The organism is Neobacillus sp. MER 74 (assembly GCF_023714155.1).
Genome location: NZ_JAMAUV010000020.1, coordinates 1 through 57,671, shown reverse-complemented (window position 1 = coordinate 57,671; position 57,671 = coordinate 1). Strand labels below are relative to the sequence as shown.

The following is a 57,671-nucleotide window of genomic DNA, read 5'->3' as shown; positions in this document are numbered from 1 at the left end:
AAGTTGAGTTTTTAACATCATCTTTTGATGGGGTCCAACGGATCCTACTAAAGCACGTTCTAAATCACCCTTTTTTTTCTTCAAGCCCCTCTTAGCTAAGCTTGATAATGTTTGTGGATCATTTATACCGTTAATAATCGCTTCAATCATTGCTCGACCTGAGACACCCATAATGTCAGTCGCAACTGAAGAAAGTTTAATATTAGCACCTTCTAGAACCTTTTGGATTCTACTAATCTCCCTAGCCCTTTCTTCGATTAGACTACGACGGTATCGAACTAACTCACGTAGTTCTCTTTGTTCCCGATTAGGGATATAACTGTGTTGAAGAAGACCATGGCGTAGCAATTTCGCAATCCATTCCGCATCTTTTACATCAGTTTTACGTCCGGGAACAGCCTTAATATGAGCAGCATTTACAACCATCGGTTGTATTTCTTCTAGTTCTAGTAGATTGTAAATTGGTTTCCAATAAACACCTGTACTTTCCATGGCAACATGAGTACATCGCTTATTTTTAATCCAATCTACCAATTGGAAAAGGTCATTTGTCATAGTACCAAATGTTTCGATTTCTTTTCCTTTTGGAGTAATCGCGCAAGCGGTAATACTCTTTTTGTGAACATCAAGTCCGCAACAGTGATTGAATACAACATCCATTGTTAAAACCCTTCCAAGGCTGAAATAAATTAAGGCTGGTGCAACAACCATATAAGATTAATCTATCCTGCGTGCTTCTCATTTGAGAGCAACAATTTGTGGTGCACCTGGTCGTAGTGAATCAGTCTACCATGCGGGCTTAAAAGCACCATAGTTGAACGACCTTCCTTCGCCAGCCATATTAATAGGATTGACAGGAGGCAGGGGAGCTAGACTAGTATAAAAAACATTTTCATTCATTTGATGGTGCCGCAACGCGGCATGGGTGTCTACCATGAAAATTAACTTCTGTGACATCCGAAAAATGGCAATACTTAAATAGACGCAGCTCATTCATCTTTTTAAAAAAGGGGAGGAGCGTCTAATCGATGGTGTATATGTACTTGATTAATGGATTAGGAGGCTTCTGTTATTGTAACCGTATAACCTAAGTTTTCTAGTCTTCGAACCGAATGCCGTACAATAGATACTTGTCTTTGCTTATCAAAATAATCTTCGCCTAAGTCAACGTACATTTCTTTTCGGGTTAGAAGGTAATATGCGATTCGCAACATCGCATGGGCGACTACAATTGCTGCCTTTTTCTTTCCCTTTCGTCCAGCTGTGCGTCTATACAGTGCACCGAGATAGTTTTTTGAACCTCTTACTGATTGAGCTGCTTCTGTTAATGCGGATCTTAAATACTTATTTCCCTTTTTTGATCTGCTAGATTTTCTTTTTCCTGCGCTTTCATTGTGTCCAGGGACCAAGGCTGCCCATGAACACAAATGTGCGGCAGTCGGGAATTGGTTTCCAACATCCGTACCAATTTCAGCTAAGATTTGTTCAGCCATTCTTGTGGCGATACCAGGAATGGAATCGAGTCGTTCTATATCTTCTTGATATGTGCTTACTCTTTGCGCTATCTCTTGGTCTAACATTTCAATTTGCTCAGTTAGAAAATCAATGTGAGTTAAAATCGTTTTTAACATTAAGCGTTGGTGTGGGTTTACATAGCCCTGAAGTGCCAATTCAAGTTCTTCTTTTTTCTTTTTCATTGTACGACGAGCGAAGTTTGCTAGTTTTTCAGGATCTTCTTCACCATCTGCGATTGCTCGAAGCATATCTTTCGATGAAACACCCATAATATCAGATACAACAGAACCTAGTTTAATGTTGGCTCCTTCTAAAACCTTTTGAATCCTATTATGTTGTCTGGCGCGTTCTTCAATGATACTCCGGCGATAGCGAACAAGTTCCCGCAGTTCTCGTTGATTCCGATCCGGAATGAAACTTGCTTTCAGTAGTCCATGACGAAGAAGTTGGGCTATCCATTCGGCATCTTTAACATCCGTTTTGCGTCCCGGAAGTGCCTTCATGTGTTGAGCATTTACAACTAAAAACTCTATTCCTTCGGACTCTAATAAATTAACAATAGGTTTCCAATAAACACTCGTACTTTCCATAGCTACGTGAGTAGTACAATTATTCTCCTTAATCCAGTCCAATAACTTTAATAGAAAAACCGTTTTAGTAGAAAATGTTTGAATCTCCTTTCCTTGTGAAGTCATAATACAAGCAGTGATATTGTCCTTATGGACATCTAATCCACATGCTCTTTCAATGATAACATCCACTGAAATCTTCCTTTCTAGGCTTGAAAATTGGAGGCTGGTGCAACAATCAGAATTAGGATTAATCTACCATGAGTGCTTCCCGAAAGGGAGCGACAGTTTGTGGTGCACCGTGGTTGTTGGAGTCAGACTAACGGATGGGCTCTAAGGCACCATAGTTGATCGACCTTCCTCTCCCAGCCATAGAAGCAGTATGGACGGATTCAATACATTTTCATTCTTTGTGGTGAAGAGCTGATTTTTAGCGATTCATGGATGGCTAACGAGCAGGTTAGTTAAACATTAAATGGGTTTAATAATGTTTTATTTGAACAAGCGAAATCGCTTGGCTTGGAGAAGCGGATTGGTTGTTGTGAATAATATTAACTGAAAAGCAAAAACTAACTGTAAGAAATTTACAGGAGTGAGTGTTGTGAAAAAAGGGATTGTTCTCTTTGCAATTTTATTAATGTTTGCCACAGATAACTTGGTTTATGCTAAACCTCCAGAACCAAAGGAAATTAAACCATATGCTGATGACTGGTATGTTACACCAGAAGATATTATTCTAGATATTATATTTCCAGCTATTGATAAAAGGGTAATAAGAGAGTATGGAGGAAAAGAATCTTCTGGCAAATAAGGCGTTTGTTGAACCTATCAAGCCTGAATATTAATTGAATTGGCTATAATGAGTTTTAAGTCATTTACTAAGGAGCTATCCTACATGAACGACATCGACAAATTAAAGAATGTCCATATCATAGTAAACATGGTGCGCGGTCTACAATTTGGGATTGAAGAAAACTTACGGGTTTTAGCTAAGAAGCTTGGAACAACCTATCCAGGACTTAGAATTCTCTGGATTTTACAATATGAAAAAGAAATGACAATCACAAGACTTTCCAAAATGGGATTGTGGGACATATCTACCACACAGAGAATAGTGACTAACTTACGTAAACAAGATTTGGTGGAAATAAATAAAAGTAAAGAGGATAATCGAATAAGATTAGTTAGTTTAAACCAGAATGGGTGGAAACTGATAGAAAGTGCATATGATTACTCATCACAGATGCAATTAAATCCCGACTTGGCTTGTGCTTTGGAAAAAGCCATGAATAAATATGACGACGATGATTTTAACAAGTTTATCGAGATAGGAATATATATGTGTACAGAACTAATTAGTGAAGACTATGTGAACTGGGTTTATAAAGCAATGAAGACCTTCTTAAAAAGAAAAATGTAAGCAAAAAGTAATAATAATAGTTGCAGTTGCAAATAATGTATTTAGATATTTGCAACTGCAACTATTATTTTGTTACAAAGTCTTTCTTTAGGAGGTTATAATGAAAAATTCAAAATTTATTTATATAGCTTTGCTAATTTTGCCATGGCTAACTGTCCCCTTATTAGGGCGAAAATCATTTAAAAAATATCTACCAGCAGCAGTTTTTATGAGTACATTCACTAAAGCATTAGATTTATTCGGTGAAAAGAAAAAATGGTGGCGATTTTATAAAGGAATACCACCTTTAGATAGTATGAATTTTTTTAATTTTGGTCCTTATCTTGTTACAAGTCTTTGGGTGTTAAAAATAACATTCGGTAAATTTTTACTATATTTTATTTCAAATATAATTCTTCACATTTGTTTTATCTATTTTGGAGGTCTGAAAATTGTTAAGCGTTATAAAATATTTGAATTAAAGAAACTAACAAAATTTCAATATTTAATTATCGACTTATTAAGGGCATTAATTCTTTATAGTTTTCATTCCTTAATTAATATAAGTCATAATACGAAAAAGTAAAGTATTGAAAATGAACGGATCTCCAATGCTTTTATAGAACATTGTTAATAATTTCATTTAAAGTTACGGTGCTTTAGTTGAAGAAGTTAAAGGCTGCAATATAATCATTATCTTGATTTTCCGCAATCGGGCGCTTTTCTTTAATAAGAGAGCGTCTTTTTGTAATGCCTCAACACATTTAAGAGATTAGATCTTGTTAGAGTTGAGAAAAGATTGTGAAGATTTCTACTGTGCGAAACGTTTCCTTATAAGTGCGGAAAGCACGAAATAGGAGAATTGCCGAAAGGCAATTACAACTGGTTAATTGAAACTCGGAATGAAAGCCGTCATGTTGAGCTAAAACGAGTTATCTGATACTCCTACATGCATGGAAGGGTAGTAGCTCGAACATGTATGAAGCTAGGTGAAGTCGGCTGAAATGAACCTAAGTTCTAAACAGAATATGGTTCATGATAGGTCGGGATGCTACAAAATATCTAAGGTGAGAATGTCCAAGGGGGCTGACGAACTTGCGAACGTACGGGTCTAGAAACTAATACGCTCGAAAGACGTATGCTGTAAATGCAGTGTCAAGCACCGAAAAGTACGATTAGTACATAGGAACCTCGGAATATCTAACTATGAGGATATAGAATTGACAGGCTTAAAGTAAGCACCTACGGATATATGTAAAGCTAGATTAATCGGAACGTTGTAAGTAAGAAACATCCATTATAAAAACGACTACTATCGGGATGGTGTCTATAAGATAAATATCGAAGCGACTTCATTCTTGCGAAAGTAGGGATATAGTACCGATGAAACGTGTAACGAGCGTGGAGGGATGGTCCCAAGTCTTATTCTTTGAAGGCAAATCAATTTAATGAAACTCACAGGGTCGAGTAAGATGATGGGACTTCCCGCAAGGAAGGAGAAACAATCCATCGGTGAGTACAACTATACGACATGCAGAATATTACAGTATGCAAAACAATTTCGATGACCTTTACGAGCGAAGTAAAAACAATGCGACAAAGGGTTTAAGGCTATATGAACATACCATATCTAAAGAAAATATCTTGTTAGCCTTTAGAAACATCAAAGCTAATACAGGTTCAAAAACCGCTGGAACTGATGGCATCACGATTGAACAATACAAGATTGAAAACGTTGATGAATTTATTGAGGAAATTAGAAAAGCATTAAAAAATTATAAACCTCAAACGGTGCGAAGAGTTGAAATACCTAAACCGAATGGAAAGAAACGACCATTAGGTATTCCAACTATGAGAGATAGATTAATTCAACAGATGTTCAAACAAGTATTAGAGCCAATTTGTGAAGCAAAGTTTTATCACCATTCATACGGTTTTAGACCAAACAGATCAACCCATCATGTAATGGCAAGATGTCAGTATTTAGTTAATAATGTGAAGTTGCACCATGTAGTAGACATCGATATACAAGGTTTCTTTGACAATGTAAATCATTCAAAATTAATCAAACAAATGTATAGTATTGGCATACGGGACAAAAGAGTTTTAACTATTGTTTCGAAAATGCTAAAGGCACCAATAAAAGGCATAGGTGTTCCAACCAAAGGAACCCCGCAAGGGGGAATCCTATCTCCCCTTTTATCAAACATTGTTTTAAATGATTTAGATTGGTGGATAGCTAACCAATGGGAATGCTTAAAATTAAAACATACTTATGCACCTAATAGTAAGACAAGAGCGTTAAAGACAACGAATCTTAAACAAATGTATATCGTCAGATATGCAGATGACTTTAAGATTTTCACAAACTCTCATAAATCAGCTATTAAAATATATCACTCCACCAAAGGATACCTAAAAAGGCAATTAAATCATGATATATCTACCGAGAAATCAGCGATTACTAATCTAAGAAAGAGAAATTCCGATTTTTTAGGTTTTTCTATCAAAGCAGTAACCAAACGTAATAAATATGTAGCCAATACACACATTACGGATAAAAAGAAGAAAAACATATTAGAAAAGCTTAGATATTTAATTCAGGAAATTCAAAACAAGCCAGTACCAAAAACTGTTTTGGAATATAACGCTTTTATTCTCGGAATAAAAAATTACTTTAAAATTGCAACTCATATCAATAAAGACTTCGGAAAAATAGCCTATCATCTAACAAAAACCATGCACAATCGTCTAAAATCCATTGGGAAGTATGGAAAACCTATTAATCCATCAGAAACATATAAGAGACTTCATAAAAATAATTTCAAAACATATAAAATTGCTGGTGTGTATTTATTTCCCTTAGGAGATACACAAACAAGCAATGCTATGAACTTCAGTCAAGATATATGTGACTATACAAAAAAAGGAAGGCTTAAACTTCATCAAAATCTTAGGGCTGACATTGCCATAGAAATAAACAAGATGTTACAAATACCTTACGGTAAAGACAACTTAGAATTCGCAGATAACAGAATTTCAAGATACTCTATGCAACTAGGCAAATGTGCAGTAACAGAGGAATTTTTGACATCCGATAAGCTGCACTGTCACCATAAGTTACCCCGACATATGGGCGGAACCGATGAATTTAGCAATCTTGTAATCGTGCATGAGGATGTACATAGATTAATCCATGCTACTAATGAAAAGACGATTGAACGATATAGGAACATTCTTCAATTAGATGGAAAACAATTGAAGAAGCTAAACCAATACCGTAAGGTTTGTAATTTAATTGCCTTAGCCTAAATGAATAAGATGGAACGCCTAATGCGGTGAAAATCGCACGTTGGGTGTGGAGCAGGGGAAAAGACGGAGATTACCTCAAAGTCTTACCTATTGCTATTAAACTAAAGGGTGCAAGAGTTGTGCGAAATGTTTCTAATTTAAATTGAGGATGGATACATTCCTCTGGTAAAGATTAGACAGTTCCTGTCGGAACTGAAGGATTATATCAAAGAATCAAATGATGGAGTAACGCCCTGAAGGGTTCTCTCTTAGTCGAATAGCACTGGATTTAGTAAGAATGATAGTGTTATAAGCTCGGCGAAAAGGCGTGAGAAACTACCGTAGCAGTTCGGCTGCCGAAATCCTACTCGAAGGAGTGGTGTAGTTCATGATGCTTGAGTTGAATGAATATGGTGAGAATGCAAATAAACCTACAAGAAAAGGGTAAGCTGACGAACTTCTGAATGTACGGGTCTATAAGCACAATACATAGAAATGTGTATATCGCCACAGCGTGAGGTTAGCAGTGGATGAGTAAAAATAACTCATATGAAAGTCCATGATATGTTCCAGGCATATGAACGGCTAACAGGCTTAAAGGAAGCACCTAAGTTCATTCTATAATAGATATAATTCAACATTGTAAGCTGATAACGTGGAGGGCTTACTCCCGACGAAGCGTTGAAAAGAAAAGCGATAATGATAATAGTTGCCGTATAACTTTTCTTTATATCAGTGAAAGTAGTGGCACAGTACCGTTGAAATGTCTAACCAACATGGAGGGATAGCCACAAGACTATTGAAGATACCTTTAATCATGCAAGGCAATTCTTTATCGGTTAATAAGGTTCTCGTATGACTAATAGAGGTTAACCTCCCACGGGAGGCACCGACTTATTGAAACGGAAGAAATGAAACACATTGAGTATAACAATACTGTACAGTGTTATGGTTAAAGTGGATTGGTATAGTTGGAACGCCGTATGCGGTGAAAGCCGCTTGTACGGTGTGGACAGGGGGAAAAGGGAGCGATAACTTCAAACCCTTACCTATCTGTATTAACAAGGTGTTGCAGCAGCAGCATCTTTTTTCTTATTGAGCTAACGGGGCAGGTTAGTGGAAGAAGGAATTTGCTAATATGACGTCTAATATCTAATTAGAACAAGAGGATTTATTTTTGTTGACCTAAACGAGATTTAATAATGGAATCTCTAATCCAAATGTGTGTAGGAGTGCTGTTCCTAATGATTATACCCATCTTTCGAATTTTTGATATGGAGAAAACTCATTCGTTTTACATTAAATACTTAGGCTTTAAAATTGATTGGAAACATCAATATGAAGAAAGTATGCCTTTGTATTTTCAAGTGTCTTTAAATGATGCTGTTTTACATCTATCCGAACATCATGGCGACTCATCTCCAGGTGGTGCAATTCGAATTAAAATAAATGATTTGACAAATTTTCATTCTTCTTTATCAAAAAAGGAATATCCCTACTCTAATCCAGCTATAGAAAAAACACCTTGGGATACTATTGAATTAACAGTTATTGACCCTTTCTCAAACAGAATCACATTTTACGAAGAAATTCGGTAATAATAGCCAATCCTTTATAAGGTTTCTTGAAATTACCCCATTGGTAAACATGTTGGCAACAAGTGGTAAATCCCGTGGGAATCGCTGGTGAAAAACATGTCAGAAGTGGTACATTCTTTTGGCTGTAATCACTTGATTGATAATAGACCCAAAAATAAATAGGCTAATGTTTGCCTCCCTTAAAATATGGAAAAAATTTTGAGGGAGGTTTTATTATGGAGCAACCTAAATTAACAATAAGAATAAAACCCTATTCAGGAGAGGCTTTAACGAGTTACTTAATGCGACTAGCTAGTTGTAACGAAATCGCACTTTTATCTTTATTGAATTACATTGATGTTAAAAAAGGATATTTTCAAATGTCTGATTTCAATTTACTCGATTTAACCCCAATCAATAATATCGATATTGAGAAATTGGAGTATTTAACAAATGTACCAAAGAAAGATATATTAAGTTCTTCGTTTTATTATTGTTTAAAATTGTTTTCTGACAGACAGTAATAATTTAGAACGGGCAAGGTTGATGACTGGGATGTATCGAAATTTTTTAAGTTATTGTCCTTGCTGCTTGAAGGAGAAAAGGTCTCATAACTTATTTTGGAAGCTTGATGAAATAAATGTTTGTATGAAACATTCCATTAAATTGCAACAAAGATGCCCGCATTGTTTAAAAAAAATGTACTTTAAGGATATTAAGGCAATCGATAGCTGTCCTTACTGTTATCATTTTTTAATTGATTCAGACATTGAAACAGTCCCTACCTATGAAAAAGACGAGTGGTTAACAACATTTTGGAGTGAAATAAGAAATCCAAGAAATAATACCATCTTGCCAGATGAGTTGGCGATTAAAATATTGTTTATTTTATCAAACAAAAATAAAGAGTTTGATAAAGAACAATTACTAAAAAGAATGAAAAATCCTGACAAAATACCTGTTATCTTACAACATGCACGAGGGTCACTATCAAATAAGCGAACATTCCACCTCTCTTTTATTAAAGAAGTGTTATATGAGTACGGTATCGATATTAATGAATTCATTACGTTGCAAGTTCCGGAAACATTTAAACAATCAATATTAATGAAAAAAGAAGTAAAGTCAGCTTCTCTTTTTTGTATTGCCCCCTGGTGTAGTAATTTTGAAAAACCTGGTTGTCTTGTAAAATTGGTAACTAACTTTAAAAGAAGGGAAGATGCAAATGACCTTCTGTACTATATGCATTGTCCTTCCTGTTACTGTGAATATGCTCTTAATGTTAGCGGAGAGATTGTTGAACGAACATATTTTATAAGGGGCTATAAAGTAATTAATGATTTAGGACATATTAATTTAACCGATATCTCAAACAAAAGTGGTTTATCATTAGACAAATAAAAAGATGTATTGGGTATTTTTCATCTAGAAATATTTTTGAATTCCATATTAGTAATGCTATATGTAAAAAGAAATTGCTAAATCTTTTTACATTTGCAATTAGAGACGGTACTAATATTAATATAATAAGAAAATGGTCAATCTGGGGGAATTATCAGGAGTTCCTTACATATCGGTATCATCAAGTAGTTCTTGCAGCCGAAAAAAGAAAATCAATAAAACAAAAGACTCCTTCAATGGAAAGAGAAAACAAAGAAAATCAATTAAAAGAAGTAGAAGATATTCTAAAACATTTTTTAGATAACGAAATAGAAATCACAATTAAAAATGTATGTAGTGAACTCAAGGTAAGTCCTTAAACAGTTCGTACTTGGGGAGGTAATGAACTGATTTCTTCTTATAAGATTATGCAAAAAGAGAGCAGTTTGGAGAAGGAGAAAAATGAATTAAATATAAAAGCAATGACCTTTTTTAAAAACAACAATAAAAAGAGAGTGTTAGTTCCTGATTTATACAATTACTTAGGAGTAGGTAGAACAATAGTTTGGAGAAAACACCCTGAACTTGCTTATCTCTTTTCTGAAATGCTAAAGGAGCATAACCAACAGAAAATGTCTTAAAGGAAAAGTGACACGGGATATTAAAAATTCCCACCTTAGTGTCATCTCATGTTAAAGATAATGTCATTTTTATATTAAAATCCACAGAAAGAAAAATCTGTTCTAGTAAGACTCAATCCGAAATGGATTGAGTCTTTTATTTTGCAATAAGGATTCCTTGAAGAACAAGGACTTACCATGCACGTTTTATGGGTTTCCAAGCGGCATAACTATTTGTCCTTTGAGAAAAACTAACTTTGTCACTTATATAATGACAAAGTTAGTTTTCCTCTTTATTGAATGCAGTCGGTTTGTCCTTTACCATGAATAAGGTAACATCATAATGAAGGGATGAGGGCATATGGCTCAATCTAATATAAAAGTAGCTGTTCAGAAGTTCGGTAACTTCTTAAGCTCGATGGTTATGCCGAATATATCGGCATTCATAGCTTGGGGTTTAATTACTGCACTATTTATTCCTACAGGGTTTTTTCCAAATGAAAACCTTTCCAAATTAGTAGGACCAATGGTTACCTACTTGCTTCCGCTATTAATTGGTTATACAGGCGGGAAACTTGTACACGATCAACGCGGGGGTGTCGTTGGGGCGATTGTGACAATGGGTGTCATTGTGGGCGCAGATATCCCGATGTTCCTTGGAGCTATGATCATGGGGCCGCTCGGCGGTTATGTCATTAAGAAATTCGATCAGCTGATTGAGGGTAAAGTCAAAGCTGGTTTTGAAATGTTAGTAAATAATTTCTCAGCAGGGATATTGGGTGGATTCTTAGCTATCTTAGCCTTTTTAGCTGTTGGTCCGGCTGTTACCACGTTTACCGGCTGGCTTGTTACGGGTGTAGATTGGCTGTTAGCTACAGGACTTTTGCCATTGACAAGTATCATTATCGAACCGGCAAAAGTATTGTTTTTAAATAATGCGATCAATCATGGTGTACTTTCACCAATCGGTTTGGAACAGGCAAAAACAACAGGAAAATCCATACTGTTTCTGCTTGAAGCAAACCCTGGTCCGGGGATTGGTGTTCTCTTGGCCTATTGTATCTTTGGAAAAGGGAATGCAAAAAGGTCAGCACCAGGCGCTGCCATCATTCAGTTTTTTGGCGGGATTCATGAAATTTACTTCCCATACATTTTAATGCGTCCGATGTTGTTCTTTGCCGTCATCTTGGGTGGAATGAGCGGTGTATTTACCTTAAGGCTGTTAGGCGGGGGATTATCAGCTCCGGCATCGCCAGGTAGTATTCTTGCCATTATGGCCGTTACTCCGCCGCATGCAAGTACTTATTTAGCAAACATTGCTGGAGTCCTCGTAGCTGGAGTCGTATCCTTTGTTTTTTCATCATTTATTTTAAAGACAGGTAAGCAGCAAGATGCGGATCTTGAAGAAGCAGCAAGAAAAATGCAAGAAATGAAAGGCAAGAAGAGCTCCGTTGCCAATGCTTTTGCTGTTAATGACGGAGAACTTCCTGAAAATGTAAGCAGAATTATCTTCGCTTGTGATGCTGGAATGGGATCAAGTGCAATGGGCGCTTCACTTCTTCGGAAAAAGGTAAAGGAAGCTGAGATGAATATTTCAGTGACTAATATGGCGATTAGTAACCTGCCTTCTGATGCCCAAATTGTTATAACGCAGGAGGAACTGACACCTAGAGCTCAGAAACAAGTACCGCATGCTTATCATATTTCAGTTGATAATTTCTTATCAAGCCCAGAATATGATAAATTAATTAATCGTTTAAAAAATCCTGAAACAGCTGAGCTGCAGGAAATCGTCGAGGATGCTGAAGCCGTTGTTCCAAGTGGTGACCCACATACAGATGATGCTTTGCTGCGTGAAGAAAATATCTTTCTCAATCAGGAATTTGCGTCAAAGGAAGAGGCGATTCGTTTTGCGGGTCGGGCACTAGTTAAGGCGGGATATGTGAAGGAAAGCTATATTGATGCCATGATTGCCCGTGATGAAATGACCTCAACGTATATGGGTAATGATGTTGCGATTCCACACGGTACCGAAGAAGCAAAAAAAGATGTTCTAAATTCTGGGTTTACTGTATTACAGGTACCAAATGGTGTGGATTTTGATGGGCAAAAGGTAAGACTGATTTTCGGCATTGCCGGGAAAGATGGTACACACCTTGAAATTTTATCTGGAATTGCTGTTACTTGTTCAGATATGGCCAATATAGAAAGACTGGTTGAGGCCAAGTCAGCAACAGAAATCATGGATATTTTAAATGATAAATAATAAATAGTTCTCAATTAACGAATAGAAAAGCAGCATATTGCCGCTTTTCTATTCACTTTTTCCTCGTGTACTTTTTATCAGAAACGAGTTGATTGCATGTATATAACTTCTAGGGAAAAAGCAATCATTGAATTAATCGTTAAAACATCAGGTAAACATACCGTTTCGTCGATAGCAGCATACTTAAATGTGAGCGGGCGAACAATCCACCGGGATTTAAAAGCGGTAGAGAAAATTATTGATTCATTTGATCTCCGATTAATACGTAATATGGAGAAGGGACTTGCGATTGAAGGGAAGAACGAACAAATTTTTCGTCTATTCCAATTTTTAATGGGGAATCATTCAATCGATCAACCCCCGCAAGAAAAAAAACTACAGTTATTAATAACTTTGGTTCAAGAGGAATCCTATAAGATTCAAGTCTTATCAAGTAACATTGGTGTTAGTATTGCAACTTTGACAACTTATTTAGATGAATTGAAGGATTGGCTTGTTCGTTTTAATGTGAAATTAACAAGAAAACGAGGTGTGGGGGTCGATATGATCGGCTCGGAGTCATCTAAGCGAAAAGCTCTAGCAAGTTATATTCTGCTTCATTTTCATGAAGAACTGATAGAGAGATTATTTTTGTTGGAAAATGGTAAGTATGATCATAGAAATATTTTACATTACTTTCTTCCGGACTACCTTCTTGCGATAGAGCGGTTAGTAAATACTACTTTTAGTAATTCGCAGCTGCGTCTTGCCGATAGTGATTATATTGGGCTTATCGTACATATATGTATTACCATGCAAAGGACGGAAGACTTCTTTTTATTAAAGGAGGATGTAGAATTTTCCGATGATTTAACAAATGAGTATCGGCTAATAGTGGAAATATGTAAGGAACTTGAAGCGATCTTCTCGGTCAAGTTCTCTAAAGAGGATTTCATCTATTTAGCCGTAATCCTAAAGGGGTCCAAACTTCAAGCAGCGGATGAAGCTCCCTATGACAGTATCGGTCTTAGCAAATTGGTTAGAGCCCTTATACAGGATGTCTCCTCCCAACTGCATGTTGATTTAACGAATGACTTTTCCTTGTATCAAGGACTGCTGGCTCATATGGAACCTTCTCTTTATCGAATCAAACAACAAATGGGTTTATTTAACCCTTTAAAAGAGGAAATAATGCGGAAGTATCCGTTATTGTTTCTCGCGGTAAAAAATAGTGTAGAAAAGCAATTAAGAAAGATTGATTCCTTTCCTGATGATGAAATCGCCTTTATTGTCATGCATTTCGGATCGGCGCTTGTGTTAAGGGAGGAAAAATTACCAATCCATGCATTGGTGGTATGTCCGACTGGTATCGGAACTTCTAAAATGCTCGCAAGCAGAGTGAAAAAGGAGATTCCCAGGATTGAACAGATAGAAATCAAATCCATCAAAGAAATCCAGCAAAAAGATCAATTAGAAGACTATGATTTGATTATTTCAACTGTGAACCTACCGTTTATTGACATAGATTATATTTTAGTTTCCCCCCTTTTAACTGAGGAAAATATAGAGACGATTCGGGAATTCTTGCGCCAAAATATTGATGTACTAACGGAGAAAAAACGATATCTAGGATCTTCACCAAAGGAATCCTTTTCAGCTGACCGAGGAAAAAGGGCAGACATTACCGAAGTCTTGCAACAGTTAAAAGATGTTCAAAAAAGCATTGAGGCTGTCCTAACTAATTTTCGTGTCAATCAGATGCCTGAAGTAAATGACCATGAAAAGATTATTGAAAGAATGGTACATGAGGCTGAGAAGGAAAAACTGTTAACAAATGGAGAAGATGTACTGGCCTCATTAAAAGAGCGAGAAAGTAAAGGCGGACTCGGAATACCGGAAACAGGAATGGCCCTGTTCCACTGCAGGAATAAACATGTTCAAGAGCTTATTTTTCAGATTGCGCATTTGGAGCATCCATTGCTTGTAAAAGGAATGGATGGAAAGGACATGTTTATTAAAAATTTGCTGCTAATGCTGGCCCCTGAGGAATTAGCGGTTAGAGAGCAGGAAATAGTAAGTTTGATAAGTACAAGTTTAATTGAAAATAATGAAGCAATCCAGATATTTTCATCAGCGAATGAAGAGATGATCCGGGAGAGATTAGAAGCGGTCTTTTTGGACTATCTTCATACAAATATTATTAAGGAATGATAAAAATGAAATTAGCAGTCCATTTTGGAGCAGGAAATATTGGAAGAGGATTTATTGGCGCACTTTTTTCACAGTCCGGCTATCATGTTACCTTTGTTGATATAGCCGACCAAATCATTAACCAGTTAAACGAAGAAAAGCAATATCAAGTAAAATTGGCAACCGATCAACAAGAAAGTACGATGGTTGAAAATGTTTCCGGATTGAATAATTTGACACAGGAAGAAGAAGTAGTGGACGCAATCAGCAAGGCCACTTATCTCACGACAGCGATTGGGCCGAATATTTTGCCGCATATTGCCCCTTTAATGGCGAAAGGAATAGCCAAACGAGTAAAATCAAACAATGAAAAGTTATATGTGATTGCTTGCGAAAATCAAATTTCAGCAACCGACTTGTTAAAAGGCTATATATTTGATCATTTAGATGAAGAAACAAAGGAAAATTTAGCTGGAAAAGTCTATTTCTTTAATTCAGCCGTTGACCGGATTGTACCGATTCAGAACAATCAGGGCTCACTCGATGTGCTGGTTGAGACCTATTATGAATGGGTTGTGGAAACAAGTGAGAGTATCCCACCTGTTGAAGGAATGAAAATTGTCGCTGATCTTGCTCCATTTATTGAAAGAAAGCTTTTTACCGTGAATACGGGCCATGCCACCATTGCCTATCTTGGCTATCTAGGAAATAAAGAAACAATTGATCAAGCATTAGCAGATGAAGACATTCTGAATCAAGTTCGAGCTACACTTGGAGAGACAGGCGCTTATTTAATTAAACAATATGGTTTAAATCCTAATGAACATCAGCAATATATTGATAAGATCATTCATCGCTTTAAAAATGCGCATTTAAATGATGCCGTGACAAGGGTAGCGCGTGGGCCTCTCCGTAAACTCGGACCAAATGATCGTTTAGTAAAACCGGCTGTGGAAGCCGCGAAAGCAGGCCTTTCTTTCAAAAATCTTGCAACGGTGATTGCTTCTGCTTTACATTTCGACTATCAGGAAGATCAAGAAGCGGTGAAACTGCAAGCGATGATTCAGGACAAGGGACTACCGACTGTTCTAAATGAAGTATGCGGGTTGGATGAAAATAGTGAAATCTCTAACGAGGTAATTAGCCAGTACAATTTGCTCAAGAATTAAGACAAGGGTCAGTTCCCCACTGCTTTAAAGCAGCAAGGGGATGACTAGAACTTATAGATTTTGGGAAATCCCATCAAATCTTGTAGAAAAGTAGATTATTTCCTGCGGAATTAATTCATTCCTATCGACAATCTTTGCGGTCACTTTGTAGGAATAATTCTAATATATCAGTTCTTGAGGCTATACTAATCAAACGTTTGATTAGTATAGCCTTTTTGTTATTTCGTCGAAAGGATGTCGCATCTTGACTTTTCGCTAAGATACGACTTATTTTTTGTTATTTTTCTACAAATTATTTTTGGCCTATGCGGGGTAGAGGCATATGTATCAAGGAATAAAGCTGTTTTAATCAAACGTTTGGTTGACAGGGAAATTTGCTGAAAAATGGGTGTGGATAGTTCAATGGCCGAAGGATATCAGAAAAAACCATGCTAGTTTTGCTGGCATGGTTCATCCATCTATCTATGAGAGGCTTTTTTATTTATTTAAGTATCTCCATAACGTTGTTCGACTGATACCAAGCTGCTCAGCTGTTAAAGTTTGGTTGCCATTATGCTGGTCAAGTACTTGCTTGATGATATCCAGACTAAATTCATGTAATGTTTTGCTGCTGTTAAATGGAATATTCATCCCATCTTCTGAGTAAGAAATCGTTTCAACCATTTTTTGTGTACCCAAAATACTATTAACATTATTACTAGTTATATAGAGCGACTTAGATAGGTAAACTAATTCGGTTAGAACATGTTTTAATTGTATGAAATTACCTGGCCAATTGTATTGCGAAAGAGCAGCCAGAGCACTAGGTTCGTACCCGATAATATCCGTATTGTTTTCAATATTTACCTTATTTAAAAACATCGTTAATATAGCTGATATTTCATTTTTTCTTTCTCGTAAGGTAGGCAGCAGAAAACTTATCGAATTCATTCGATTCATTAATTCTTTATAGGATTCTGATGTTATACCTTCAGATGTTTTTTCGCAAATAAAGATCAGTCGATTATTTATGTGTAAGTTAGTAGATTCAAGAATAGTCATTAGCTTTTCAAAGTTTTCATTTGAAATTTTATCAAAGTGATTAAACTGGATGGTATTGCCTACTTCAAGGAAAGGCCCGTTACTAGTGTTTAAAAGATGTTTCCACATTGTATCATTTAGTAAGTTAGAATTAATCGTTACCATTGTATGATTGTTATTATTTTGACTGGTGAATAGGCTTTGCGAGACAATATATTTTCCTGTGCCTCTTTCTCCTAGTAAGATAATGGGCGAATTATTTGAATCCATTTGTTTAATTTTATCCTTAATATCATCAGTGATAATAGGATTTTTATATAAGTTATTATTTAATTGTTGTTCCACTTCTGACTTAGCTTCATAGGTAACACCGAATTTAGAATTCATGACAGGTGTGACAGATTTTTGGACAGTGACAATATAAAAAATATCATTTGCCTTATTTGAACTATTTACTTTTAAGTTATATAGAGTGTTGTTTACTGAATGATAAAAAGTTTGTGATTCATTAAATGAAGCAGTCTCTTTTTTATAAAGCAAATAATGATAGATAGAGTCATTAATTACTGTATTTAAACTGGAATAAATCAATTCAAACTGACTGGATAAAATTAAGCAGTCCGTTTTAGACTGTTCAATAGCTTCTGTAAGTAAGTTGTTTTGTAATTTTAATTTTTGAAGATGCATATTTAACTCTATTGCTTGTTCGAATGTCCGTTTAATACTTTCACTGCCTGATGTAATAAGGATCGTATTTAAAGAAATTTTTAGTGCTAGTTTATTTGTGATGGCATCACAGAGAACTAATTGAATCCCTTTGTCTTTTAGTGATTTTAGGAGGCCTAAAGTATCACTTGAATCATCTATTGTGTATATTTCCACAGAGTAGTCCAATATGTCACAAATTAAATGTGCGGTTTCGGTAATACTTGAATAACCGACAATCGCAAATTTAGAAGTATAGTTATTTGCTAGTTTGATCGCACCTAGAATGTCATAAACAGAGATTGAAACATCTATAACCGGTATAGAGATATTCTTCCTAATTAACTCAGCTGTTCCTCCTCTTGAGATGACAATATCATAATCGTTATGAATGACCTCCAGGGCTAGATTTTTTCCTTCTTGTAAATCACCAGTATACGTATTTAGCAAAATATTAGAGAAAGTAGAGCCTACATTTTCCATTGATTTTCTTAACTCTTCGTAAGGTGCTATACCAAGGATTTTTGTTATATTTTGCATATGTTTTCCCCTTATGTGTTTCTTATTTAAACAGTTTACCACGGATTCTTGAATTTTGGTATCGCTTCCAATATAAAGGTTTCAAAATGTAACAATAATTTTAATTATCATATTTTTAAAAATAGAGTATGAATCTATAATTCAATTATAAAGTAGGTGGTGAACATATGATTAGGGTACTTATAATGGCTGACGATTTTACGGGGGCACTTGATACTGGAGTTCAGTTCTCTAATTATGGTGTGAAAACTGTAGTGACCTCTGACTTAGAGTTTGAATTTGGTGAATCTACAGATCAGTTAGAAGTACTTGTCTTCAATACTGAAACAAGATATTTGAATAAATCTGAAGCATATGAAGTGATTAAGAAGATCGCCTTAAAAGCCAAAGAGGAAAATATTCCATATATATTTAAAAAAGTGGATTCCGCGTTAAGAGGAAATGTTGCTTCTGAGTTAAGAGCTTTGAGTGATGTTTTCGAGGATGTATGTATTCCTTTTCTTCCGGCGTATCCAGAACAAAATCGTTTTAGTTGTGAAGGAATATTACTTATTGATTCCATTCCAGTAAATGAAAGCGTTTTTGGACAAGATCCGTACGAACCGGTAACGGAAAGCCACATCCCATCTCTTCTACTGAAAGAAGCAGACTTAAAAACGTATATTACAAAAAAATATGACATTCCTCCCAAAAAAGAAAGAATTATGTTAATAGAAAGTCACTCGGATGTGGAGATGTTATCTCAAGGGTATGAGCTATTACTGAATGATGCATTAAAGATCACGGTGGGGTGTGCCGGGTTTGCTAAAGCATTAGCCAAGATCATCTATAAAAATAGGGACACCACACAAAACAGTATGGAACTACCATTATTCATTGTTAGTGGAAGTGTGAATCCAGTAACTAAAAAGCAAATTGCATTTGCGGAAGTAAATGGATTCGAACGAATATCGTTAACGCTAGAGCAGCTTTGGGATAAACAATATTGGGATACAGGAAAAGGGCAAAAAAATATCCTTCAATATTTAAACATGGAACAACCTCTCATGTTTGAAACATTTGGGAAGGTATCGACAGATGAAATCAATCAACTGCCCGATCAGGGAAATGAACTAAGATTTCGGATTGGACAGTCACTCGGATACTTAGTAAAGAAGCTTATGTCAAATGGTATGAAAAGAACAATCTTATTTACAGGCGGAGATACATTATATCAATCGATGAAGGTATTCGGGATTACTGAAATTAAACCTCTGAAAGAATTATTCCCTGGAATTGTTTATGGAAGTATTGATTTTAAGGATGAAAAACATTATGTCATTACTAAATCTGGCGGGTTTGGTGATGAAGATCTATTTGTTAAATTACATGCATTGATTAGTGAAAAAGGAGATGTGTATTATGTTAAATCATTATAATTTAAAAATGCCAACAAATGTGTTTGCAGGTTCAGATGCCATGCAAAACCTCCATACCCTTATCAAAGACGGCGTAACAAAAATCGCGATCTTTACAGATAAAGGCATCCTTAAAGTTGGGTTGCTAGACGAAGTCATCAGTATTATCGAAAAGAATCATATCGAGTATGAAATCTTATCGGATATACCAACAGAGCCATCTTACACAGAAGCTCAACAGGTTGTTGAGCATTTTAAAGCAGTGAACGCTGATTTTATCATTGGAGTTGGCGGCGGAAGTGTGATGGATATCGCTAAATTAGCTTCCGTGTTATCTACTGATGATTATACGGTAAAAGATTTACTAGAGGATCCGTTAGTAGCTAAAAAACAAGTGACATCATTAATGATTCCTACCACAGCTGGTACAGGGTCTGAAGCAACGCCTAATAGCATTGTAGGTGTACCTGAAAAGAATTTAAAAGTTGGTATTGTAAATGGTGAATTAATTGCGGACCACGTTATTTTAGATAGCAACATGATAAAAAATTTACCTAAACCAATTGCTGCAGCCACAGGCATTGATGCTCTAGCCCATGCGATCGAATGCTTTACTTCAAAAAAAGCGAACCCAATCAGCGATACCTTTGCATTAGAGGCATTAGATTTAATTATGAATAACATTATTGAAGCTTGCACAAATCCAGATGCACTTGAAGCGAAGCGTAATATGTTATTAGGTTCATTCTATGCTGGGGTAGCGATTACATCTTCAGGGACTACTGCGGTTCATGCCTTGTCCTATCCTTTAGGTGGAAAATATCACATTGCCCATGGTGTTTCTAACGCCATTCTGTTAACACCAGTTATGAAGTTTAATGAGCCGGTTATTATTGACCTCTTAGCGAAAGCGTATGATCGAGTGGTAAAGGAAAAAAATGAAGAATTGACGGTAAATGAAAAGTCAAAATATATCATTGATTTAATAGAAAACATCGTGAAAACACTTGAAATTCCAACTAGCTTAAAAGCTTTCAATGTGCCGGAGGAAGATCTTGAAGGATTGGTTGAGGCTGGAATGGAAGTTCAACGATTGCTTGTGAATAATAGGAGAGAAGTAACACCAGAAGATGCTCGTAAAATTTATCTAGAAATTATGTAGGAGTGATTCATGTGAAAAACAAATTACAAGGAATTATTTCACCAATTGTTACACCCATGTATGACAATGAAGAAGTTAACTATGAAGAGCTCGTAAATCAGGTGAATAGAGTCATTGAGAATGGTGTTCATGGTATTTTTACCTTTGGTACGAATGGTGAAGGGTATATTTTAAGTGAAGAAGAAAAAGTGAAAGTCATGGAAACAGTAGTTAAAACTGTTGCGGGAAGGGTCCCAGTCTATGCATCCACAGGATTAGTTGGAACACAAGATACCATTCGCTTGTCGCTAGAAGCTAAGCGTGTTGGTGTAGACTACTTATCCATCATTACACCCTATTTTGCAACAGCCACTCAAGAAGAGATCTATCATCATTTTAAAACAGTTGCTGAAGCGGTTGATATGCCGATTGTTTTATACAATATTCCAGCTAGAACGGGTAATTCTATCCAACCTGCGACTGTTGAAAAACTAAGTCAGATTGACAATATTGTGGGTGTCAAAGATAGCAGCGGCAACTTTGATAATATTCTTCAATATATTGAAAGAACTAGACATCGAGAAGATTTCTCTGTGCTATCAGGTAATGATTCATTAATATTATGGACGTTACTTGCTGGAGGAACTGGCGGTATTGCAGGATGTTCTAATGTATATCCGTTTACTATGGCACAAATATACGAACAATTTGTCAATGGGAATATCGAAGAAGCGCGTAAATACCAGGATTCTATCAGAAGTTTCAGAGATTGTTTTAAATTTGCAAATCCCAATACGGTGGTTAAAATGGCTGTTGAACTGTTAGGCTATCCGGTTGGGAAGTGCCGTGCACCATTCAATCAAGTGTCTGATGAAGGAATTACAGCATTAAAATCAGTATTAAATGAAAATATCGAATTGGGAATGAAGTAGTTAGGAGGGCATTATGAAAAAAATTATCGGAATTACAATGGGTGATCCTGCAGGTATCGGACCTGAAATTTCAATCAAAGCTTTTCAAAAGAAAGGCCTATATGAAAAATGTAACCCCTTACTAGTTGGAGATAAAAGTATTGTCGAGAGCTATTTAGAGAAGTTCCCGGAGATTCAGTTGAAAGTAAATGCTATAACTACACCGGAAGATGGATTGTATGAATGGGGAACAGTCGATGTCATTGACTTAGCTTCTGTCGATGCAAATGAATTACCGATTGGTGAGGTGTCTAAAGAGGCAGGAAATGCAGCCTATCTCTATGTGGAAAAAGTCATTGAATTAGCCCTTGAAGGGAAAGTAGATGCGACCGTTACGAATCCATTAAATAAAGAAGCGTTAAACTTAGCGGGACATCACTTTGCCGGTCATACTGAAATTTATGGACAGCTTACAAATACGAATAAATTTTCTATGATGTTAGCTGATGGTGATTTAAGAGTGGTTCACGTTTCAACGCATGTTTCTTTGAGACAAGCCTGCGATTTAGTTAAAAAAGAGAGAGTGTTAGATGTAATAAACATTGCTCATCATGCTTGTGTAAACTTGGGTATCGAAAATCCAAGGATTGCTGTGGCGGGATTAAATCCACATTGTGGAGAAAATGGATTGTTTGGTACGGAAGAAATTGACGAGATCATCCCTGCGATTGAAGCAGCTGAAAGTGAAGGGATTAATGTATTCGGACCTTTACCAGCAGATACCGTATTCTCAAAAGCCCGTGGTGGAATGTATGATATCGTTGTGACCATGTACCATGACCAAGGACATATCCCATTAAAACTTTTAGGGTTTGTATTTGATAAAGAAGAAAACAAATGGAAAGAGGTTTCTGGAGTAAATATTACATTAGGATTGCCAATTATCCGAACCTCAGTGGATCATGGAACAGCATTCGACCAAGCAGGTAAGATGACGGCGAGTGAACTTAGTCTTGAAAATGCTATTGATTACGCGGTCCAGCTAGCAAATAATGCAAATAAAGAAGCGGCAATTAGATAGAAATTTAATAGAAAGATAGGGTGATTCGTATGGGTAACAATGCATTAGTCATTAACAGGTCGATTCCAAACGGTAAATTAGTTCATGATGATTATACAAATATTGATTTTTCATTAATTCCATCTGGTCCTTTTTCAACCGCACATGCACCAACGATTATTAAATTAGACGACGGAGATTTATTATGTGCATGGTTTGCAGGTTCATTTGAAGGTAGTCCCGATATTTCTATTGTCTTATCGAAATTTAACCATGAAACCCTAGAGTGGAATGAACCGAAAATTGTCTCGCAGGATGATACGCGCAGTGAGCAAAACCCATCATTCTTCCAAGCACCTGATAAATCCATCTGGTTAATCTATACTTCTCAGGAAGGCAGACAACCAGGTAAAGATAATATGCAGTTTACGTCTATTATTAAATATCAGAAAACATACGACAATGGTGAAACTTGGACAGAACCGGAAGTATTATTTAGCCAGCCTGGTACATTTGTTCGACAAGCGATTCAAGTATTAAGTAATGGCAGATGGATCTTTAGCACATGGATCTGTGAAGATTCAGAATTAGGTCTTACAAACGATCCTACCGTATTTCAAGTATCTGATGATGAAGGACTGACATGGGATGAAGTGCGCATGCCTGATAGTAACGGACGAGTGCATGCCAATGTGATCGAATTAGAGGATGGTCATTTAGTAGCTTTTATGAGAAGTAGATTTGCGGATTATATTTATAGAAGCGAGTCAACAGATAATGGGGACTCATGGACAGCGCCTGAACCAACAACCTTACCAAATAATAATGCTAGTATAAGTGCAATCAAATTGGATAACGGTGCCATTGCCATTGCCTATAATGCAAACGCTGCAAATCATCCTGAAAAAGGGAAAGTAGCATGGCCTGGATTGAGAAATCCGGTAGTGGTTTCAGTTTCAGAAGATGGCGGACATACTTGGCCAATCGGCCGGATTATTGAACACGCAGAAGGTTTCATTGGTGCAGAGAATAAGACGAATAATTCACAATTTGAATATCCTACTATTTATCAAGATGAGGAAAGACGATTGCATTTAGTGTACGCATATAAGAATAGAATATGTGTAAAATATAATAGTTTTTCAGTTGAAGATATCTATGGTGAAAAACGTGAATATGAAGGGGTTTACAATCCTACATCTGGAGAAATCAGCTAGATCGTAAGTTACGCTTGGGGATAAAACCAATTTAACAAACTGTCAGTTTACTTGGTTATTAAGAGAGGAGAAATAAGATATGACATTGCACATGATTCTTGCCCTTGGTATCTTGATCCTGATGATTGGATTGATTATGTCAGACAAGATGGCCTTCGGTGCACCACCAATCCTGGCCTGTCTTCTGCTTGTAGTCACCGGTTTGTCTACTGTCCAAGAGGCCTTCGCAGGCTTCGTGAACCCAAGTGTTATCATGATTGCCGGCTTTATGGTTGTGATGGCGGCATTAATGAAGACTAGCCTGATTGGTAAGGTTCAGGCCTCTATGCTTGCTTTGGTAAATAAGGGCGGTTATAAGAGCTATGCTCTATTGCTTGTGGTCGTTATGCTTGGTGCCAGTTTACCAGGTGCCGGTGCCACTGGTTACTATGTACTCATTTTATCCTTAATATCTACGATCCCTTACAATAAAAAAATGCCTACGTCTAAACTGATGATGCCTTTGGGGTTTGCGACAAACCACCCTTTGATTCCTTTCAATGTAGCACTTTTCTATGGTGTTACTGTCAGCGTACTGGAAACGGCAGGTTATCATGGCGGGCTTTCTATGACGAAATTCGCTGTAGTGAATTTCATCCTGGCTCTTGGTTTCTTGGCATGGAGTTTGATTGCTTATCGTCTTCTGCCAGATCATCCAATTTCCGAAGATTCCGTCATGGATGAGGTAGCTGCTACGGCTGAGTTTGCGGCTTTGCCTGCATGGAAAGAATACACTACCATCGTTCTATTTGTCCTTAGTGTTATTGGTATGATGCTAATGAACCAATTAGGTAATGCTTCATTTGTAATCCCTGGTCTTGCAGGAGCAATCTTACTATTTATGAATGTACTTGACTTCAAGGAAGCCCGCGACAATATGGGTGCACCTGTAATCCTAATGATGGCTGGTGTGATCGGCGTTGCGGACGCTCTGGCTAACTCTGGATTTACAGCTATGATCGGAAAGGTTGTGGCAGATTCATTAGGTACTAATATCAGTCCATTCATTCTTATCTTAATTTTCGCACTTCTTACCAGTACCTGTGCTACATTTACTGGTTCAAATATGGGTTCTGTCTTCATCTTTGCGCCAATCGCTATTGCAACCAGCCTAAGTTTGGGACTTAATCCTGTTGCTGCCGCAGTTGCCGTTGTCGTATCTGGATGGAACGGCGGATACATGCCAATCGATGGTATGCCCGCGATGATTTTAGGCATGGGTAAATATAAACTTCCGCAGTTCTGGTTGTTCTCCGTACCTATGTACCTAATCCGTATTATTGTACTGTGTGCAGGTGCAATGCTTATATTCCCTGTAAACTGATGAAGTGATAGAAGGAACAGCATTAATAATTTTAAATCCGAGACTCAATCCAGAGAACTTAACGGGATTGAGTCTTTTTTTTATGATATTACAGACAAAATTAAGATAAAAAAATGCTGCCCAATAAGTCATAATGACTTACGGGTAATTATTTAAATTTTTTCAAAGGATAATATTAATCAAAATAGGATATTTTAATATAGTCAATCATAATTTCTTTGGAAGGATGCTTAATATGGAGAAAAAACTCTTAAATTTACTTACATCTTTATGCTTTATTTCCTTGCCATTTTTATTTAAAGGATCAAAAATGAGAGAAACTCTCGTTATTTTTTTCTCAAAAGGAGTATTAGCTACTCTTATTGATGCGTATGTAGTTGGAACAAAAAGAGTTGCATATCCAGTTCGTCCATTTCCGAAGATTTTTAAAACGAACATTATTTATGACATACTATTTTTCCCGATTTTAAGTGTGATCTGGGTCAAGATTTCTTACAAAGATAAATTTTGGAAAATACTATTGAAAAGTTTGATTTTTAGTGTTCCTATGAGTATTGGTCAATGGTATATGGAAAGGAATACAAAGCTATTTAAATGGAGAAAATGGACAGTCTTCCATACTTTTGGCAGTGTGAATTTTACATTATTTACAATTAGAGGTTTTGTTGGATTACTGAAAATATTGGATAAATTAAAGGGAAATCAAAAGGTAATTGAATAATAGGGGTAATCACGGTGGTCGAATGAAAAGTTGCGGACCGGATATTTTTTATTATTCAGGTTAAATTTTAGTTGACAAATCAATCGATTTATGATATAATATTAATTTATTGACAATAGGTGTGTTTCTATCATAAAATAAACTCCTAGCAGAGCTCTGCTAGGAGTTTTTCTGCATTAATAAGGGATTATGAAGGGGGAACCTGTTTGCAAACTAGGAAGGAAAGCTTGACCGCAGTAGTTAGTTGCTTTGCCAGGGGTTATCATGCATCTACCAGCATAGATCCGATTTTTAATGACTTTATTGCTCATTCACTCTTAAATGAAGAAGAAAAACAGTTGATCGCCGCCAACTGGGCTAACGCAATTGCCTTCTTTGATCAAGAAAAAAGCGAAACATTGGAAACCTTTGATGGAAAGCTAATGTGGGTGATGAACAACCAGACCATTCCCCAATTAGTCAGCCGGGCGAGATATGCAGAAGATGGACTTAGGTCTGCAATCGAACGTGGGGTTAAACAGTATGTCATTCTCGGTGCGGGTTTCGATACCTTTGCTTTAAGGCAAGAAAAGCTTCCAGAGGATTTTATTATTTATGAGGTTGACCATCCTGCAACCCAAGCTTTTAAGATCAATCGTCTCCAGGAAATCGGTATGGATATTCCCAAAAATGTTAGATTCGTCCCCGTAGATTTTAAAAGTGATTCTCTTCGTGCAGAACTGAAGAAAAGCGGCTTTGATGAACAACAATATACTTATTTTAGCCTGCTGGGCGTGGTCATGTACCTAGCTAAAAAGGAGTTCTGCCAATTACTATCTTCTGTGGCGGAAATGTCCGCAAACGGGAGTTCATTTATCTTTGACTACCTCGATGATACTGCTTTTAATGAAAGACTAGCCTCTAAGAAACTAACCCAAATGAGACAAATTACCGCCCAAACGGGTGAACCGATGATTACTGGCTACGATCCGTTTGAACTGGACTTGGAGCTCCAGGACTGCCAGATGTTACTCTATGAAAATCTCTCTCCAGCTAATATTGAGGAGATGTATTTTAAGGGAAGAGAAGATGGATTACATGCCTTTGAGCATTTTCATTTTGCTCATCTAGTTGTGAGTAAATAGTTATGAATTGCCAAGCACCGCTCTGAGCTCCCTAGCGGTGTTTTTTGCTATTATTTCCATTTTTTTGCGGCCATTTGATACAATCAAGGAGGAGTATAGGGAAGGAGTATTATCATGTTTAAAATTTTTATCATTGAAGATGACAAACAATTGGTGAACTTGCTGAAAGAGCATTTACATAAATTCGGGTATGATACAAAGTCCGTTGAAAAGTTTGATGCGGTCCGTGGGGAATTTGAGAAATTTGAACCACACCTCGTTTTATTGGATGTGAATTTGCCGAAATATGATGGTTACTATTGGTGCCGGCAAATTCGCAGTGTTTCAACTTGTCCAATTCTCTTTATTTCTGCTCGAGAAGGAAAGATGGACCAAGTGATGGCACTAGAAAATGGAGCGGATGATTATATCACGAAACCTTTTGATTATGAAATTGTTACGGCGAAAATAAATAGTCACCTGCGAAGAGCTTATGGAACTTATGCTAGTGCGAATAATGAGCGGACGACCTCAGTGGAAGGATTAATCTTGGATGTGGAACGGCTGCGGCTAACTTTAAATGAACAGGAAATTGACCTGAGCCATACGGAAGCAAAAATTTTAGATGAACTAATGAAAAAAGTAGAACGTGTCGTCAGCCGTGACAGGCTTTTAGAGAAAATTTGGGACGATCAAGCTTTTGTGGATGATAATACTTTGAATGTGTACGTAACACGTGTTCGGAAAAAATTAGCTGCATTGTCTATTGATGATGCCCTTCAAACGATCCGCGGTCAAGGGTATCGGCTCGTTCCGAATTGGAGGCATATGTGATGAGGCTTTTTTTTCGGGAACAGCTGGCATTGATTCTCTTTTATTTTCTTCAATTAGTCGTGATAACGGGCATTTATTGGCTTGACGACTATCGTCATTTATCGATAAGTCTTTATGCGGCATTCCTAAGTACATGCCTTCTAATTGGTTATCTCTTTTTTCGATACATCACGAATCGCTCGTTCTACCAGCGGATGGAAAAACAGCTGACCTCCATGGACGATTTTACAAGCAATGTACAGCAAAGCCCACTGGCGGAGGGCTTACAACAGCTTTTGAAAAGCCAATTCCGTCACTATAAAACAGACCTTCATAATTATAAATACAAACTGGAGGGGCATATTCAGTTTATCAATCAATGGGTGCATCAAATGAAGACCCCTTTGTCTGTTATTCATTTAATTGTCCAGGATGAGGATGATTCCCGTTCCAGCGCAATTAGGGATGAGTTGGATCGTCTTAAAAAGGGATTGGATATGGTTTTATACACAGCACGCTTAGATACTTTTGAACGCGACTTTTATGTGGAGACCCTAAATTTGCAAACCGTTGCCCGTTCTGTGACATCCAGCCAGAAACGCTTATTTATTCGGAAGCGAGTGTTCCCAGTGATAGAAATCGATGGGGGTCTTCAAGTGGCATCAGATGAAAAATGGTTGTCCTTTGCCATTACCCAGTTGATGACCAATGCCCTGCGCTATACCGTTGAGGAGAATCGTAAAATATACTTTCATGGCTATAAGCGTGGAATAAATACCGTTTTAGAAATCCGTGATGAAGGAGTCGGGATTCCCCAAAGCGACTTACCCCGTGTCTTTGATCCCTACTTTACAGGTGAAAATGGCCGCAACTTTCAAGAATCCACCGGAATGGGCCTCCATCTCACCAAGCAAATCTGCGAAAAACTCGGACATCGTATCGAAATCGAATCCACCATAAACCAAGGAACCAACGTGCGCATTATTTTCTAATGGTGTTTTTTTGATGCCATTAATGGAATCAATTTATGGAATCAATTTATGATGTCATTTATGGTGTCAATTATGGTGTCAGGCACCGTCTGTGGACACTTTCCTGTTTTGTCCTTTTGGGGCGGACGCTCGGATGGATGGTTATCTACTTACTGCATAATTTTCTCAACCTTACAATTGTGTAAGATAGTTGTAAGTTTACGACATGGAAGCGGGTGCTGATATCTAGGTAAAATGAGGGTACGAATAAAACAGGGAGTGAAATTGGATGTCGATTTTAGATGTGAGACATTTAGAAAAGATTTATGAGGGGAAAGTGGCGCATAAAGCCATTGAAAATATAAATTTTACGGTTGAAAAGGGTGAATTTGTTGGAATCATGGGGCCGTCTGGCAGTGGAAAAACCACACTCTTGAACCTTATTGCCACAATCGACCGGCCAACTGCGGGGGACATTTTTATTAATGGGAAAAACCCCCATGTGCTCAATCGAAAGGAAACTGCGCTATTTAGACGCCATGAGCTAGGGTTTGTTTTTCAGCATTTTAATTTACTAGATACGTTAACTGTAGAGGAAAATATCGTTCTACCGCTCACACTTGATGGTGAAAGTGTGAAGGAAATGGACCAAAAACTCAATCAGGTAGCAAAGAAATTAGGGATTGACCCAATCCTGAAAAAACGCACCTATGAAATTTCAGGCGGTCAAATGCAGCGGACGGCCATCGCCCGTGCCATCATTCATCAGCCAGCGCTTATTTTGGCGGATGAACCAACAGGGAACCTGGATTCAAAATCAGCAAAGGATGTCATGGAGACACTGACTGCAATCAACAAGGAAGATGGCGCTACCACATTAATGGTCACACACGATGCTGTCGCCGCAAGCTATTGTCACCGTGTCATTTTTATTAAGGATGGACAACTATATAACGAAATCTACCGCGGTGATAACCGCCAGGCATTCTTCCAAAAGATTATTGATATGCTTGCGTTGTTAGGAGGGGACAGCCGTGACCTTTCCACAGTTCGTTTATAGAAATGTGGTCCGTAATAAACGGACCTACGCAGCCTACTTCTTAAGCAGTGCTTTTTCGGTCATGATCTTTTTTATTTACGCCCTATATATCTTTCATCCAGATATTAAAAAGGGTGTAACTTCGGCGCTTGCTGTTGAATTAATGACGGCTGCTGAAGTAATTATGTACGTGTTTTCCTTCCTGTTTGTCCTATACTCTGTCAGCACGTTTCTAAAATCACGGAAACGTGAATTTGGAATTTTAATGATGCATGGCATGACAAAGGGTCAGTTAAATCTTATGGTGTTTTTAGAGAATATGATAATTGGGGTTGGAGCGATTATTATAGGAATTGGGGCTGGAATGATTACGGGGAAACTCTTTCTTATGATTGGCTCCAAAATGATTGGAATTCCCCCCTTGTCATTTTATTTTTCTGAAAAAGCACTCTTGCTCACTGTCGGCGCCTTTTTAATCCTTTTCCTTTGTATATCATTATTTACAACCATTCTTGTCAGAGTAAATAAATTAATTGATTTATTTCAGGCAGGGGAAAAGCCGAAAAAAGAACCCAAAGTATCGGTCTTCTTATCAATTTTCTCAGCAATTTTGCTCATCGTCAGTTATTATTTAGCCGCAACAGCAACCATGCTGACATTAATTTTCAGAGTTCTGCCTGTAATTGGAATGACAATTGTTGGCACCTACTTTTTCTATACTCAGCTATCGGTATGGGTTACAAAACTACTTCAAAAAAATCGTTTCTTGTTTTGGAAAAAAACGAATTTAGTGACGTTCTCCAGTCTGGCCTATCGTTTGAAGGATAATGCACGGATGTTTTTCATGGTAACGATTGTTTCAACGGTGGCATTTTGTGCGGTAGGGACGCTTGCCTCGATGAATGTAATGATTAAACAACTCGACGTAGAGTTTCCCGCTGAAATTAGTTATCTTGCAAAAGATGATCAACCAGTTCACCAGCAAAATTTACAGCAAATTGAAGCGGAATTAAAGGAAAAGAATATCAATTACACAACGAATCAGATCCTGATTAAAAACGTAGCTGTTGCTTCTTCAACAGATAAATATGCACGAGAAAAAATCCCGGTCGTTTCTTTCTCGGATTATAAAAAAATTGCAGCAGCAGCTGGCTACGAATTTGATGAAAAGCGGCTTGTCGGAAATGAAACGCTAGAAATGCGTACATCGATTTTTAGTAACTTGGAAGAAGTAACCTATACCTTAAAACAGGATCAGATAAGACTTACTCATGACCAGCCCACTAAACACATCGTTTTTCCCAACCAGTTGCTTCATGGTCAGGGGATCGTAGTTAGTGATGGGTTGTTTGACAGGCTTACACCCGTGAATACCGAAACCTTTACGGGCTTTTACACAAAGGAACTCAAAAAAACAACAGGGATGGCAGAAAATCTAGTCAGGAACGGTACCTCGATGTCGTTAGAACATGTTCCTTACTCGATCACGGTCAGCGGAACTTTATACGAACTACAAATGGGTATGTATAAGATGATGTTATTCGTTGCTTTATTAATTGGTGCAGTATTCTTTATCGCGGCAGGAAGCTTTCTATATTTCAGGCTTTATGCAGATTTGGATTACGACAGGCGCCAATATCTGACCATTACAAAGGTAGGATTAACCGATCGTGAACTAAATAAAATTGTTACTCAGCAGCTGGCCTTGCTTTTTTTCGTGCCAATTGTAGTAGCCTTTGTTCATAGTGGGTTCGCCTTTATGGCATTACAAAGCTTTTATAAATTATCGATAGCAAAAGACATGATTATCGTTCTAGCTGGTTTCTTACTGGCACAATTCATTTATTTCTTTTTGATTCGCTACCGATATTTACGAAACCTGAAAAAATCATTAATTTAGAACAAAGCCCATCTGATTCTATAAATTAGATGGGTTTTGTTAAATATAATTCGATCTATTTATTCTATAATGAATAACGGAAATTTTCTTTATTTAATCGATCCACAGGTTCCTGATTTAGGAGCCTGTCTGCTTGTTATTGGAGTAATTGCAGATGAATGTAACTTATGGTATATTTGAAGAAAATGACCGAAAAACTAAAATGGTCAGTGGAGGTTGACATGGCAACCGATCGAAGAAAGCTGATTGTAGAAGCAGCAACGAAATCCTTCTCCTTGTTTGGCTATAAAGCAACAACAATGGATCAAGTCGCAAAGTTGGCCAATGTAGGGAAAGGGACGATTTACACCTTTTTTAAAAATAAAGAAGAATTATTCGAAGAGATTATTTCCACTTTGGTAAAGGAAATGATTGCGGAAGCAGAATCTGTTATCCAACCAGATTTACCCTTTACTGAAAATGTGCATCGGGCGCTTTATCGTTTATTAGAATTTCGCTCCCAGCACCAATTGATGATCAAGATGGTGCAAGAGGAAACGGAAATGGGGACTTTAGCGGTTTCAGAAATGCTGCAGCATGTGGAGGATGAAATTATTGCTTACTTAAAGCTGAAAATCGATGCGGCCATCACGAAAGGGGCCATCCCGGCAGCCAATACTGAAATCACTAGCTTTCTGATGTTAAAAATGTATATTGCCTTAGTTTCAGACTGGGAGAAGAATCATCAGCCGTTAAGCTCTGAACAAATTGCGGAAATTATGAAGGTGTTTTTAGTAAAAGGTCTGTCCACGTAAACAAGTACATAAAGGTTTCCGTTTTCGGTAAAAAGCTGCTTATTCCTGCATCTAGGATTAGAGGGTCCGCACTTATCGGTTAGGGGAGTTCAAGGTTAAGCAACCGAGCTGATAAATAGACGGAAAAATTCCGCTTATTTCGAAATTATTATTAAAAAACGCTGAAATAGACGGAGAGATTCCGCCTATTTACTCGAAAAACGTGAAATTGGGAGATTTTGCTTTGCATAAGCGGAAAATCTCCCCTTATTTACCCCGAAACGGGCCCCATTCTACATTTAAGCGGAAAATCTCCGCTTATTTTACTTTTGCTGGTTATTCGATTAAGGAAAAGATATCGTATTTAAAGTTGAATGAGTTCCTAATAAAGAAACTCGCACAATGGCGAGTTTTACCTTTTTATATACCAATATACTTTAAGAAAAGCACCTTGCGTCGGAACCCTTTAGTATGTACATGTCTTCTTTTCAAATCGACGCGTACCTATGTGGATCCGTTTTTTATTTTATAAGATAAAGATTCTTTGAAGCAGTGGCTATTTTTGGTGCATTCTTACGGTTGCCAGTGAATTCCTCCATTAAACTTAAAAAAGTTCCGAAAAGGTAATTGACTACGGAACCAGCGAGGATTCCAAATCCAAGTGCGGTTAAAAAATACGCAGTATTGTAACCGTTTACAAATTGACCGAACAAAATGAGAATGATTCCTAAACTGCTTCCGAAGATAGCTGTTTTCTTAAATGTAAATATACTCTTTAAGTGTTTTTCCTGCATCATTATCAACTCCCCTGTAAGAATATTCTATCAATTGTCACATAATTGTCAAACTTTTTTTGAAAATATTATTTTTTTAATTTTGTGTATTGACTTCTGTATTAGACACTCTGATTGGAAACGGGGCCAAGTAAATTTGGCCCCGGGCATTATTTCTTTGCTAGGTTTTCTTGTGCCATCTTTACCAATTCGCGAACCATGCTGCCGCCCAGCCGGCCTCCTACTTTCCCTGCCTGCTCTGAGGTGAGTTGGCCGTTATAACCTTTTTTCAATGGAACCCCCACCTCTTGTGCTGCTTCGAATTTCGCATCCTCCGGGTTACCGGTATTTGCGACTTTGGCCTTTAACGCATCTAAGCCTGTTCGCGCCTCTGGAACAAGGATTTTATTTCTTCTTCTCGCCATTAAAATCCCTCCTTTACGTTAGGATTTCCCGAATGTAAAAAATAATCAATAATCACTGGAAAAACCCATATTAATCCAGTATAATAACTGATAATAAATTCGGAAAAAATCAATGAAAAAGAGAGTAGTTATCTATGATGGTCCAGCGATTCAGGGGTGGTGTGAGCCTGAAACAGGATAGATAATGAAGCGCACTTTTGAGATGCATGCCTGAAGGTAAAGTAGGGTATGCCGGAGGATCCTCCGTTAAAAAAGAAAGCTGGTTCATTATGTGAACAATTAGAGTGGTACCGCGGGAAGTTTAACTCTCGTCTCTTTTAATAGAGACGGGAGTTTTTTGTATTTTTATAAGGCTGTGTTAAAGATTAATGTTGATTATGGCAACCTGTTGGTTAGAGTGGAAGGCACGAAGACTCCTGCGGGAATACGGGGCAGGGGAGACCCCGCAGGAGCAAAGCGACGAGGAGGCTCCCCGTCACGCCCGCGGAAAGCGAAGTGCCTGGAACGGAAATCAACAGACTAGTTTAACACAGCCCTTTATAAAAAAATAGGAGGTTGAATCGAATGAATTTTAAACAAGAGCTGGCATCGATCTTACATGATTTGCTTGGCCAAGAGATGACACTGAAAGACTTGGAACTGATGATCGAAAAGCCAAAAAACCAGGAGCACGGGGATTTAGCTTTTCCTTGCTTTACGTTAGCGAAGCTAAAAAGAAAATCCCCCAATCTGATTGCCGAAGAATTATGTAAAAAAATTCAATCCCCCATTTTTGAAAAAGTGACTGTGGTTGGGGCATATCTTAATTTCTTTTTAAACAAAAAGACGGCATCCGAAAAAGTTGTAAGAGATATCCTCGCACAAAAGGGGAAGTATGGTGAGCTGACGTTTGGGAACGGCGGGGCTGTCACGATTGACATGTCCTCTCCTAATATTGCAAAACCCTTCTCAATGGGGCACTTGCGTTCAACTGTAATCGGCAATTCACTCGCTTTAATTGTAGAGAAATGCGGTTATAAACCCCTTAAAATTAATCATCTGGGTGACTGGGGGACGCAGTTCGGGAAGTTAATCACGGCCTATCAATTATGGGGAGATGCCGACAAGGTTAAAGCCAATCCGATTAAGGAATTATTGTCCCTTTATATTAAATTTCATGAAGAAGCCGAGAGCAACCCTTCTCTTGAAGATCAAGGACGGAGTTGGTTTAAGAAACTGGAAGACGGTGACGCGCAAGCATTAGAGCTTTGGAAATGGTTCCGCGATGAGTCATTAAAAGAGTTTTCCAGAATATATGAGCTAATGAATGTTGAATTTGATTCATATGCAGGTGAGGCCTTTTATAACGACAAAATGGATCGCGTCGTTCAACTTCTAGAGGAAAAGCATTTACTCGTTGAGTCCGAGCAGGCACAAGTGGTCGAACTAAATGAAGAACAACTTCCGCCATGCCTTATTAAAAAGTCGGATGGGGCCACCTTGTATGCGACCCGTGATTTAGCTGCGGCTCTTTATCGACAGGAGGAGTATCAATTTGTTCAATCCTTATATGTCGTAGGCCATGAACAAAGTCTTCATTTTAAACAGTTAATCGCAGTGTTATCAAAGATGGGTTATGATTGGTCGAAACTAATGCACCATATTCCCTTTGGTATGATGCTAAAAGACGGAAAGAAAATGTCGACGAGAAAAGGGAAGGTTGTTTTATTAGAAGAAGTTTTAAATGAATCGATTGCAATGGCTCGACATAATATTGAAGAGAAAAATCCTAATCTTGCTAACAAAGATAAGGTAGCTAAACAAGTGGGAGTTGGCGCGGTTATTTTCCATGACTTAAAGAATAACCGAATGAACGATATTGAATTTTCGTTAGAAGAGATGCTTCGCTTTGAAGGTGAAACAGGTCCTTATGTCCAATATACTTATGCACGGGCATGTTCCATTTTACGAAAAGCCACTGGTAAGACTGAGTATAAGGCTGCAACCTACACCAACTCATGGGAGAAGGAATGGAAGGTAACCAGCCTCTTAATAGAATTCGCTTCTGCGGTTCAAAGAGCCTGTACCAACTTCGATCCGTCCCAAGTGGCAAAATACATTATTGACCTGGCACAAGCGTTCAATAAATATTATGCGGAAGTAAAAATCCTCGAGGACAGCGCAGAGCAGCAGGGCCGATTAGCGCTAGTCTTTGCAGTAACCGAAGTTTTAAAAGAAGGGTTACGGTTATTAGGATTGGAAGCCCCTGATGAAATGTAGGATAATCAATTTGAGCTTCGGCTAAGCAATTGAAAGGGAGGCAAAAAGATGAGTAAATTATTATTTAAGCATTTTGAGCTTATAAGAGGAAGATTTGTTAACTTTGTGGGGGATCTAGAAGAAGGGACCGCCGGTATTCAGCCCAATGGATTTAATAATACGATCCATTGGCATGTGGGTCATGTTCTCACAGTTGCTGAGCAATTTATGTTTGGCTTTCCGAAAAAAACAACTCAGCTGCCAGCCAACTATATGCAGTTATTTGCCACAGGAACGAGTCCGGCTGCCTGGGAAGGGGATGTTCCCTCCGTTCAGGAATTAATCATTCAGTTGCAAGACCAATTAGCACGAATCAAAGAAATTCCAGTGGAGAGCTTTAACCAAAGACTAAAAACCCCATTCCTTGGTCAAGAAACCTTTGGTGAATTAGCCAATTTTGCACTTTTCCATGAGGGGATTCATTTAGGACAAATGCAGGCAATGAAGCGAATTATTAAAGCGAACGTAAATTAGTTTGAATAAATATTAGTGTGAAGGCATGGGGTCCTAATAAGGGCTCCATGCTTTTTTTACCTTTACAGGATAATTTTCTTCATTAATCGGACTGATTAGGAAAAGATTATGTAGTGACACATTGATATTTTGTGGAAATTCGTATACCTGTCAAAAATAAAACACTTCATATAAAAATGGTGTTGTGTTAAAATCAATCGGTAATTTTACTTCAAATGTGGTGGGTGAATCCAGTGCTCTCTTCTTTTAAGAGATTCTTAATCGGCCGGCCGTTAAAATCAACGGAACTAGGCGAACAAAAATTAAATATCCTAAAGGCTTTAGCGATACTATCCTCCGATGCCCTATCATCTGTGGCATACGGGACTGAACAAATTCTGATTGTGTTAGCAACGGTTAGTGTCATTGCTTACTGGTACTCAGTACCGATTGCTGTTGGAGTATTATTTCTATTAGCTGCGTTAATCCTTTCCTACCGACAAATTATTATTCCTATCCCCATGGCGGCGGGGCCTATATTGTTTCGAAAGAAAATATTGGTGAGAAAGCGGGATTAATTGCAGGGGGATCCCTTTTAGTTGATTACATATTGACGGTAGCGGTAAGTGTCACGGCGGGTACAGATGCGATTACGTCAGCATTTCCAGCCCTGCATGAGCATACGGTGGGAATAGCGTGTATTCTGGTAGTCTTTATCACCATTCTCAATCTGCGTGGTATAACAGAGTCAGCATCCATCTTAGCTTATCCCGTCTATTTATTTGTTGTAGCGCTATTTATTTTAATTGGTGTCGGTCTTTTTAAAATTATGACAGGCGATGTCTCTCCAACTGCTCAGCATACGGCAATTGGGACGCCTGTTCAAGGAATAACACTGTTCTTGCTGCTTCGCGCTTTTGCATCGGGATGCTCAGCATTAACAGGGGTGGAAGCCATTTCAAATGCCATTCCAAGTTTTAAAGACCCAGCACCAAAGAATGCGGCCAAAACATTAATTTTAATGGGGACATTGCTCGCCTTGTTATTTACGGGTATTACTTTCCTGGCTTATTATTACGGAATTTCACCAAAACATGACGAAACGGTCGTCTCACAAATAGCAAAAGAGACTTTTGGACGTAATTACCTATATTTCTTTGTCCAAGGTACGACCGCACTTATATTAGTTCTGGCCGCTAATACTGGATACTCCGCGTTTCCGTTATTAGCCTATGCGCTTGCCAAGGATAAATATATGCCAAGGATGTTTACCATTAGGGGAGATAGACTGGGGTATTCCAACGGGATTGTATCCTTAGGGGTAGCTTCGATTTTACTTATTATTTTCTCTAGAGGTCAAACAGAGCACTTAATCCCACTTTATGCGGTTGGCGTATTTATCCCGTTCACCTTGTCGCAATCAGGGATGATTATAAAGTGGTTACGGGAAAAACCAGCTGGATGGGTGGCAAAACTAGCTGCCAATCTAATCGGGGCACTCATCACCTTAGCCGTATTAATCATTTTCTTTTTGACTAAATTTAGCCAAGTATGGTTTGTGGTTATCTTTTTACCAATCATCGTGTTTGCCTTCAAACGTATTAACCATCATTATGAAGCGGTTGGGGAACAATTAAGAATCCATCCAGGTGATCCTGCGCCTCCGATTGAGGGAAATGTTATTATTGTCCCTGTCGCCGGGATTACTAAGGTTGTTGAAAACTCAATCAATTATGCCAAATCGTTAACGGATCAAATCTTTGCGGTGTATGTGTCCTTTGATCGTGAGGACGAAAAGCGTTTCGAGGAAAAATGGAAGCAATGGCAGCCGGATGTAAGGCTCGTTACGCTACAGTCGCATTACCGAAGTGTACTGATTCCTCTATCGAAATTTATCGATACGGTAGAACATAAAGCAAGTGAAAACCAATATCGGGTGACCGTATTGATTCCGCAATTTATAACAAAGAAAAACTGGCACAATATTTTGCACAACCAATCAAGTTTATTGATTCGTACCTATCTTATTTTTAAAAAGAGGGTTATTGTGTCAACACTCCCATTTCATTTCAAAAAATAACACATTTTAATTTGGGCATTTTGATTTCTGCTCCAGGCGCTTTACTGAGGCGCAAAGAAAATTTTAAGCAAAGCAAAACCACCGGGATTTAGTCGGTGGTTTTCTTTGTCTTCTTGACTAAAAAATAAATAGCTCCTAGAACAACTGCCCCGATAACGGCGGGCATTACGTAGGGTTGTGCGTACTCTTTAATATGTGCCCAGTTACTGCCTAAGACCTTACCTAAGTAGAGGAATAGAATCGTCCACGGAATAATAGCTGCCACCGTGTATAGCGTAAATTTGGCTGCTGACATTTTAGCAATACCTGCTGGGATGGAAATCGCATGCCGGACAACAGGAATGAAGCGTGCTGAAAAAATAACACCGGCTCCATATTTTTCAAACCATTGTTCAGCTATATCGATATGATGCTTTTTAATAATTACATATTTTCCGTACTTTTCTAAAAAAGGTCTGCCGCCGTAATAACCGGCCCAATATAAAAATAACTGTGCAAGTGTTCCGCCTATGGTCCCGGCAATGACGGATCCAATAAAATTAAGATGTCCCTGCGAAATCATATAACCGCCATAGCCTAAAACAATTTCACTCGGGATAATCTCTATCATTAATCCTATTGCAATGCCGAAATAGCCCAATTGTGATAAAAACTCCAAGATCGAACTAATAAAATCTGTCATAATTCACCTTCACTTAACTATATGTTAGTATCTCCCTTCCTAGTGTAAACCAGATTGTCTATTTAAGAAATAAATATGGTCCCTTTCTTTGGGACATTCCTAAAAAATCAAAAAACAATTCACTGATTTTTTTCTACATGAGATATTTTAAAAACATGGTGGCAATCCCGAAGTAGGTAAGCAGTGAAAATATATCATTCAAAGTGGTAATTAGGGGTCCTGAGGCAACAGCAGGATCAATTTTTAAACGAAAGAGAATAAGCGGAATAACTGTCCCTGCAAGTGTTCCAATGATGAGCGTGAAAAATAGAGAACTGCCGACTACTGCCCCTAAAATGAGACTTCCCTGCCAAATATATGCAATCACTGCAATCAAAATAGAGCAAGTCATACCAATGGTAATCCCAACACCCAATTCCCTTGCAATTAATCGTGCAATCACACCTTTATTAATATCGTACGAAATCAATCCTCTAACGACGACTGCCAGCGATTGTGTCCCTGTGTTTCCAGTCATGCCGGCAATCATCGGCATAAAAAAGGCCAGCGCGACTACTTGCTTTAGCGTATCTTCAAAACTGCTGATAATTCTTCCTGAAACCACACCGATAAATAAAAGCAAGATGAGCCATGGAAGCCTTCTTGCGGCTGCAACTAAAGTCTTTGTTTCAAAGTCAATGGATTTTCCAGATGCCGATAATTTTTCAATATCTTCATTGGCTTCCTTTATTACGATGTCAATAATGTCATCCACAGTGACAATCCCGACGAGGACATTATTCTCATCGACGACGGGGATGGCTAGGAAATCATAGCGCTCCACGATTTGCGCTACAACCTCTTGGTCTGTCACGACTGTAACAGAAATGATCCGTTCATACATAATGGTCCTTATTTTTTCATCTAGCTCTGCTAAGAGTAAATCACGATAAGAAACGACGCCAACCAATTTCCGGTCTTCATCAATAACGTATAGATAGTTAATGGATTCGGCAAATTCAGCGAACACCTTAAACTTGTCAACCGCTTCCCTAACCGTATAAGAGCTGCGAATCCAAACAAACCGATTCGTCATGATTCTGCCGGCCGTCTCTGGTGGATATTTCATAATATCTTGAACAGCATTAGACTCCTCGGCCTTCATTCCTGAAAGAAGGGAATCTTTTTTCTCTGGCGATAATTCATGCAGTAATGACGCTAGGTCATCATTATCCATTAAATCAAGGACCTTACTAGACTTTTCAATTCCTAAAAGATTTAATAAGCCAAGCTGATCTTCCTTTTCAAGTTCTTCCATTAAATCAGCAAGAACATCAAATTTTAAAAATAGGAGAAATCTCCCTTTATGTTTTTCAGGTAAATCCTCATAAATCTTAGCGATATCATAGGGCTGGAGTTCATCAAGTATATTTTCAAATTCCGTTTTTCTGTTTTCCTTTAATGTTTTTATGATATAAAGACTTAATTCATCTTGAGTCATATCCTTAATCATGGATGAAACCAGCTCCTTATCTTGCTAATGAATAAATTCTAATTTACAAAAGAAATATAGATGAAAAAGGAAAGTTAACAAATAATAATCCAATAATCATAAATCTAGTATGTGTTAATCAATCTTATTATTTGTAAAAGAATTGAAATAAGCTATTTGGACTATTATTTGATAAAATAAGGAAGTATTGACTAAATCATTTCATGTGTTGAACGGAGGAGTTTTGCATTGAAAAAGCATCATCAAGACATACAGGATCTCATCTATGTCCATTTAAACCAAACAGACCAGTATGTAATGTCTTCCGGCATCGAATTTGCTGAATTCGCTGCTGCTTTTTCAGGTTCATTAAATCCCTTGCTATTACTTGCGCACCGCTTTGATGATGCTGATTTTAATATGCATACCCAACTTGAATATTGTCCAGATGATAGAATTAATAAATTGGCAGGGGAAGATGTCTATAGTTACGGAAATTTCTGTTGGATTGACTTTATTGAGGAAGATGTGTTGAATGAACTGACAGGTCAGGAAATCGCTGAACTATTATACTTAGGTCATCTAAAGCACCATTTGAAATTACCTTTTTATAATAAACTAGGTAACCGTTTTGTTTATTTGGCTCAAGATGATGGCTGGTTTAACAAAACCTATTACCGAAGCTTCAAGGATTTCTTCCATGTTTTAAGTGAAGTGATTGCAGGGAAACTAGGGGATCTTAAAGTTGAAAAGTCCATTCTTGGCTTTCGAAAGAAAAAGACCTATCCACAAGTAAATAAAGAAATCCTTCTGTCCCTAACGCCGTTCATTAAGGAAGGGATTTGTATTTCGTTACGAGATTCCGACCATCAACGGACGCGTATTGAAATTCCTATTTGGGTGATTGGCGATTTCGCCAATATGGATGATATGTTGGAGGAATATGAGCAAGTCTCATCGAAACCGTGTCATGCAAAAATCATTTTTGATAAAAAAACAAAAGAATGGAAATTAAACGTTGTCTAAATCTTTAGGCTTTAAAAATAAGTCCCACTCCATTTGGGTGGGACTGTTTGTTATGAGAACCACATGCTAAATAATCCTTCGTTCACACCTAAGTTATACATATAATAAATTCCGAATAATATGCTGACAATGCCTGCGAGGCTGTTCAAATATCTATTCACTTGCTTCCCTGATGTTAACACAAATGGGATTCCGATTACCGTTGAAAAGGTAAGCATTCCAACAATCGTGCCACAGCCAAAGATAAGTATGTATAATGCACCTTGCCATGCAGTCGAAACGGTACTCATTGTTAATAAAACCATAGCTGCACTGCCTGCAAGCCCATGAATGAGACCGATGAAAAAGGATTTAAGATGGGTACTCCCCTTTGTTTCTTTGTCTGGGGTATGATGGGGATGTGGATGACGATGTTTCATAAAAGATAAAAGACTATTTAGGCCGAGACTAACGAGCATGATCCCTACGATAAATTCAAGGCTCAAGGCGACGGTATCTGTGATTGTATTTTTGGCGACAATCAATATCATTCCGAATAGGAAGAGTGTAGCAGTGTGCCCAATCCCCCAATAGACACCTGCAAAGACGGAGCGCTTTATATTTTTTGATTCGCTCACGATCGTGGATACTGCAATAACATGGTCAGGCTCGATCGCATGCTTAATTCCTAGCAAAAAGCCTAATAATAATATCGATAAAAGTGTTCCCGTCATCAGCTCGCCTCCAAAAAAAGTTTCAACACAATTATACAGGATAAATAAAATAAGTATAGAAAATTGCCAAATTTGCCAGCACGAGTTTTTAAGCAAGCTGTAGCAATCATAAAATATTTTGGTAGGAAAAAACTTAAAAACTCGAATGACTACATTTCCTTTCTTTTTAAAATAAGTGTTAAAATATAACCGTGAATGAGAAAATGGAGGTTTCGTATGAAAACAAAATTAGGTTTATTATATGGAGGAAAATCAGCTGAACATCAAGTTTCCCTGCAAACGGCATTGGCTGTCATTCGGGCGTTAGATCATGAGAAATTTGATATTCATCCTATTTACATAAATACCCAAGGAAATTGGATTAAAGGACCGCAATTAAGTGAGCCGGTAGAAAATGTAAAGGCGCTAGAATTTTCAGAGGGGAATCAGTTATCACCTTTATCATTAGCCCCAACACTTTTCCAAGCGGAAAAGCAGGAAACATTAGATGTGATATTCCCGTTGTTACATGGTCCGAATGGGGAAGATGGAACCGTCCAAGGCTTATTAGAATTGCTTAACCTTCCATACGTTGGCAATGGAGTGCTTGCTTCGGCTGCGGGTATGGATAAAGTCATGATGAAAAATGTGTTTGCGCAAGCAGGGCTTGCCCAAGTGAACTATGTAGCTTTTATTAAGAGTGAGTGGGAGAAAGCTAAAGCTGAGGCTTATAGCAAGGTCGAAACAGAACTTGGCTACCCTTGCTTTGTGAAGCCGGCGAACCTAGGTTCAAGTGTCGGTATCAGCAAATGTACCAATCGCGCTGAATTAGAAGCAGCCTTTGCTGAAGCCTTTCAATTTGACCGCAAAGTCATTATTGAAGAAGGCGTTGTTGCCCGTGAAATTGAGGTGGCGGTGCTTGGAAATGATGAACCTGAATGTTCAGTAGCCGGTGAAATTGTTCCGAAGAAGGACTTCTACGATTACAAAGCAAAATATGAAAGCGGAGATACCGCACTAATCATTCCAGCTGACATTACTGACGAGGAATACGCGCAGCTAAAAGAAATGGCGATTAAAGCCTTTAAATCTTTAGATTGTTCTGGTTTAGTTCGTGCGGATTTCTTTTTGACTAAAGATGGGAAAGCATTGATTAATGAAGTAAACACAATGCCTGGCTTCACGCCGTTTAGTATGTTCCCGCTCTTATGGAAGCACACGGGGTTAGAATACCCGCAATTGATCGAGCGGCTAGTTCAACTTGCTAAAGAAAGGCATGCTGAGAAGCAACAGATTAAGTTTACTTTCTAAAAAACAGAGACACGGCTGTAATGCCGTGTCCGTTTGTATTTAAAACCTATTCAAAGTCAAAGAAGGAGGATATCCATGATAAAACGATCGTTAAAACAGATTGCTGAGATGATTCCTGCCAAGGACGTTATCATTTCGTTTGCTGATACAATAATCTCGGGTGTATGTATTGATTCACGTAAAATTGAAAAAGGGAACTTATTTATCCCTTTTAAGGGAGAACATGCCGATGGACATAAATATGTCGAAGAGTCGATCCGTAAAGGAGCAGCAGCGGCTCTTTGGCAAAAGGATGTGCCCAATCCTCCATTACACTTGCCGATAGTGATCGTAGAAAATTGCCTTGTTGCCTTACAGGAATTAGCAAGAAGCTACCGGAAACAATTAGCGGTAAAAGTAGTCGGCATTACAGGAAGCAACGGGAAAACAACAACTAAGGACATGACAGCGGGTATTCTATCAACACAATACAAGGTCCTAAAGACAGAAGGCAATTATAATAATCATATCGGTCTTCCGTTAACAGTTTTAGGATTAAACGAGGACACTGAAATTGCCGTCCTCGAAATGGGCATGAGCGGCAGGGGAGAAATTGAGTTTCTAACAAATCTTGCCTGTCCGGATGCTGTCGTAATTACCAATATTGGCGAATCGCATCTACTTGACCTAGGTTCTAGAGAAGGAATTGCAGAAGCAAAGCTTGAAATTCTACAGGGGCTAAAAGATGGGGGACTAGCCGTACTCCATGGTGATGAGCCGCTGCTTATGGAAAGAATTCAAGAGCACAAAGGAAATATCCAGTTGAAGACTTTTGGGAGAAACGTTACAAATGATTTATATCCCACTGAAATTAAGCAGCTAGAGAATGGAAATCGTTTTAGAATTAACATGTCAGAGACTGCGTTTGAACTACCAGTCCTCGGAACACATAATATTTTAAATGCACTTGCTTCGATGTTAATCGCTAATTATTTTTCGATTCCTTTTGAAAAAATGAATGAGGGGTTAGCGAGTATTCAGCTGACCAATATGAGGATGGAGTTAGTCGAAGGGAAGCAGGGCGAAAAGATAATTAACGATGCGTATAATGCCAGCCCGACCTCAATGATGGCTGCCATTGAATTAGTATCGAATCTTCAAGGCTACGGACGTAAAATCCTTGTCCTAGGGGATATGCTAGAACTTGGTCCACAAGAAGAACAATATCATCAGCAAATAGGAGAAGCCTTAAACGATGAAAAAGTAGATCTCCTGTTCACTTATGGGACTTTAGGGATGCATATTGCAAATAAGGCTAGAATGGTTTTAGGGCAAGAAAGAGTCTTTGCTTTTACAGAAAAAGAAGCACTCATTCAGGAATTAAGGCAACATGTAGACCATCAAACGTTAGTTCTTATCAAAGCATCAAGAGGAATGAAATTAGAAGAAATAGTCACTGCTTTACAGGTAAATTAAGGAAATTAAAACTGATAAGATCATGAATGATTTCAAGCTGGGAAATGAAAAATAACAAAGAACCCCTTTGTGTGAGAAGGTGCCCTTTCATTTTTGCATTAGACTTTTTGATGAGGTAATAAGATTGGTTTGGGAATGTAACAAACTTGTCTTGATTGCAAAATACTAGTAACAGTGGTATGATGTTCATCAACGTGTCTAAAGAACGATGATTAAAGGGCATACTCCTTGAGGGAGGATGTTTTTTTTTGGTAAAATAAAGATGTTACCTATTTACGGCATTTTGATGCGTGTCAGCTCAAGCGCCATGGGGACCTGATTCGTTTCGGTCCTGCCTAAGATGAAGATAAACTATCCACTACCATCCCGATGAAATAAAAACCTATTTCATCTTAGATGATCTATATCCTTTTTCATCAAGGAATCCATTCTTGATGAATCCATAACGGACTTCACCTTAAGGCCCTCCAGCGCTTTTCGCCTCAATCCGAGCAGGCGCTACCGCTTTTCTGAGTATTAGGCGAAAATATTCAGCTCTCAAAAATATTTTCACATAGATGAAGGAGAATGAAAACATTGACAAAGTTTGAAGAATTAGGCCTAAGTCAGGCTACTTTACAAGCTGTCCTTAAAATGGGTTTTGAGGAAGCAACACCAATTCAGTCGGAAACTATTCCGTTGGGGCTAAAAGGAATTGATTTGATCGGGCAAGCTCAAACAGGAACAGGGAAAACAGCTGCATTTGGAATTCCATTGGTTGAAAAAATTGATACTAAAGCAGATGCTATTCAAGGGATTATTATTGCGCCGACTCGTGAACTTGCGATTCAAGTGTCTGAAGAACTTTATAAACTTGGTTCGGGCAAACGGGTGCGTGTACTGCCAATTTATGGCGGGCAAGATATCAGCCGCCAGATCCGCTCATTAAAGAAAGCACCACATATCATTGTTGGTACACCAGGACGTGTATTGGATCATATCAACAGAAAAACAATGCGTCTTGATACAGTTAACACCGTCATCCTTGATGAAGCGGATGAAATGTTAAACATGGGATTCATTGAAGACATTGAATCCATCCTTGCTGCAACACCAGAAGAACGCCAAACTTTACTTTTCTCAGCAACCATGCCTGGGCCAATTCAAAGAATGGCTGAAAAGTTCATGAAGGAACCGCAAATTGTTCGTGTGAAAACAAAAGAAATGACTGTACCTTCCATTGAACAATATTACCTTGAGGTTCAAGAAAGAAATAAATTTGATGTGTTAACAAGACTTTTAGATATCCAATCACCAGAGCTTGCGATTGTGTTTGGCCGGACAAAGCGCCGTGTGGATGAATTATCAGAAGCTTTAACTTTAAGAGGTTATACAGCGGAAGGTATTCACGGAGATTTAAGTCAGGCAAAACGGATTTCTGTCCTTCGCAAGTTTAAAGAAGGTACGATTGATGTTCTTGTTGCTACTGACGTGGCTGCAAGGGGTCTAGATATTTCTGGAGTTACCCATGTATACAACTTTGACATTCCACAGGATCCAGAAAGCTATGTTCACCGTATAGGACGTACGGGCCGTGCTGGTAAAACAGGTGTAGCGATGACTTTTATTACACCACGTGAAAAATCCTATCTTGCGGTTGTGGAAAAAACTACAAAACGCAAAATGGATAAAATGAAGGCTCCTACCCTTGATGAGGCGTTAGAAGGCCAACAAAAAGCGGTTGTAGAAAAGATCGTCCAAACGATTGAATCAAACAATTTACATTATTATAAAGCAGCAGCGCAAGAATTGCTGGAAGAAAATGATGCATCAACCGTTATCGCAGCTGTATTGAAAATGTTAACGAAAGAGCCGGATACAACACCAATTAAGTTAACAGAAGAACAGCTTCCACAAAGAAGAGAAAGAAAGCCGTATAACGACCGTGACCGTAGAAGAAGAGATGATTCTAGAGGTTCAGGTTCATACCGTGGCGATAATAATCGCAAAAAAGCGCCTGCAAGACCACGCAGTGGTGAAAAAAGAACTGGCGGCGGCGGTAAACCATCATCAAAGCCAAGAACATTTAATCACTAATCGAAAAGCGGAAGCGCCTTGCCCAGGGGCTGTAGCTAGACAGATATAGAAGCATGAACGATTTTGTTCATGCTTTTTTCTATGCTTAAAAGGGAATAGTAAGCATAAACACAATCCGCTGGAGTGATGATGATGACGTTGGTACGACTCGGTTATGTGGCAATGAGTGTGGAGCTTCAGAATGCTTCCCCTTCGCAAACGATGACATTTGCTCAATTTGAAAAAATAAAAGACCGGGACGCAGCAATTCGTAAATTAGAGAGAATTGCGATTTCAAACTTAGAAAATTGTCTGCGTCTTTTAAAACATAATGCGGGCAATCAAATTCACTTTTTTAGGTTCAGCTCACGACTCATTCCGCTTGCTAATCATGAGGAATTACTGGATTGGGACTACATCAGCCCTTTAAGGGACACACTCAAGAAGCTAGCCGTTTATATAAAGGAACACCCAGCTCGGATTGATTTCCATCCGGACCATTTCGTCGTTCTTAATACACCGGATAAGGATATATTAAAAAATTCCTTAAAAACGCTCGCCATGCATAAAGCCTTGCTAAAAGGAATGGAGATTGATCCCGAACATCGGTGTGTACTTCATGTTGGTGGTGGTTATAACGATAAGGAGAAAGCTCTCGAGCAGTTTATTCATAATTGGGCCTATATTTCCCCATCCATCCAGCAGATGATTATGCTCGAAAACGATGATACGACGTTTACGGTGAGAGACACCCTTTATCTATGTGAAAAGTTAGGCATTCCAATGGTGTTTGATTACCATCATCACCTTGCACACCATGAGGAAGAAGAATGGGCGGCGGACTGGGGGAGGATTGTTGCAACCTGGACCCAGTCTCCGCTGCCAATCAAGATGCATATTTCCAGTCCGCGCTCCGAAAAGGATTTTCGAGCACATGCGGATACAATTGACTCCCAAATGTTTCTGAGGTTTTTACGGCAAATTAAAGGGACCGTTCCTGAAATTCACTGTATGATTGAGGCGAAGCAAAAAGATGCGGCGCTTTTCCAACTTGCAGAGGATTTACAAGGAAGAGACGGAATTATGTGGATTGACCAATCGAGTTTTATGATCGAATAAAGAGTCGGCTGGGGAAGTTGGGCAAAGAAATAGGGATCGCAGTGAAAGATCATTCGACTGCAAATCCCTGTTATTTTTGCGCAAGTAAACCAATAATGGCAATGATAATAATGGCGGCCCAGATGAGAACCTTCCAAGGGGATTGGTATGAAATGCTTTTCTTCCTGTTGCTGGCCCAGTTTGCGGTACCTTTAATCGAATCTGAAAGCTCCTTTTTATTAAAATAGGGAATGGCTCCTAGCAAGAAGCCGCCAAGTAAGCCAAATAGATGGGCGGTAATATTAATGTTCGGCTGCAGGAAGGTCATAATCAAACTAACGACACAAAGGGTAAGGATAATTTGTGAATTCTGTTTGGAAAGCATATGTTTCCGGAACATAATAATCGCAAGGTAATAGCCAAACAGTCCAAAAATGGCTCCACTTGAGCCAACATGTGTGTAAGTGAGCGGCTCAAGCAGTAATGTAGCAACATTGGCAATGAATCCTGAGAGAAGATAAATAAATAAAAATAGCCCGCTGCCAAGCATGCGCTCAAGTGCTGGTCCAAAGAGTATGAGTGAAAAGCTGTTAAAAAGCGTGTGGGAGAACCCGCTATGCATAAAGGTCGGTGTAATCAGCCGCCAATATTCCCCTTCCATAATGTAAAGATTTACTCCAGAAAGATGTTCAAAGAACCAATTGTTTGGGAAGATTGGTAAACTAGTTAACAGATATAATCCTAAATGAATGGTAACAATAATAGAAACAATTGGGTAAAGGCGGATAAAATCGCGAAAGCTCTCCGTTCTCGTAAACATCACTTACACCTCCTTAGTTCATACTATTTATTGACGAATTTCCATTCTTGTACACTATTACTTATGCTAATCATATAACAAATAGAAGGAAGATGAAGAATGATTAAAGGGATTGGAATCGATATAATTGAACTTTCTAGGATTCAGACCATCCTTATCAGGCAAAAGAAGTTTGTCGACCGCGTGTTAACCCCAAAAGAACAGCAGAAATTTGCGGAGTTATCGGAAGTAAGGAAAGTAGAATTTTTAGCAGGACGATTTGCCGCAAAAGAAGCCTTTTCAAAAGCAAACGGAACGGGGATTGGTGAGGAATTATCCTTTCAAGATATTGAAATTGACAATGACAACTCAGGAAAACCATATATTGCAAAGCCTGAAGTCCGGGCCCATCTTTCCATTTCACATAGTAAAGAATATGCCGTAGCGCAAGTAACAATTGAAGAAGAGTAGGGACATTAATTTTTCGTGAAAATAAAATAGCTCGGCAACTTCCTTATCATAAACCCAAAGGTTGTCTCATATATTCATAGGGAAACAGGAGAGACAAGGTCAGCCATGGTCATTTTGGATAAGCAAACTCCAGTGCCTGACCCCTGCCTTTCTCTTCTCCATAATCATATGAAATGAGACAAGAAGGGGTTGAAGGAATGAGGAAAAAGTTGTTGCTGCTAATTACGGGGCTAATGGTCATTTTTGTACTAGCTGCCTGTGGCTCTAAATCACAAGGTGATGTAGTCAAAGAGCTAACTGGGAAACTGGATGACTTAAGTGGCTACAAAGTAAATGCAAAAATGACATTGAAAATGGGTTCAGATTCACAAGTTTATAAAGTGGAAATTTGGCACAAGGATCCTACCTTTTATCGAGTGAATTTGAAAAATGCCCAAAAGGACCAAAGTCAGATGATACTAAGGAATAATCAAGGCGTATTTGTTCTGACACCTGCACTGAATAAGAGCTTCCGTTTCCAAAGCGATTGGCCGCAAAACAGCAGCCAAGCCTACTTGTATGAATCACTGATTAAGGACATTGTTGCCGATAAAAGCGCAAAATTCACTACCACAAAACAATATTATGTATTTGAAACGAAAACCCGTTATCAAAATAATACAATGCTGCCTTTCCAAGAGATTAAACTAAATAAAAGTGACTTATCTCCTGCGGTGGTAAAAGTAATGGATCCGGATCGAAATGCCCTTGTAACGGTAGAGTTTTCTAAAGTGAAATTTAATGCGAGCTTTGACAAGGACGATTTTGATATGAAGAAGAATATGACACGTGCACAGCTCAATTTGCCAGCCATGGCGGACGGCGGCGATGATGCCTTTACAGTTATGTATCCAACCGTGGAATTAAAAGGAACGAAATTAATTGAGGAAAAAGATGTATCGCTTGAAGATGGGAAAAGAGTAGTCCTTACCTACGATGGTAAAAAATCATTTACTCTTGTTCAGGAAAAAGTTACGGCCAAAGCGGCTTCCGCCAATCCAACCTATGTTGAAGGAGATATAGTCGACTTAGGGATGACGATTGGGGCTGTTTCGGACCACTCGATCTCATGGTCGCATAATGGTGTAGATTACATGATTGCTTCAAAGAACTTAACGAAAGAAGAGTTAATTGAGGTGGCTGCATCTGTCCAAGGTGAAGCCGTAAAATAAATCATTTAGCTAGCAGGCTCATATTGGGCCTGTTTTTTTGATGTCTAGCTCCAGCGCCAGGGCGCTTGCACTTTTCTTATTTGTTTGTACTTCACAACAGTAGTATGATAATTTTGTGATAATAAGGAAATAATTAATTAAGCTATTAGGAAGTGGGAACATGGAAGAACAAGGTTTTTTCTATCGTGATACATGGGCTGAAGTCGATTTAGATTGTATATCTGCCAATGTTACCTCCATTAAGAAACAATTGCCTCAACAAGTAAAGGTGATTGCGGTTGTGAAAGCTAATGCATACGGGCATGGTGATGTTCAGGTGGCAAAAACAGCACTAGAAGCAGGGGCTGCCTATCTTGCTGTTGCATTTATGGATGAGGCAATCGCTCTAAGGAATAAAGGAATAACAGCGCCTATCCTCGTTTTGGGGGCATCTCGTCCTGAAGATATCCAAGTGGCAGCAAAATTTGATATCACCCTTACTGTTTTTCAGAAGGAATGGCTAGAAAAGGCATTGAAATATGTAAAGACGGAAGATCGAATTTCATTTCATATCAAAGTAGATACAGGCATGGGGAGAATAGGCGTGCGGAGTGTATCGGAATTAACTGCCGTCGAACAAATGATTTCTGAACATAGCCCATTTCATCTAGAAGGGATTTTTACTCATTTTGCGACGGCGGATGAACTAGATGAAACTTATATGTACCAGCAATTAGCTTTATTCGAAAGTATGGTTACCGCACTCAAACAAAAACCAAAATATGTTCATTCTAGCAATAGTGCAGCAACCTTGCGCTTTCCAAAGACATATTTTAATGCAGTCCGGGTTGGGATTGCGATGTATGGATTAACCCCTTCATTGGAGATGGAAGATAAAATTCCCTTCCAGCTAAAGGAGGCTTTTTCCCTTCGAACTCGACTTGTTCATGTTAAGAAAATGCCAAAGGGTGAAAAATTGAGTTACGGGGCAACCTATGAAACTGATGATGAAGAGTGGATTGGGACAATCCCAATTGGGTATGCGGACGGCTGGATACGCAAACTGCAAGGGCAAGAAGTGCTTGTAGAAGGGAAGAGGACACCAATTGTCGGTAGAATTTGTATGGATCAATGTATGGTCCGCCTGCCATATCATGTTCCAATTGGGACACCTGTCACATTAATAGGCGCTCAGGAGAACCAGTTTATTTCAATCAATGAAATTGCCAAAAAACTAGAAACCATTAATTATGAGGTCCCCTGTATCATTGCCAGTCGGGTTCCGCGTCTTTATAAAAAGGGAGGGAAAGTTGTCGATTTAAAAAATTATCTTCTCGAAAATTAAAGGCCTAAATAAAGTTTTTACATCATATTTATGATATTGCGGTGATTTGTGCATAAAAGGGTCTTTTATTGGATTATAATACAGTAGTATTATAATTAGTCTATGCAATAGGTTCGATTAATGTTATAATTAAATATGGTACAGATAATAAATGAAACTCACTGTGTGAAACAGGCCAAAAAGGCGATTCATCATGTGTAGTGGCGTTTATGCATCAGAAGGAATTCTGGTTAGATAAAAATGGTGTGTAGTGATGGTGGAGGTGTATGTTTGTGTCTGAATCCGGCGCAACTACGGAAATCTTAGTGAAGTTACCGCAACATCTTTTAACTGAATTAGATGGTTTTGTGAAACAAGAGAATGTAAACCGCAGCGAGTTTATCTACCAGGCAACAAAAATGTATTTACGCGAACGTAAAAAGAGACAAATTCGCGAGTCGATGAGACGTGGATACATGGAAATGGCCAAGATTAATCTAGGGATTGCATCAGAAGCATTTTTAGCAGAATATGAGGCAGAACACACAGTTGAACGTCTTGTAAGCGGAGGATAATCCTTTGATAGTCAAACGTGGTGACGTTTATTTCGCGGACCTATCCCCAGTTGTTGGTTCTGAACAAGGCGGCGTCCGACCTGTACTTGTCATCCAAAACGACATCGGGAATCGGTTTAGTCCCACAGTGATTGTTGCAGCGATTACAGCTCAAATTCAAAAAGCCAAGCTTCCTACTCATGTAGAAATTGATGCGAAGCGCTACGGATTTGAACGAGATTCGGTCATTCTGTTAGAGCAAATTCGCACAATTGATAAGCAGCGGTTAACCGATAAAATCACCCATCTCGATGACGAAATGATGGAGAAAGTGGATGAAGCCTTGCAGGTAAGCCTGGGTCTCATCGAATTTTAATTTAAAGCACGCTCTTTTTAGAAAGAGCGTTTTTTCATACATATCCTGTCCTCATTCTTAAATTTGCTAAGGCAAGCATGACGCTTGCCTATTTTTTTTGAAAAAAATGTGAGGATGGCCATTTAATGAAACAGAAAGTTTATTCTGCTACAATAGAATAAAAGGAATGGAGGGCAAGTTTTGTGAATGATACAATCGTAAAAGAGGATCAGTTGTTAAAGAAAATTGCTGCTGAGTTAGCAGTATCTTTTAAACAAGTAAAGAGTGTTATTTCATTATTAGATGAAGGCAATACAGTTCCTTTTATAGCTCGCTATCGTAAAGAAATGACAGGAGCACTTGATGAAGTCCAAATTAGAAATATTTTAGATCGCTGGCAATATGTCCAAAACCTCGAGCAAAGAAAAGAAGAGGTTATCCGCATTATTTCAGAGCAAGGAAAATTAACTGACGAACTAAGCGCTGCCATCACTAAGGCTGAGAAGCTTCAAGAGGTTGAAGATTTATACAGACCTTATAAACAAAAAAGACGGACTAAAGCAACGATTGCAAAGGAAAAAGGGCTTGAACCATTGGCTGAATGGCTGCTGACATGCTCAAAAGAATCGATTGAGGAAAAAGCAAAACAATTCTTATCAGAGGAAAAAGAAGTTTCTACTGTGGAAGATGCCATTTCAGGAGCGAAAGATATTATTGCTGAACGGGTTTCGGATGATGCTGAAAGCCGAAAATGGATTCGTAAGGAAACGTTTAAGTCTGGTTCTGTTGTATCGGTAGTGAAAGATGCGGAAAAAGACGAGAAAAACGTCTATGAAATGTACTATGAATATGAGGAACCAATCAATAAAATTGTCCCACACCGGACTCTCGCCCTAAACCGCGGGGAAAAGGAAGATATTTTGCGAGTATCGTTAAAGATGAATGCCGATTTAATTCTAACATATTTGTCGAGAAAGTGGATTCGTGCCCAGCACTCACCGGCAGCACCTGTTGTACTAGAGGCACTGGAGGATAGTTACAAACGACTGATTCAACCTTCGATTGAGCGCGAAATTAGGAATGAATTAACGGATAAAGGTGAAGAGCAAGCCATACATATATTCTCTGAAAATCTTCGGAACTTACTATTGCAGCCGCCGTTAAAAGGTAAAGTGGTTATTGGAGTTGATCCTGCTTATCGGACGGGCTGTAAACTCGCAGTGGTGGATGAAACAGGCAAAGTTTTGAAAATTGATGTGATCTATCCACATCCACCTGTTTCAAAAACAAAAGAAGCCCGCGAAAAATTTATTAACATCCTCCGTGACTATAAAGTAGAAATGGCTGCGATCGGAAATGGGACCGCTTCAAGGGAAACAGAACAGTTTGTTGCCGATATTTTAAAAGAAATGGATGAGGAGATTTTCTACTTAATTGTCAATGAAGCGGGAGCAAGTGTATACTCTGCATCTGAACTAGCTAGAGAAGAGTTTCCGAATCTGCAGGTAGAAGAAAGAAGTGCGGCATCCATTGCTCGTCGTTTGCAGGATCCATTAGCAGAATTAGTGAAAATCGATCCGAAATCTGTTGGCGTTGGTCAATACCAGCACGATGTTTCCCAGAAACGATTATCAGAATCATTACACTTTGTGGTCGAAACGGCAGTTAACCAGGTCGGTGTGAATGTTAATACTGCCTCTCCATCACTTTTACAATATGTAGCTGGACTGAACAAAACAGCCGCAAATAATATTGTTAAAAAGCGAGAAGAGGAAGGGAAATTTACGAGTAGGGCTCAATTAAAGAAAGTTCCGCGTCTTGGGGCGAAAACCTATGAGCAGGCGATTGGCTTCTTGCGTGTATTGGATGGAAAACAGCCGCTTGATCGGACAGGGATTCATCCGGAAAATTATGATGAAGTAAAGAAACTATTAGCGAGTCTTGGATTTACAACCGATGACCTTGGTTCGGAAGAGCTGAAAACAGCCCTAAATGGTCTCGATTTAACATCTGTTTCAGAGGAACTTGCTATTGGTCAGTTGACCCTAAAAGACATTATTGATGCTTTGGTAAGACCGGAACGTGACCCACGTGATGAATTACCTCGCCCTCTATTGAAAAAAGATGTTTTAAAACTTGAGGACCTTAGCGCTGGAATGGAATTGCAAGGTACAGTTCGGAATGTGGTTGATTTCGGTGCGTTTGTCGATATCGGTGTGAAGCAGGATGGGCTTGTTCATATTTCTAAACTTAGCAATCGTTTTGTAAAGCATCCTTTGGACATTGTATCAGTAGGGGATGTTGTCACCGTATGGGTAGATTCGGTTGATATGAAAAAAGGCCGGGTTGCGTTAACGATGCTGGCGCCATCGAAATAGTAGTGGGTACCAGGTTTATTGCTGACCAAAGAGGATTATCATGGCTGATAGAAGACCATCTCGCCTAGCGATTTGGTCTTTGATTTTAGTAGCGGTGAAAATACTTTCTTTATTTTCCAAACGCAGTTAAAACAACATTTAGTTTTAACAGAGCAAAAAACAAAAAAGCGCAAAACCAAAGGCTGCTCTGCACTTTAAATTTTTCTCCATATCTTAAGAGAAGTGTTTTTTTCTGTAAAAGAACCAGCACTGGTTTAGCATCTTGATCTGATAGCGATCCTTCTCATAGAAAGCTCTTTTCATTTGGTTTTGCAACCAAGTTGGCATAATAAAACCTCCCGAAAAGTACTAAAGGTATATACAATATATGCTATAATAGGTTGTCATGTTCGCATAGAAAGAGAGGGACCCAAAATGGAACAACAACAACTTCAATTACTGGTTGAAAAGATATCTGTTGAGTCATTTGGGAAGCTGTTTTTGCATCAGGCATTCTTCAATCCAAGACTAAGATCAACGGGCGGCAGATACCTTCTTAGCACACATAATATTGAAATCAATAGAAAGTACTACGACCAGCTTGGCGAAAAAGAACTGGTAGGGATTATTAAACATGAACTTTGTCATTATCACCTTCACCTGGAAGGGAAGGGGTATCAGCATAAGGACCAAGACTTTAAGCAATTATTAAAAATGGTTGGTGCACCGCGATTTTGTGCACAACTTCCAGATATGAAAGTAACACGAAAATCTAATAAGATCCTTCTGTATCAATGTACGAAATGTCAGCAATTATACAGACGGAAAAGAAGCATTGATACTAGTAGATATGTATGTGGAAAATGCAGAGGGAAATTAACGAAAATAAAAGAAATAACTTTAGGATAAGGGAAGAATTTGAAAAAAATTCTTCAAAAACTATGTTGACTTTCTATTGCATCGTCATTATAATGTAAAGAGTCGATAAGGTAATCGCCTTATTGAAAGAGATTATTCCGCAGTAGCTCAGTGGTAGAGCTATCGGCTGTTAACCGATCGGTCGTAGGTTCGAGTCCTACCTGCGGAGCCATATGGGGAAGTACTCAAGAGGCTGAAGAGGCGCCCCTGCTAAGGGTGTAGGTCGGGTGACCGGCGCGAGGGTTCAAATCCCTCCTTCTCCGCCATAGGAATTTTAGGCCCCTTGGTCAAGCGGTTAAGACACCTCCCTTTCACGGAGGTAACACGGGTTCGAGTCCCGTAGGGGTCATTTGGGATGGGGAGTGACCATGATTCATTTCCTGTTTCTTATTCTTAATGAAATGATTATTGGGCTATAGCCAAGCGGTAAGGCATCGCACTTTGACTGCGACATGCGTTGGTTCAAATCCAGCTAGCCCAGCCATCTTTTTTTAAAAAAATCAATAAATATCCATGCGGGTGTGGCGGAATTGGCAGACGCACCAGACTTAGGATCTGGCGCCGCAAGGCGTGGGGGTTCGACTCCCTTCACCCGCACCAAATGTTTTGCTTGAATTTGATTAATTGATGTGATAAGATTAATTTTGTCGCTAATTATCATGCGGCCGTGGCGGAATGGCAGACGCGCTAGGTTGAGGGCCTAGTGGGGGCAACCCCGTGGAGGTTCAAGTCCTCTCGGCCGCACCAAACAAATTCTTGACAGACAATACCGAGTGTGTTATACTTTAAAAGTTGACTTTTAATTAATGCGCCCGTAGCTCAATTGGATAGAGCGTCTGACTACGGATCAGAAGGTTGTGGATTCGACTTCTTCCGGGCGCGCCATATAGACGGGAAGTAGCTCAGCTTGGTAGAGCACTTGGTTTGGGACCAAGGGGTCGCAGGTTCGAATCCTGTCTTCCCGACCATTTAAATTCATATGCGGGTGTAGTTTACTGGTAAAACCTCAGCCTTCCAAGCTGATGTAGTGGGTTCGATTCCCATCACCCGCTCCAAAATTACTATTAATTGTTCTTTGAAAACTAAACAAACAAATCGTGCAAACAAACAAAAACTTTTAGTTTCAGAAATGAAACTAAGCCAACGTAACAAATGAGCTAATCAACTTTCTTGGAGAGTTTGATCCTGGCTCAGGACGAACGCTGGCGGCGTGCCTAATACATGCAAGTCGAGCGAGACTCTTCGGAGTCTAGCG

General features: G+C 38.5%; 50 protein-coding genes, 9 tRNA genes, 1 rRNA gene, 1 pseudogene and 1 other annotated feature (1 of these 62 running past the window's edge). Of the genes and pseudogenes, 50 read left to right on the top strand and 11 right to left on the bottom strand.

Going from position 1 to position 57,671, the window contains the following annotated elements; translation table 11 throughout:
- From M3610_RS22420 to M3610_RS22410, 3 genes are all read right to left on the bottom strand, one after another.
- Positions 1–660, bottom strand: partial view of an IS110 family RNA-guided transposase gene (locus M3610_RS22420; protein WP_251462765.1) — the 5' portion only. Its footprint begins 567 nt before the window's first position; the window shows 660 of its 1,227 coding nt (coding positions 1–660); it begins with the start codon at positions 658–660; its stop codon lies off the left edge, out of view.
- 126 nt (positions 661–786) lie between these two features.
- Positions 787–936, bottom strand: coding sequence for a hypothetical protein (locus M3610_RS22415; protein WP_251462763.1), 150 nt, complete (start codon positions 934–936; stop codon positions 787–789).
- A gap of 119 nt (positions 937–1,055) precedes the next feature.
- A complete protein-coding gene (locus M3610_RS22410; RefSeq protein WP_251462761.1) occupies positions 1,056–2,276 on the bottom strand; it encodes an IS110 family RNA-guided transposase in 1,221 nt (406 codons plus the stop codon).
- A gap of 409 nt (positions 2,277–2,685) precedes the next feature.
- Between M3610_RS22410 and M3610_RS22405 the strand changes: the two genes are divergently transcribed.
- The 11 genes from M3610_RS22405 (at position 2,686) to M3610_RS22355 (ending at position 15,955) form a co-directional block, all read left to right on the top strand.
- Positions 2,686–2,895, top strand: a complete 210-nt coding sequence (locus tag M3610_RS22405) for a hypothetical protein (RefSeq protein WP_251462759.1) — start codon at positions 2,686–2,688, stop codon at positions 2,893–2,895.
- An 84-nt stretch (positions 2,896–2,979) separates the two neighbouring features.
- Positions 2,980–3,504 carry a MarR family winged helix-turn-helix transcriptional regulator gene (locus M3610_RS22400; protein WP_251462757.1) on the top strand — a complete coding sequence of 175 codons (525 nt, stop codon included), beginning with the start codon at positions 2,980–2,982 and terminating at the stop codon, positions 3,502–3,504.
- 100 nt (positions 3,505–3,604) lie between these two features.
- Positions 3,605–4,069: a hypothetical protein gene (locus tag M3610_RS22395; protein ID WP_251462755.1), complete on the top strand. Its 465-nt coding sequence runs from the start codon at positions 3,605–3,607 to the stop codon at positions 4,067–4,069.
- Positions 4,070–4,995: 926 nt separating this feature from the next.
- Complete coding sequence (gene ltrA / locus M3610_RS22390) at positions 4,996–6,795, top strand: group II intron reverse transcriptase/maturase (RefSeq protein ID WP_251462754.1); 1,800 nt, start codon at positions 4,996–4,998, stop codon at positions 6,793–6,795.
- A gap of 1,199 nt (positions 6,796–7,994) precedes the next feature.
- Positions 7,995–8,372 (top strand): glyoxalase superfamily protein, encoded by a 378-nt coding sequence (locus tag M3610_RS22385; RefSeq protein WP_285851452.1) that lies wholly within the window; start codon positions 7,995–7,997, stop codon positions 8,370–8,372.
- Positions 8,373–8,587: 215 nt separating this feature from the next.
- Complete coding sequence (locus M3610_RS22380) at positions 8,588–8,875, top strand: TniQ family protein (RefSeq protein WP_251462751.1); 288 nt, start codon at positions 8,588–8,590, stop codon at positions 8,873–8,875.
- A gap of 31 nt (positions 8,876–8,906) precedes the next feature.
- Positions 8,907–9,752 (top strand): TniQ family protein, encoded by an 846-nt coding sequence (locus tag M3610_RS22375; protein ID WP_251462748.1) that lies wholly within the window; start codon positions 8,907–8,909, stop codon positions 9,750–9,752.
- A gap of 425 nt (positions 9,753–10,177) precedes the next feature.
- The gene (locus tag M3610_RS22370; RefSeq protein WP_251462746.1) at positions 10,178–10,372 is read left to right on the top strand and encodes a hypothetical protein; all 195 of its coding nucleotides are present in this window, start codon (positions 10,178–10,180) and stop codon (positions 10,370–10,372) included.
- A gap of 340 nt (positions 10,373–10,712) precedes the next feature.
- Positions 10,713–12,617 (top strand): PTS mannitol transporter subunit IICBA, encoded by a 1,905-nt coding sequence (locus tag M3610_RS22365; RefSeq protein ID WP_251462743.1) that lies wholly within the window; start codon positions 10,713–10,715, stop codon positions 12,615–12,617.
- 96 nt (positions 12,618–12,713) lie between these two features.
- A complete protein-coding gene (locus M3610_RS22360; RefSeq protein ID WP_251462740.1) occupies positions 12,714–14,807 on the top strand; it encodes a PRD domain-containing protein in 2,094 nt (697 codons plus the stop codon).
- Positions 14,808–14,812: 5 nt separating this feature from the next.
- Positions 14,813–15,955: a mannitol-1-phosphate 5-dehydrogenase gene (locus M3610_RS22355; protein WP_251462736.1), complete on the top strand. Its 1,143-nt coding sequence runs from the start codon at positions 14,813–14,815 to the stop codon at positions 15,953–15,955.
- Positions 15,956–16,432: 477 nt separating this feature from the next.
- Here M3610_RS22355 and M3610_RS22350 read toward each other — a convergent pair whose 3' ends face one another.
- Complete coding sequence (locus M3610_RS22350) at positions 16,433–18,220, bottom strand: sigma-54-dependent transcriptional regulator (protein ID WP_251462733.1); 1,788 nt, start codon at positions 18,218–18,220, stop codon at positions 16,433–16,435.
- A gap of 167 nt (positions 18,221–18,387) precedes the next feature.
- On the opposite strand from M3610_RS22350, the gene M3610_RS22345 reads away from it, so the two are divergent.
- The 13 genes from M3610_RS22345 to M3610_RS22285 all read left to right on the top strand — a co-directional run bounded on the left by M3610_RS22345 (position 18,388) and on the right by M3610_RS22285 (position 32,650).
- Positions 18,388–19,638 (top strand): four-carbon acid sugar kinase family protein, encoded by a 1,251-nt coding sequence (locus tag M3610_RS22345; protein WP_251462730.1) that lies wholly within the window; start codon positions 18,388–18,390, stop codon positions 19,636–19,638.
- On the top strand, positions 19,622–20,779 hold the full coding sequence (locus M3610_RS22340) for an iron-containing alcohol dehydrogenase (RefSeq protein ID WP_251462727.1): 1,158 nt from the start codon (positions 19,622–19,624) through the stop codon (positions 20,777–20,779). The genes M3610_RS22345 and M3610_RS22340 overlap by 17 nt, the downstream gene beginning before the upstream one ends.
- Positions 20,780–20,790: 11 nt before the next feature.
- Positions 20,791–21,690, top strand: a complete 900-nt coding sequence (dapA, locus tag M3610_RS22335) for a 4-hydroxy-tetrahydrodipicolinate synthase (RefSeq protein ID WP_251462724.1) — start codon at positions 20,791–20,793, stop codon at positions 21,688–21,690.
- A gap of 13 nt (positions 21,691–21,703) precedes the next feature.
- Positions 21,704–22,750 (top strand): 4-hydroxythreonine-4-phosphate dehydrogenase PdxA, encoded by a 1,047-nt coding sequence (pdxA, locus tag M3610_RS22330; RefSeq protein WP_251462721.1) that lies wholly within the window; start codon positions 21,704–21,706, stop codon positions 22,748–22,750.
- A 29-nt stretch (positions 22,751–22,779) separates the two neighbouring features.
- A complete protein-coding gene (locus M3610_RS22325; protein WP_251462718.1) occupies positions 22,780–23,946 on the top strand; it encodes a sialidase family protein in 1,167 nt (388 codons plus the stop codon).
- 79 nt (positions 23,947–24,025) lie between these two features.
- A complete protein-coding gene (locus tag M3610_RS22320) occupies positions 24,026–25,309 on the top strand; it encodes an SLC13 family permease (protein ID WP_285851448.1) in 1,284 nt (427 codons plus the stop codon).
- Between the two features lie 235 nt (positions 25,310–25,544).
- Positions 25,545–26,030: a CBO0543 family protein gene (locus M3610_RS22315; protein WP_251462712.1), complete on the top strand. Its 486-nt coding sequence runs from the start codon at positions 25,545–25,547 to the stop codon at positions 26,028–26,030.
- A gap of 206 nt (positions 26,031–26,236) precedes the next feature.
- Positions 26,237–27,154 carry a class I SAM-dependent methyltransferase gene (locus M3610_RS22310; protein WP_251462709.1) on the top strand — a complete coding sequence of 306 codons (918 nt, stop codon included), beginning with the start codon at positions 26,237–26,239 and terminating at the stop codon, positions 27,152–27,154.
- A 114-nt stretch (positions 27,155–27,268) separates the two neighbouring features.
- Positions 27,269–27,967: a response regulator transcription factor gene (locus tag M3610_RS22305; protein WP_098576672.1), complete on the top strand. Its 699-nt coding sequence runs from the start codon at positions 27,269–27,271 to the stop codon at positions 27,965–27,967.
- The gene (locus M3610_RS22300) at positions 27,967–28,938 is read left to right on the top strand and encodes a sensor histidine kinase (protein WP_251462707.1); all 972 of its coding nucleotides are present in this window, start codon (positions 27,967–27,969) and stop codon (positions 28,936–28,938) included. Before M3610_RS22305 ends, M3610_RS22300 begins: the two co-directional genes overlap by 1 nt.
- A gap of 268 nt (positions 28,939–29,206) precedes the next feature.
- The gene (locus M3610_RS22295) at positions 29,207–29,977 is read left to right on the top strand and encodes an ABC transporter ATP-binding protein (protein WP_098576674.1); all 771 of its coding nucleotides are present in this window, start codon (positions 29,207–29,209) and stop codon (positions 29,975–29,977) included.
- A complete protein-coding gene (locus M3610_RS22290; RefSeq protein ID WP_098576675.1) occupies positions 29,952–31,856 on the top strand; it encodes an ABC transporter permease in 1,905 nt (634 codons plus the stop codon). The genes M3610_RS22295 and M3610_RS22290 overlap by 26 nt, the downstream gene beginning before the upstream one ends.
- Before the next feature lie 221 nt (positions 31,857–32,077).
- Positions 32,078–32,650, top strand: coding sequence for a TetR/AcrR family transcriptional regulator (locus M3610_RS22285; protein ID WP_251462704.1), 573 nt, complete (start codon positions 32,078–32,080; stop codon positions 32,648–32,650).
- 500 nt (positions 32,651–33,150) lie between these two features.
- Here the strand turns inward: M3610_RS22285 and M3610_RS22280 are convergent, their stop codons facing one another.
- Complete coding sequence (locus tag M3610_RS22280) at positions 33,151–33,426, bottom strand: hypothetical protein (protein ID WP_251462701.1); 276 nt, start codon at positions 33,424–33,426, stop codon at positions 33,151–33,153.
- A 146-nt stretch (positions 33,427–33,572) separates the two neighbouring features.
- Entirely contained in the window at positions 33,573–33,827 is a 255-nt protein-coding gene (locus M3610_RS22275; protein WP_098576651.1) for an alpha/beta-type small acid-soluble spore protein, read from the bottom strand.
- Between the two features lie 103 nt (positions 33,828–33,930).
- Positions 33,931–34,146, top strand: a binding site (T-box leader).
- 18 nt (positions 34,147–34,164) lie between these two features.
- Here M3610_RS22275 and M3610_RS22270 point away from each other — a divergent pair.
- The 4 genes and pseudogenes from M3610_RS22270 (at position 34,165) to M3610_RS22255 (ending at position 38,658) form a co-directional block, all read left to right on the top strand.
- A complete protein-coding gene (locus M3610_RS22270) occupies positions 34,165–34,350 on the top strand; it encodes a hypothetical protein (protein WP_251462698.1) in 186 nt (61 codons plus the stop codon).
- 41 nt (positions 34,351–34,391) lie between these two features.
- The gene (argS, locus tag M3610_RS22265) at positions 34,392–36,086 is read left to right on the top strand and encodes an arginine--tRNA ligase (RefSeq protein ID WP_251462695.1); all 1,695 of its coding nucleotides are present in this window, start codon (positions 34,392–34,394) and stop codon (positions 36,084–36,086) included.
- Positions 36,087–36,134: 48 nt separating this feature from the next.
- The gene (locus M3610_RS22260; protein ID WP_098576648.1) at positions 36,135–36,599 is read left to right on the top strand and encodes a DinB family protein; all 465 of its coding nucleotides are present in this window, start codon (positions 36,135–36,137) and stop codon (positions 36,597–36,599) included.
- Between the two features lie 233 nt (positions 36,600–36,832).
- A pseudogene (locus tag M3610_RS22255) lies at positions 36,833–38,658 on the top strand (APC family permease).
- An 88-nt stretch (positions 38,659–38,746) separates the two neighbouring features.
- Here M3610_RS22255 and uptA read toward each other — a convergent pair.
- The gene (uptA, locus tag M3610_RS22250; RefSeq protein WP_251462692.1) at positions 38,747–39,340 is read right to left on the bottom strand and encodes an undecaprenyl phosphate transporter UptA; all 594 of its coding nucleotides are present in this window, start codon (positions 39,338–39,340) and stop codon (positions 38,747–38,749) included.
- A gap of 133 nt (positions 39,341–39,473) precedes the next feature.
- Positions 39,474–40,832 carry a magnesium transporter gene (gene mgtE, locus M3610_RS22245; protein WP_251462689.1) on the bottom strand — a complete coding sequence of 453 codons (1,359 nt, stop codon included), beginning with the start codon at positions 40,830–40,832 and terminating at the stop codon, positions 39,474–39,476.
- 228 nt (positions 40,833–41,060) lie between these two features.
- Between mgtE and M3610_RS22240 the strand changes: the two genes are divergently transcribed.
- Positions 41,061–41,837: a hypothetical protein gene (locus tag M3610_RS22240; RefSeq protein ID WP_098576644.1), complete on the top strand. Its 777-nt coding sequence runs from the start codon at positions 41,061–41,063 to the stop codon at positions 41,835–41,837.
- A 50-nt stretch (positions 41,838–41,887) separates the two neighbouring features.
- Here the strand turns inward: M3610_RS22240 and M3610_RS22235 are convergent, their stop codons facing one another.
- Positions 41,888–42,550 carry a HoxN/HupN/NixA family nickel/cobalt transporter gene (locus M3610_RS22235; RefSeq protein ID WP_098576643.1) on the bottom strand — a complete coding sequence of 221 codons (663 nt, stop codon included), beginning with the start codon at positions 42,548–42,550 and terminating at the stop codon, positions 41,888–41,890.
- Positions 42,551–42,766: 216 nt separating this feature from the next.
- On the opposite strand from M3610_RS22235, the gene M3610_RS22230 reads away from it, so the two are divergent.
- The 4 genes from M3610_RS22230 (at position 42,767) to uvsE (ending at position 48,469) form a co-directional block, all read left to right on the top strand.
- Positions 42,767–43,840 (top strand): D-alanine--D-alanine ligase, encoded by a 1,074-nt coding sequence (locus M3610_RS22230; RefSeq protein WP_098576642.1) that lies wholly within the window; start codon positions 42,767–42,769, stop codon positions 43,838–43,840.
- 75 nt (positions 43,841–43,915) lie between these two features.
- A complete protein-coding gene (locus M3610_RS22225; protein WP_251462686.1) occupies positions 43,916–45,295 on the top strand; it encodes a UDP-N-acetylmuramoyl-tripeptide--D-alanyl-D-alanine ligase in 1,380 nt (459 codons plus the stop codon).
- A 576-nt stretch (positions 45,296–45,871) separates the two neighbouring features.
- Positions 45,872–47,371 (top strand): degradosome RNA helicase CshA, encoded by a 1,500-nt coding sequence (cshA, locus tag M3610_RS22220; RefSeq protein WP_098576640.1) that lies wholly within the window; start codon positions 45,872–45,874, stop codon positions 47,369–47,371.
- Between the two features lie 132 nt (positions 47,372–47,503).
- Positions 47,504–48,469 carry a UV DNA damage repair endonuclease UvsE gene (gene uvsE, locus M3610_RS22215; protein ID WP_251462678.1) on the top strand — a complete coding sequence of 322 codons (966 nt, stop codon included), beginning with the start codon at positions 47,504–47,506 and terminating at the stop codon, positions 48,467–48,469.
- 70 nt (positions 48,470–48,539) lie between these two features.
- Here the strand turns inward: uvsE and M3610_RS22210 are convergent, their stop codons facing one another.
- Complete coding sequence (locus M3610_RS22210; protein ID WP_251462675.1) at positions 48,540–49,268, bottom strand: rhomboid family intramembrane serine protease; 729 nt, start codon at positions 49,266–49,268, stop codon at positions 48,540–48,542.
- A 99-nt stretch (positions 49,269–49,367) separates the two neighbouring features.
- Between M3610_RS22210 and acpS the strand changes: the two genes are divergently transcribed.
- The 6 genes from acpS (at position 49,368) to M3610_RS22180 (ending at position 55,519) form a co-directional block, all read left to right on the top strand.
- A complete protein-coding gene (gene acpS, locus M3610_RS22205) occupies positions 49,368–49,718 on the top strand; it encodes a holo-ACP synthase (protein ID WP_251462672.1) in 351 nt (116 codons plus the stop codon).
- A 197-nt stretch (positions 49,719–49,915) separates the two neighbouring features.
- Positions 49,916–50,929 (top strand): LolA family protein, encoded by a 1,014-nt coding sequence (locus M3610_RS22200; protein ID WP_098576636.1) that lies wholly within the window; start codon positions 49,916–49,918, stop codon positions 50,927–50,929.
- A gap of 160 nt (positions 50,930–51,089) precedes the next feature.
- Complete coding sequence (gene alr, locus M3610_RS22195; RefSeq protein WP_251462669.1) at positions 51,090–52,253, top strand: alanine racemase; 1,164 nt, start codon at positions 51,090–51,092, stop codon at positions 52,251–52,253.
- A gap of 272 nt (positions 52,254–52,525) precedes the next feature.
- A complete protein-coding gene (locus M3610_RS22190) occupies positions 52,526–52,807 on the top strand; it encodes a CopG family ribbon-helix-helix protein (RefSeq protein WP_007083557.1) in 282 nt (93 codons plus the stop codon).
- 4 nt (positions 52,808–52,811) lie between these two features.
- A complete protein-coding gene (gene ndoA, locus M3610_RS22185) occupies positions 52,812–53,162 on the top strand; it encodes a type II toxin-antitoxin system endoribonuclease NdoA (protein ID WP_007083556.1) in 351 nt (116 codons plus the stop codon).
- A gap of 182 nt (positions 53,163–53,344) precedes the next feature.
- Positions 53,345–55,519 carry a Tex family protein gene (locus tag M3610_RS22180; protein WP_251462667.1) on the top strand — a complete coding sequence of 725 codons (2,175 nt, stop codon included), beginning with the start codon at positions 53,345–53,347 and terminating at the stop codon, positions 55,517–55,519.
- Positions 55,520–55,732: 213 nt separating this feature from the next.
- Here the strand turns inward: M3610_RS22180 and cmpA are convergent, their stop codons facing one another.
- Positions 55,733–55,846: a cortex morphogenetic protein CmpA gene (gene cmpA, locus M3610_RS22175; RefSeq protein WP_088085061.1), complete on the bottom strand. Its 114-nt coding sequence runs from the start codon at positions 55,844–55,846 to the stop codon at positions 55,733–55,735.
- A gap of 87 nt (positions 55,847–55,933) precedes the next feature.
- On the opposite strand from cmpA, the gene M3610_RS22170 reads away from it, so the two are divergent.
- The 11 genes from M3610_RS22170 to M3610_RS22120 form a co-directional block, all read left to right on the top strand.
- Positions 55,934–56,407: a SprT family protein gene (locus M3610_RS22170; RefSeq protein ID WP_251462665.1), complete on the top strand. Its 474-nt coding sequence runs from the start codon at positions 55,934–55,936 to the stop codon at positions 56,405–56,407.
- A 106-nt stretch (positions 56,408–56,513) separates the two neighbouring features.
- Positions 56,514–56,588 (top strand) — tRNA-Asn (locus M3610_RS22165).
- Positions 56,589–56,591: 3 nt separating this feature from the next.
- Positions 56,592–56,682 (top strand) — tRNA-Ser (locus M3610_RS22160).
- Positions 56,683–56,693: 11 nt separating this feature from the next.
- Positions 56,694–56,765, top strand: a tRNA-Glu gene (locus M3610_RS22155).
- A 60-nt stretch (positions 56,766–56,825) separates the two neighbouring features.
- Positions 56,826–56,900 (top strand) — tRNA-Gln (locus tag M3610_RS22150).
- Between the two features lie 31 nt (positions 56,901–56,931).
- Positions 56,932–57,016 (top strand) — tRNA-Leu (locus tag M3610_RS22145).
- Positions 57,017–57,077: 61 nt separating this feature from the next.
- Positions 57,078–57,163: transfer RNA gene (locus M3610_RS22140), tRNA-Leu, on the top strand.
- 61 nt (positions 57,164–57,224) lie between these two features.
- Positions 57,225–57,301 (top strand) — tRNA-Arg (locus M3610_RS22135).
- A 6-nt stretch (positions 57,302–57,307) separates the two neighbouring features.
- Positions 57,308–57,384 (top strand) — tRNA-Pro (locus M3610_RS22130).
- Positions 57,385–57,397: 13 nt separating this feature from the next.
- Positions 57,398–57,471, top strand: a tRNA-Gly gene (locus M3610_RS22125).
- 112 nt (positions 57,472–57,583) lie between these two features.
- Positions 57,584–57,671, top strand: a 16S ribosomal RNA gene (locus M3610_RS22120); the annotation flags it as partial.

Excerpts from the sequence above, each read along its gene's own strand:
- M3610_RS22415 (WP_251462763.1), bottom strand. The coding sequence starts at position 936 with ATGGTAGACACCCATGCCGCGTTGCGGCACCATCAAATGAATGAAAAT.
- M3610_RS22400 (WP_251462757.1), top strand. The coding sequence starts at position 2,980 with ATGAACGACATCGACAAATTAAAGAATGTCCATATCATAGTAAACATG.
- M3610_RS22395 (WP_251462755.1), top strand. The coding sequence starts at position 3,605 with ATGAAAAATTCAAAATTTATTTATATAGCTTTGCTAATTTTGCCATGG.
- M3610_RS22385 (WP_285851452.1), top strand. The coding sequence starts at position 7,995 with ATGTGTGTAGGAGTGCTGTTCCTAATGATTATACCCATCTTTCGAATT.
- M3610_RS22380 (WP_251462751.1), top strand. The coding sequence starts at position 8,588 with ATGGAGCAACCTAAATTAACAATAAGAATAAAACCCTATTCAGGAGAG.
- M3610_RS22375 (WP_251462748.1), top strand. The coding sequence starts at position 8,907 with ATGTATCGAAATTTTTTAAGTTATTGTCCTTGCTGCTTGAAGGAGAAA.
- M3610_RS22365 (WP_251462743.1), top strand. The coding sequence starts at position 10,713 with ATGGCTCAATCTAATATAAAAGTAGCTGTTCAGAAGTTCGGTAACTTC.
- M3610_RS22360 (WP_251462740.1), top strand. The coding sequence starts at position 12,714 with ATGTATATAACTTCTAGGGAAAAAGCAATCATTGAATTAATCGTTAAA.
- M3610_RS22355 (WP_251462736.1), top strand. The coding sequence starts at position 14,813 with ATGAAATTAGCAGTCCATTTTGGAGCAGGAAATATTGGAAGAGGATTT.
- M3610_RS22350 (WP_251462733.1), bottom strand. The coding sequence starts at position 18,220 with ATGCAAAATATAACAAAAATCCTTGGTATAGCACCTTACGAAGAGTTA.
- M3610_RS22345 (WP_251462730.1), top strand. The coding sequence starts at position 18,388 with ATGATTAGGGTACTTATAATGGCTGACGATTTTACGGGGGCACTTGAT.
- M3610_RS22340 (WP_251462727.1), top strand. The coding sequence starts at position 19,622 with ATGTTAAATCATTATAATTTAAAAATGCCAACAAATGTGTTTGCAGGT.
- pdxA (WP_251462721.1), top strand. The coding sequence starts at position 21,704 with ATGAAAAAAATTATCGGAATTACAATGGGTGATCCTGCAGGTATCGGA.
- M3610_RS22325 (WP_251462718.1), top strand. The coding sequence starts at position 22,780 with ATGGGTAACAATGCATTAGTCATTAACAGGTCGATTCCAAACGGTAAA.
- M3610_RS22320 (WP_285851448.1), top strand. The coding sequence starts at position 24,026 with ATGACATTGCACATGATTCTTGCCCTTGGTATCTTGATCCTGATGATT.
- M3610_RS22315 (WP_251462712.1), top strand. The coding sequence starts at position 25,545 with ATGGAGAAAAAACTCTTAAATTTACTTACATCTTTATGCTTTATTTCC.
- M3610_RS22305 (WP_098576672.1), top strand. The coding sequence starts at position 27,269 with ATGTTTAAAATTTTTATCATTGAAGATGACAAACAATTGGTGAACTTG.
- M3610_RS22300 (WP_251462707.1), top strand. The coding sequence starts at position 27,967 with ATGAGGCTTTTTTTTCGGGAACAGCTGGCATTGATTCTCTTTTATTTT.
- M3610_RS22295 (WP_098576674.1), top strand. The coding sequence starts at position 29,207 with ATGTCGATTTTAGATGTGAGACATTTAGAAAAGATTTATGAGGGGAAA.
- M3610_RS22285 (WP_251462704.1), top strand. The coding sequence starts at position 32,078 with ATGGCAACCGATCGAAGAAAGCTGATTGTAGAAGCAGCAACGAAATCC.
- M3610_RS22280 (WP_251462701.1), bottom strand. The coding sequence starts at position 33,426 with ATGATGCAGGAAAAACACTTAAAGAGTATATTTACATTTAAGAAAACA.
- M3610_RS22275 (WP_098576651.1), bottom strand. The coding sequence starts at position 33,827 with ATGGCGAGAAGAAGAAATAAAATCCTTGTTCCAGAGGCGCGAACAGGC.
- argS (WP_251462695.1), top strand. The coding sequence starts at position 34,392 with ATGAATTTTAAACAAGAGCTGGCATCGATCTTACATGATTTGCTTGGC.
- M3610_RS22260 (WP_098576648.1), top strand. The coding sequence starts at position 36,135 with ATGAGTAAATTATTATTTAAGCATTTTGAGCTTATAAGAGGAAGATTT.
- uptA (WP_251462692.1), bottom strand. The coding sequence starts at position 39,340 with ATGACAGATTTTATTAGTTCGATCTTGGAGTTTTTATCACAATTGGGC.
- mgtE (WP_251462689.1), bottom strand. The coding sequence starts at position 40,832 with ATGATTAAGGATATGACTCAAGATGAATTAAGTCTTTATATCATAAAA.
- M3610_RS22235 (WP_098576643.1), bottom strand. The coding sequence starts at position 42,550 with ATGACGGGAACACTTTTATCGATATTATTATTAGGCTTTTTGCTAGGA.
- M3610_RS22230 (WP_098576642.1), top strand. The coding sequence starts at position 42,767 with ATGAAAACAAAATTAGGTTTATTATATGGAGGAAAATCAGCTGAACAT.
- M3610_RS22225 (WP_251462686.1), top strand. The coding sequence starts at position 43,916 with ATGATAAAACGATCGTTAAAACAGATTGCTGAGATGATTCCTGCCAAG.
- uvsE (WP_251462678.1), top strand. The coding sequence starts at position 47,504 with ATGACGTTGGTACGACTCGGTTATGTGGCAATGAGTGTGGAGCTTCAG.
- M3610_RS22210 (WP_251462675.1), bottom strand. The coding sequence starts at position 49,268 with ATGTTTACGAGAACGGAGAGCTTTCGCGATTTTATCCGCCTTTACCCA.
- acpS (WP_251462672.1), top strand. The coding sequence starts at position 49,368 with ATGATTAAAGGGATTGGAATCGATATAATTGAACTTTCTAGGATTCAG.
- M3610_RS22200 (WP_098576636.1), top strand. The coding sequence starts at position 49,916 with ATGAGGAAAAAGTTGTTGCTGCTAATTACGGGGCTAATGGTCATTTTT.
- alr (WP_251462669.1), top strand. The coding sequence starts at position 51,090 with ATGGAAGAACAAGGTTTTTTCTATCGTGATACATGGGCTGAAGTCGAT.
- cmpA (WP_088085061.1), bottom strand. The coding sequence starts at position 55,846 with ATGCCAACTTGGTTGCAAAACCAAATGAAAAGAGCTTTCTATGAGAAG.
- M3610_RS22170 (WP_251462665.1), top strand. The coding sequence starts at position 55,934 with ATGGAACAACAACAACTTCAATTACTGGTTGAAAAGATATCTGTTGAG.